35 protein-coding genes and 1 pseudogene are annotated in these 50586 nt (G+C 47.6%); 13 read left to right on the top strand and 23 right to left on the bottom strand.

Annotation, left to right across the window (positions count from 1 at the left end; all coding sequences use genetic code 11):
- Window positions 1-567: 567 nt before the first annotated feature.
- Window positions 568-768 (bottom strand): hypothetical protein, encoded by a 201-nt coding sequence (locus H6F51_01680; protein ID MBD1821231.1) that lies wholly within the window; start codon window positions 766-768, stop codon window positions 568-570.
- Between the two features lie 486 nt (window positions 769-1254).
- Window positions 1255-7089 (bottom strand): HAMP domain-containing protein, encoded by a 5835-nt coding sequence (locus H6F51_01675; protein MBD1821230.1) that lies wholly within the window; start codon window positions 7087-7089, stop codon window positions 1255-1257.
- A gap of 283 nt (window positions 7090-7372) precedes the next feature.
- Here H6F51_01675 and H6F51_01670 point away from each other — a divergent pair, with 283 nt between their 5' ends.
- Window positions 7373-7693, top strand: a complete 321-nt coding sequence (locus H6F51_01670; GenBank protein MBD1821229.1) for a hypothetical protein — start codon at window positions 7373-7375, stop codon at window positions 7691-7693.
- A 63-nt stretch (window positions 7694-7756) separates the two neighbouring features.
- Here H6F51_01670 and H6F51_01665 read toward each other — a convergent pair whose 3' ends face one another.
- Entirely contained in the window at window positions 7757-8278 is a 522-nt protein-coding gene (locus H6F51_01665) for an O-acetyl-ADP-ribose deacetylase (GenBank protein ID MBD1821228.1), read from the bottom strand.
- 388 nt (window positions 8279-8666) lie between these two features.
- On the opposite strand from H6F51_01665, the gene H6F51_01660 reads away from it, so the two are divergent.
- Together H6F51_01660 and H6F51_01655 are read left to right on the top strand one after the other, a co-directional pair.
- Entirely contained in the window at window positions 8667-9473 is an 807-nt protein-coding gene (locus tag H6F51_01660; GenBank protein MBD1821227.1) for an AhpC/TSA family protein, read from the top strand.
- A gap of 30 nt (window positions 9474-9503) precedes the next feature.
- A complete protein-coding gene (locus H6F51_01655) occupies window positions 9504-10724 on the top strand; it encodes a saccharopine dehydrogenase NADP-binding domain-containing protein (GenBank protein MBD1821226.1) in 1221 nt (406 codons plus the stop codon).
- Between the two features lie 261 nt (window positions 10725-10985).
- Here H6F51_01655 and H6F51_01650 read toward each other — a convergent pair whose 3' ends face one another.
- The 4 genes from H6F51_01650 to H6F51_01635 form a co-directional block, all read right to left on the bottom strand.
- Window positions 10986-11465, bottom strand: coding sequence for a hypothetical protein (locus tag H6F51_01650; protein ID MBD1821225.1), 480 nt, complete (start codon window positions 11463-11465; stop codon window positions 10986-10988).
- Window positions 11466-12163: 698 nt separating this feature from the next.
- Window positions 12164-12751, bottom strand: coding sequence for a hypothetical protein (locus H6F51_01645; GenBank protein ID MBD1821224.1), 588 nt, complete (start codon window positions 12749-12751; stop codon window positions 12164-12166).
- A 680-nt stretch (window positions 12752-13431) separates the two neighbouring features.
- Window positions 13432-14535 (bottom strand): catalase family protein, encoded by a 1104-nt coding sequence (locus tag H6F51_01640; protein ID MBD1821223.1) that lies wholly within the window; start codon window positions 14533-14535, stop codon window positions 13432-13434.
- A gap of 129 nt (window positions 14536-14664) precedes the next feature.
- Window positions 14665-14928: a hypothetical protein gene (locus H6F51_01635; protein ID MBD1821222.1), complete on the bottom strand. Its 264-nt coding sequence runs from the start codon at window positions 14926-14928 to the stop codon at window positions 14665-14667.
- 555 nt (window positions 14929-15483) lie between these two features.
- Here H6F51_01635 and H6F51_01630 point away from each other — a divergent pair.
- Window positions 15484-16101, top strand: a complete 618-nt coding sequence (locus H6F51_01630; protein MBD1821221.1) for a hypothetical protein — start codon at window positions 15484-15486, stop codon at window positions 16099-16101.
- Between the two features lie 9 nt (window positions 16102-16110).
- Here the strand turns inward: H6F51_01630 and H6F51_01625 are convergent, their stop codons facing one another.
- Genes H6F51_01625 through H6F51_01605 form a run of 5 tightly spaced genes read right to left on the bottom strand, consistent with a single transcriptional unit; the run spans window position 16111 to window position 24802 of the window.
- The gene (locus H6F51_01625) at window positions 16111-18555 is read right to left on the bottom strand and encodes an acyl-CoA dehydrogenase (protein MBD1821220.1); all 2445 of its coding nucleotides are present in this window, start codon (window positions 18553-18555) and stop codon (window positions 16111-16113) included.
- 24 nt (window positions 18556-18579) lie between these two features.
- Window positions 18580-19755, bottom strand: a complete 1176-nt coding sequence (locus tag H6F51_01620) for an acetyl-CoA C-acyltransferase (protein MBD1821219.1) — start codon at window positions 19753-19755, stop codon at window positions 18580-18582.
- A gap of 10 nt (window positions 19756-19765) precedes the next feature.
- Complete coding sequence (locus H6F51_01615) at window positions 19766-22012, bottom strand: enoyl-CoA hydratase/isomerase family protein (GenBank protein MBD1821218.1); 2247 nt, start codon at window positions 22010-22012, stop codon at window positions 19766-19768.
- A gap of 19 nt (window positions 22013-22031) precedes the next feature.
- Window positions 22032-23885 carry an AMP-binding protein gene (locus tag H6F51_01610; protein ID MBD1821217.1) on the bottom strand — a complete coding sequence of 618 codons (1854 nt, stop codon included), beginning with the start codon at window positions 23883-23885 and terminating at the stop codon, window positions 22032-22034.
- Window positions 23886-23932: 47 nt separating this feature from the next.
- Entirely contained in the window at window positions 23933-24802 is an 870-nt protein-coding gene (locus H6F51_01605) for a lysophospholipase (protein ID MBD1821216.1), read from the bottom strand.
- Between the two features lie 704 nt (window positions 24803-25506).
- Between H6F51_01605 and H6F51_01600 the strand changes: the two genes are divergently transcribed.
- The 3 genes from H6F51_01600 (at window position 25507) to H6F51_01590 (ending at window position 28567) form a co-directional block, all read left to right on the top strand.
- Window positions 25507-25905, top strand: a complete 399-nt coding sequence (locus H6F51_01600) for a hypothetical protein (GenBank protein ID MBD1821215.1) — start codon at window positions 25507-25509, stop codon at window positions 25903-25905.
- A gap of 171 nt (window positions 25906-26076) precedes the next feature.
- On the top strand, window positions 26077-27291 hold the full coding sequence (gene purT / locus H6F51_01595) for a formate-dependent phosphoribosylglycinamide formyltransferase (GenBank protein ID MBD1821214.1): 1215 nt from the start codon (window positions 26077-26079) through the stop codon (window positions 27289-27291).
- 46 nt (window positions 27292-27337) lie between these two features.
- A complete protein-coding gene (locus tag H6F51_01590) occupies window positions 27338-28567 on the top strand; it encodes a lycopene cyclase family protein (protein MBD1821213.1) in 1230 nt (409 codons plus the stop codon).
- A 33-nt stretch (window positions 28568-28600) separates the two neighbouring features.
- Here the strand turns inward: H6F51_01590 and H6F51_01585 are convergent, their stop codons facing one another.
- The 8 genes from H6F51_01585 to H6F51_01550 form a co-directional block, all read right to left on the bottom strand.
- The gene (locus tag H6F51_01585; protein ID MBD1821212.1) at window positions 28601-29194 is read right to left on the bottom strand and encodes a hypothetical protein; all 594 of its coding nucleotides are present in this window, start codon (window positions 29192-29194) and stop codon (window positions 28601-28603) included.
- Complete coding sequence (locus H6F51_01580) at window positions 29191-31374, bottom strand: peptidase domain-containing ABC transporter (GenBank protein ID MBD1821211.1); 2184 nt, start codon at window positions 31372-31374, stop codon at window positions 29191-29193. Before H6F51_01580 ends, H6F51_01585 begins: the two co-directional genes overlap by 4 nt.
- Window positions 31375-31384: 10 nt before the next feature.
- A complete protein-coding gene (locus H6F51_01575) occupies window positions 31385-32416 on the bottom strand; it encodes a hypothetical protein (protein MBD1821210.1) in 1032 nt (343 codons plus the stop codon).
- Between the two features lie 102 nt (window positions 32417-32518).
- Window positions 32519-32824: a Nif11 family protein gene (locus H6F51_01570; GenBank protein ID MBD1821209.1), complete on the bottom strand. Its 306-nt coding sequence runs from the start codon at window positions 32822-32824 to the stop codon at window positions 32519-32521.
- A 105-nt stretch (window positions 32825-32929) separates the two neighbouring features.
- Window positions 32930-33235 (bottom strand): Nif11 family protein, encoded by a 306-nt coding sequence (locus H6F51_01565; protein MBD1821208.1) that lies wholly within the window; start codon window positions 33233-33235, stop codon window positions 32930-32932.
- A gap of 256 nt (window positions 33236-33491) precedes the next feature.
- Window positions 33492-36767 (bottom strand): type 2 lantipeptide synthetase LanM, encoded by a 3276-nt coding sequence (lanM, locus tag H6F51_01560; protein MBD1821207.1) that lies wholly within the window; start codon window positions 36765-36767, stop codon window positions 33492-33494.
- 171 nt (window positions 36768-36938) lie between these two features.
- Window positions 36939-37313 (bottom strand): response regulator, encoded by a 375-nt coding sequence (locus tag H6F51_01555; GenBank protein ID MBD1821206.1) that lies wholly within the window; start codon window positions 37311-37313, stop codon window positions 36939-36941.
- Between the two features lie 76 nt (window positions 37314-37389).
- Complete coding sequence (locus H6F51_01550; GenBank protein ID MBD1821205.1) at window positions 37390-38889, bottom strand: response regulator; 1500 nt, start codon at window positions 38887-38889, stop codon at window positions 37390-37392.
- Window positions 38890-39069: 180 nt separating this feature from the next.
- Here H6F51_01550 and H6F51_01545 point away from each other — a divergent pair, with 180 nt between their 5' ends.
- The 4 genes from H6F51_01545 to H6F51_01530 are packed head-to-tail and all read left to right on the top strand — an operon-like array spanning window position 39070 to window position 42378.
- A complete protein-coding gene (locus H6F51_01545; protein ID MBD1821204.1) occupies window positions 39070-39537 on the top strand; it encodes a hypothetical protein in 468 nt (155 codons plus the stop codon).
- 33 nt (window positions 39538-39570) lie between these two features.
- Window positions 39571-40566: a methyltransferase gene (locus H6F51_01540; protein MBD1821203.1), complete on the top strand. Its 996-nt coding sequence runs from the start codon at window positions 39571-39573 to the stop codon at window positions 40564-40566.
- 27 nt (window positions 40567-40593) lie between these two features.
- Window positions 40594-41793: a hypothetical protein gene (locus tag H6F51_01535; protein MBD1821202.1), complete on the top strand. Its 1200-nt coding sequence runs from the start codon at window positions 40594-40596 to the stop codon at window positions 41791-41793.
- Between the two features lie 60 nt (window positions 41794-41853).
- Window positions 41854-42378 carry a peptidoglycan-binding protein gene (locus tag H6F51_01530; GenBank protein ID MBD1821201.1) on the top strand — a complete coding sequence of 175 codons (525 nt, stop codon included), beginning with the start codon at window positions 41854-41856 and terminating at the stop codon, window positions 42376-42378.
- Window positions 42379-42950: 572 nt separating this feature from the next.
- Here the strand turns inward: H6F51_01530 and H6F51_01525 are convergent.
- Complete coding sequence (locus H6F51_01525; GenBank protein ID MBD1821200.1) at window positions 42951-46826, bottom strand: PAS domain S-box protein; 3876 nt, start codon at window positions 46824-46826, stop codon at window positions 42951-42953.
- Window positions 46819-48732: a response regulator gene (locus H6F51_01520; protein ID MBD1821199.1), complete on the bottom strand. Its 1914-nt coding sequence runs from the start codon at window positions 48730-48732 to the stop codon at window positions 46819-46821. Before H6F51_01520 ends, H6F51_01525 begins: the two co-directional genes overlap by 8 nt.
- Window positions 48733-48944: 212 nt before the next feature.
- Here H6F51_01520 and H6F51_01515 point away from each other — a divergent pair, with 212 nt between their 5' ends.
- Both H6F51_01515 and H6F51_01510 read left to right on the top strand, forming a co-directional pair.
- Window positions 48945-49292 carry a hypothetical protein gene (locus H6F51_01515; protein MBD1821198.1) on the top strand — a complete coding sequence of 116 codons (348 nt, stop codon included), beginning with the start codon at window positions 48945-48947 and terminating at the stop codon, window positions 49290-49292.
- Window positions 49293-49399: 107 nt separating this feature from the next.
- Window positions 49400-50224: a hypothetical protein gene (locus H6F51_01510; protein ID MBD1821197.1), complete on the top strand. Its 825-nt coding sequence runs from the start codon at window positions 49400-49402 to the stop codon at window positions 50222-50224.
- A 59-nt stretch (window positions 50225-50283) separates the two neighbouring features.
- Here the strand turns inward: H6F51_01510 and H6F51_01505 are convergent.
- Window positions 50284-50450: pseudogene (locus tag H6F51_01505) on the bottom strand (arsenical-resistance protein).
- Between the last annotated feature and the right edge of the window lie 136 nt (window positions 50451-50586).

Raw genomic sequence — 50586 nt, 5'->3', positions numbered from 1 at the left:
ACAGGCTCCATTGAATCGTTGTTTGATTCCAGACTTGAGTTTGTGCTTTTGGGATTTCCGTCCGAGTTCTCGAAAGGGGGGCTTTGAATTCATGCGCTTAATATCATCTCTGTAACGAACTGTACCAATCGTATTATCTTAACGTCAGCTCGACGGATTTCCTCGCTGCGTTTAGGCTCGATCCTGCCCCCTAAATCCCCCACGGGTGGGGGACTTTGACGGTCGGGAGAACTCATGAGATTGGGGAATTTTGCTTCTCCAAGTCCCCCACCCGTGGGGGATTTAGGGGGCAACGCGCAGATCTAAACGTAGTCAAGAATTTGCGTCGAACTCACGTTATCTTAAGCGCTCACTTCTTAAGCGCTCACTCCAAAGATTTCTTCGATGAATCTCGCTTGAGACACACTGTCCTCTTTGTGAACTCCTTTCACTTGTCCTTCAACTGGTTGCGGATTTTGCATAAAAGTTAACAGGAGAGATTGAATCGCAAGGTCAGATTGAGCTTTCACAGGAACAGAACGATCGATTGGGATCGGCTTCCTGCTACTTTTGCCCATATTTCTGATTTCAAGGCATGACCATTCTGGGTCTCTGTTCAAAACGTAGCAGTAAGCGCTTGAACTTATCCTCCCAAGCAAAGATGCGCTCAATGGTGCGAAAGCGCTCCTGAAAGATGGCTGGGTCGAAAATCGGTTTGCGTGCCCGCTTCGGAATTTTTCTGCTGCGCGGATTTGCAGGAATATTCGGAACCCTGCCGCGATTGAAAATGGCTTTGCGGTTGGCTCGGCTATCGTAAACGCTATCCAAGCTGACGATCATCTGGTTCAGGTCGAGTCCGACCTGCTGAGCGATGCGGGTGACTTGTGGCAGGGCGGTCTTCAACAGGGGCGCCTCGTTGCGATTGCTGGGTGCTGCAATGAACGGAAATCATGCTGTCGCCCTTTGCCAAACGCAGTACAGACAATCAGTTCACTGAGATAGTCTACGACGACTTGAGCTTTGAGTGTGTGCCATTTTTGCTTGCCACTGTAGTAGGGTCGTTGGTTTTTTATAGAGCAGGTTAATCAATTGCCGATTTGGTCGATCGATCAACCCCTAACCCCTACCTGTCCTGCTCGAAAAGAACAACCCGAATAGGAAAAACCATTATGAGAACAGGACAAGCGATCGCTTTAGTTATTTTTATTGTCTGTCTTTGTTTTTCCTAGTGTATGAGTGCAGGAGACATAGGGGAGTTTCACGGAAAGAATAGAACTAGCGCTGAAGCCAAACTCGAAGTACGGAGAGGAGTTGATCAGTTTCGACAGGCTTAGTGATGTAGTCTGATGCTCCGGCTTCCATACATTTTTCTCGATCGCCCCGCATCGCTTTTGCAGTCAGCGCAATGATCGGCAAGTCTCGAAACTGGTTGACCTGTCGAATCGCTCGTGTTGTTTCATAGCCATCCATTTCCGGCATCATCACATCCATCAACACTAAATCAACATCTGGATGCTCTTGCAGCATCGTAATGCCTTCTCGACCATTTCCTGCGTAGAGAATTGCCATCTGATAACGCTCTAGTACACTCGTCAAGGCAAAGATATTCCGAATATCATCATCCACGATGAGAATTTTCTTGCCTGCAAGTGTAGTATCCTGTTGCTGAGATCGCTCTAGCATCTGTCGCTGCATTTCCGGTAAGTTCGCTTGCACGCGATGCAGGAACAAGGCAGTTTCATCAAGCAAGCGTTCTGGCGATCGTACATCCTTGAGAATGATTGTGTCTGAAATGCGCCGCAGTTCTCGTTCTTCTTGAGCGGTAAGCTCTTTTCCGGTGTAGATGATAATGGGTAAATGGGCGAGGCTCTGTTCTTGCTTGCCTTGCTCAAGGAAGGCAAATCCATCCATATCGGGCAACCCTAGATCTAGAACAAGACAGTCAAAGCGTTGCGATCGCAGCATTTCTAGCGCTTCTGCCCCAGTTGCTACAGCCGTACTGACTACATCCGTACTGCCAATCAACTCAACAATGCTTCGACGTTGCACGTCATCATCTTCCACAATGAGCAAACTCTTCATTGGTCGCTCGACGAATTCTTTGATGCTTGCCAAAGCATTGAGTAGAGATTCACTGTTCACTGGCTTTTGCAGGTAAGCGATCGCACCCTGCCGTAAGCTCCGTTGTAAGCCCTCCTCAACGGACATGATGTGAACGGGAATATGGCGAGTGTCATTGTGGTGTTTCAGCCGATCTAACACCATCCATCCATCCAGAACGGGCAGGCGAATGTCGAGCATGATTGCCGTAGGTTTGAACTGTTGTGCTAGTTCTAGACCAACATTGCCACGTGTTGCAACGATGCCTTTGAAGCCTTGCTGCCGTGCTAAATCCAGTAGAATTCGAGCAAAATTCACATCGTCTTCGATAATCAGCAGGGTCAGGTCTTCCGGCTGAATGCTGTCTCGGTCATCTTCGATCGCACGCTCAAACACCGTAATCGCTGTTTCTGACTGATTGCTGATAGGGGTTGGAGCTTCGGAGGCTGATCGCATTGCCGTAGACCGAGCTACCGAAGGTTGGGAAGCGGAGAGCGCTGACTCAGACCTGGATGAATCCCAACGTCCGCTATCACTTTGGGGTAGATATAGCGTAAAAGTACTCCCCCGCCCTAGTTCGCTTTGCAATCGAATTTCGCCACCTAACAATCGAGCAATTTCCCGACTGATCGATAAGCCTAAGCCTGTACCACCGTACTTACGGCTGGTCGTCCCATCTGCCTGCTGAAATGCTTCAAAAATCACCTGTTGTTTGTTCGGAGCGATGCCAATTCCAGTGTCAGAAACGGCAAAGGCAATCACACGATCGGCACGATTCAGGGTGTCTTGATCAAAGCTCCAGCCCCCAGATGCAAGACTTACTCTGAAGCTCACTTGACCTTGTTCAGTAAACTTGAAGGCATTCGAGAGCAAGTTTTTCAGCACTTGCTGCAGCCGTTTCGCATCGGTGTACAAACTGCGCGGCAACTGCGGATCAAAGTGCATCTGGAAATCAAGACTGCGATCTTGGGCAACTTGCCGGAAGGTACGATCGAGATGGTTACGCAGGTCAGTAAATGTCATTGGTTCTGGATCAAGCGACATTGTTCCCGATTCGATTTTCGCTAGATCCAGAATGTCATTAATTAGCCCCAGCAAATCGTTTCCAGAAGAATGAATGGTTCGGGCATACTCGATTTGCTTATCCGTTAGATTGCCCTCAGTGTTATCGGCAAAGAGACGGGCAAGAATTAATAGACTGTTGAGCGGCGTTCGCAACTCGTGTGACATATTCGCCAGAAACTCAGACTTGTATTTAGAACTCAGGGCGAGCTGTTCGGCTTTTTCTTCCAACGATCGACGCGCCTGCTCAATCTCTTGATTTTTGCGCTCAACTTCTCGGTTTTGTACCGCTAACAGTTCTGCTTTTTCCTGGAGTTCTTCATTGGTTTGTTGGAGTTGCTCCTGTTGATTCTTGAGGAGTTCTTCAGAAGCTTTCAGCGATTGTGCTTGTTGTTCTAATCGTTGATTGGTTTCTGTGAGTTCTTTCTGCTGGCTTTGGAGTTCTTCTGCTAAAGATTGCGACTGTTTGAGGAGTTCCTCGGTTCGCATACTAGCCGCGATCGTATTGAGTACGATCGCAATACTCTCAGTTAACTGGTCGAAGAAGGTCAAGTGAATATCGCTAAACCGAGAGAACGAGGCAAGCTCGATCACAGCCGTCACCTGCCCTTCAAATAACACAGGTAGCGCAACTGCGTTGAATGGAGACGCTTCGCCCAACCCCGAACTAATCTTGATGTATTCGGGCGGGACTTCGGTGAGCAAAATGCGCTCTTTTTCTAACGCACATTGTCCGATGAGTCCTTCTCCCAGTTGGAAGCGGTTGCCTAAGTGCTTGCGTTCTCGATAAGCATAGGTGCTAAGTAGCTTGAGATAAGGCGCATGATTCTCGCTCGCTTCCATCAGATAAAAGACCCCGTGTTGCGCCGAAACCAAGGGAGCCAACTCCGACAGAATCAGTTTGGAGACCGTCTCCAGATCGCGCTGACCTTGCAGCATTCGAGTGAACTTCGCCAAGTTGGTTTTGAGCCAGTCTTGTTCAGTGTTCTTTTGCGTCGTTTCGCGCAGGTTAGCGATCATCTGGTTGATGTTGTCTTTGAGAACCGCGACTTCTCCTTTTGCTTCAACGGAAATCGATCGCGTTAAATCTCCCTTCGTAACCGCCGTTGCGACTTCAGCGATCGCTCTTACTTGCGTTGTCAAATTGGCTGCGAGTTCATTCACGTTGTCGGTCAAATCGCGCCACGTCCCCGATGCCCCCGGAACTTTCGCTTGTCCTCCCAGTTTGCCTTCGCTTCCTACTTCTCGCGCTACGGTGGTCACTTGTTCTGCAAACGTTGCCAACGTATCAATCATTTCGTTGATCGTGTCGGCTAACGTTTCGATTTCACCTTTGGCATCGAGCATTAACTTGAGTTTCAAGTTTCCGTTAGCAACCGCAGTGACCACTCTTGCAATGCCTCGCACTTGAGCTGTGAGATTGCTTGCCATCGAGTTCACGTTATCGGTCAAATCCTTCCAGGTTCCAGCGACTCCAACGACTTGCGCTTGACCGCCTAACTTCCCTTCAGTCCCTACTTCACGGGCGACCCGTGTCACCTCCGAGGCAAAGGAACTCAACTGATCGACCATTGTGTTGATGGTGTTTTTCAGGTCGAGGATTTCACCTTTGACATCGACGGTGATCTTTTTGGATAGATCGCCATTCGCGATCGCAGTTGCCACTTCTGCAATGTTCCGTACCTGTGCTGTGAGATTGCCCGCCATCAAATTGACGTTATCGGTCAAATCCTTCCAGGTGCCACCCACACCTCGGACATAGGCTTGCACGCCCAACTTTCCTTCGGTTCCCACTTCTCGCGCCACTCGCGTCACTTCCGAAGCAAAGGAATTAAGCTGATCCACCATCGTATTGATCGTGTTTTTCAACTCTAGGATTTCACCTTTGACATCGACCGTAATTTTCTTCGATAGGTCGCCATTTGCCACCGCCGTTGTCACTTCAGCAATGTTTCTCACTTGCGCGGTTAAACTCCCCGCCATAAAGTTCACGCTATCGGTGAGATCTTTCCACGTCCCTGCAACGCCCTTGACTTCTGCTTGTACGCCTAGTTTTCCTTCTGATCCCACTTCCCGCGCCACGCGGGTGACTTCTGACGCAAAAGAATTAAGCTGATCCACCATTGTATTAACGGTGTTCTTCAACTCTAGGATTTCACCTTTGACATCGACCGTAATCTTTTTGGATAGGTCACCATTCGCAACCGCAGTCGTCACGGCTGCAATATTTCTCACTTGTGCGGTTAAACTCCCCGCCATGAAGTTCACACTGTCGGTGAGATCTTTCCACGTCCCGGCAACGCCACGTACATCTGCCTGGACACCAAGTTTTCCTTCGGAACCCACTTCCCGCGCCACCCGCGTCACTTCTGAGGCAAATGAACTCAGCTGATCCACCATTGTGTTGATCGTGTTCTTAAGTTCGAGAATTTCGCCTTTGACATCGACCGTGATTTTCTTGGACAGATCTCCATTTGCAACGGCTGTGGTTACTTCAGCAATGTTCCTTACCTGTGCGGTCAAATTACCTGCCATGAAGTTCACGCTGTCGGTCAGATCCTTCCAGGTTCCGGCAACGCCACGCACTTGAGCTTGCACCCCTAACTTCCCTTCAGTTCCCACTTCCCGCGCTACCCGCGTCACTTCCGAAGCAAAAGAATTGAGCTGATCCACCATGATGTTGATGGTATTCTTCAGTTCAAGAATTTCGCCTTTGACATCGACCGTGATTTTCTTCGATAGGTCGCCATTTGCCACCGCAGTCGTCACTTCTGCGATGTTTCTCACTTGCGCGGTTAAACTCCCCGCCATAAAGTTCACGCTATCAGTGAGATCCTTCCAAGTTCCGGCAACTCCCTTGACCTGCGCTTGACCGCCAAGCTTTCCTTCTGCTCCTACTTCGCGCGCCACCCGCGTTACTTCCGAAGCGAAAGAATTAAGCTGATCCACCATTGTATTAACGGTGTTTTTCAACTCTAGAATTTCACCTTTGACATCGACCGTAATTTTCTTCGATAGGTCGCCATTTGCCACCGCAGTCGTCACTTCTGCAATGTTCCGTACCTGTGCTGTGAGATTGCCCGCCATCGAGTTCACGCTATCGGTCAAATCCTTCCACGTCCCAGCAACCCCTCGGACATCTGCTTGCACGCCCAACTTTCCTTCGGTTCCCACTTCTCGCGCCACCCGCGTTACTTCCGAAGCAAAGGAATTAAGCTGATCCACCATCGTATTGATCGTGTTTTTCAACTCTAGGATTTCACCTTTGACATCGACCGTAATCTTTTTGGATAGGTCGCCATTTGCCACCGCAGTCGTCACTTCTGCAATATTCCGTACCTGTGCTGTGAGATTGCCCGCCATCGAGTTCACGCTATCGGTCAAATCCTTCCATGTACCCGCGACTCCGGGCACATCTGCTTGCACCCCCAACATTCCTTCGGTTCCCACTTCCCGCGCCACCCGCGTTACTTCCGAAGCAAAGGAATTAAGCTGATCGACCATGGTGTTGACGATCTGAGCCGTTTGCAGAAATTCCCCTTGTAGGGGTCTGCCCTCAATCTCAGTCGCGATCGTTTGAGTCAAATTTCCGGTTGCTACTGCCCGAATCACCCGCGTCGTCTCGGTCATAGGCTGCACTAAGTCTGTGATCAGCGTATTCACAGAGCCGATCGATGCCTTCCATGCTCCCCGCGCATTCTCGATCGCAGCACGTTCGCTAATTTTGCCTTCTTTGCCAACCACGGTGCTGATGTGTTCTAGCTCGGTTGCCATTTGCTCATTCATCTCGATGATGTCATTGAGCGTATCGGCAATTTTCCCTGCAATTCCGGTTTGGTCGATCGGCATTCGGACAGAGAAGTTGCCCTTTTTCACTTCAACCAGCGTTCTGAGAAGCTGCTGAAGGTCAAGATTATCCGGTTCGCTGGTGAGAGGTGCGGTTGTCATGGCAAGGTAGGCAGGTAGTTTAAGCCAAAATCAGAATTTTCTCTGCCTCAATTCGATACCAGAGACGTATTCCGAACTCATTATCCATCTTCCATGTCTATATATGACCTCTACCAATAGAGGTAGTTTTTGCTGCTTTCTATCTTGTTCTCTATCCTTAGATAGAGGATAACTTCCTGCTATCAGTTAAAGTTTTCTCAGGGAGGACTGTAGCGTCTCGCTTAGCATTTCGCTAAATTGATAGCCTAGATCCTGCTAATTTAACGAAGAAAGGAATCAGCTTTTGAAAGGTCAGTCGCTCAACCAAGAACCCAACGCCGAAGATTTCAATCGCTTAGTCGATTCTGTCGTCAAAGCTGTGCTGAAAGTGGGTCAGAGCCAAAACCTGGAAGAAGCGATCGTAATTCGCAATGAACTGCGTCGTCTGCCGGATGCACTACTCACCGAAGTTCTCAATCAGGTGATGCTACATCTTGTGTCGGTCGATCCGCTCTTATGTCGCTGGTTTATTATTGATGTTTTTCTGCGCGATGCTCCAGCAGAAGGTAAAGCAGATGTAGCAGAGCGAATAAACCTCCTATTGGCGGATCTGCAATCGAGCTAGTTCTCTGGCTCTTTCTGCTTTAATTGTGATGTTTCTGACAAGTGCTTTGAAAAGATAGACCAGTTACTCGATCGTAGTCAAAGCAGTTTGATACGCGCTGTAGACTTCGGAGCTGAAGCAAGCGAAAACTACTTTTTCGATCGCGTCATTCTCATGCAGAAAGCTGATTGTTTCTCGGAGCGCAATCTCACAAGCTTGCTCGATCGGATAGCCATAAACGCCACAACTAATCGCCGAAAATGCGATCGTTCTCACTTCATGTTGAATTGCCAATTTCAGGCTTTCGCGATAGCAAGAGGCTAGGAGTTCTGGTTCACCCTTTCTGCCGTCTTGCCAAACAGGGCCGACTGCATGAATCACAAACTTTGCAGGCAGTTGATAGCCTTTGGTGATCTTAGCTTGCCCAGTTTGACAGCCTCTCAGCATCCGACATTCTTTAACCAATTGTGAACCTGCGGCGCGGTGAATCGCTCCATCAACGCCACCACCGCCTAAAAGAGAGCTATTTGCAGCATTCACGATCGCATCAACTTCGAGTTTAGTAATATCCGCAATCCTGATTTCAAGTTTGTCGATTACAGTCATCTTGATTTCCTCTCAATGCAGCGATATAGAGGCTTCACCTGCATTAGAACTTTACCGATTTACTACATATAGCAATCCTAAGTCATTTGTGAGATGCGTAGTTGATCGCGCCCCCTAAATCCCCCAGAATGAAAGAGGAAGACCGAACTGGGTGAGACAGGCGATAATACTGCTCATGAGTCCGACCATCGTTACGTTAATGGGAGCGAGGAGATGCAGAACCGTCGATGATGCTGGATCAGTAGGCAATTTTTTCAGAAGCAATTAAAGTTCCACTTGCCGATCTACCGATTAAAAAAGTCTCCCTGGTTGCCTAAGTGCCAAGATTAGGCGAGTGAAGAGGTTTCTCTGACGACTTAACGCACTGTTATTTGTATATTTGCTCACTATGGACTTATACGATCGCTTGAGCCAAACCAAACGCCAACGCATCAGTGATGGAGCTACTGTTCCGATCCTAGAGGGATGTGATTCCACTCCTCGAACACTTGTGTTGCTCTGGTCACAACTGGGGGATTTCGACAGTCTCGAATACGCTTGGTGGATACAGCGAGAGGCGCAATTACTCCAAACAGGTGGAATCGTGGTTCGTGCTGTTGGAATCGGCGATCTTAAATCCGGCGAGAAGTTCTGTGCATATACAGGTTTTTCTCCCGATTGCCTCTTTGTCGATCCGACAGCGGAACTACATCAGCAACTTGAGCTATCCCCTGGATTGTCGCTCAAGCTTTCCTGGCTCTCTCCATCACAAAACGCTTGGCTCAATCTATGGCTGATGTGTGCTGGCATAGGTAGCCCTGGAACCCTAGCGGAAGTCTTTCGAGGCTATCGAGGCGATCGACAAGCCCCACAGTTGATCGCAGATGAAGAGACTGTCAAAGCGCCACCGCTCCCACCGCTTAAAGGCTCTACCTTTCGATGGGCGGGGGGTAGCGGTTTCCAGCGTCCGTTTGAACTCGCCACTTTGCGACTGCGAAATATGACAGAAGTGCTGAGCCATTGGAAAACTTATGTCCCTGACTCGGCATATCTCACGCAGCGCGGTGCAACGTTTTTGTTTGATACTCAGGGTCAGTTGCTTTATGAACATCGAGATCAGGCAATTCTGGGGTTTGCGAAGCAGATGAGCCGACCGCTCTCGTTTCTTGACTCGCTGCCTGATCTAGCGCCACCTGATCTAGCGCCACCTTTATAGTTTGAAGTCCTGCTGCTGAGGGTTTTTGTGATGTCTGAACGTTCCTATGATGTTGTTCTGTATGGTGCAAGTGGATTTGTTGGCAAACAGACTGTGCAATATTTTGCCAGGTATGCTACTTCTGAATCGGTGCGCTGGGCGATCGCAGGGCGAAATCGCCAAAAGTTAGAAGCAGTTCGAGATGAAATCGGCGTAACCGTGGATGTGCTAGTTGCTGACAGTCAAGATCAGCAGGCAATTGATGCGATCGCATCTCAAACACGGGTCGTTCTTACCACGGCTGGCCCCTTTGCACTCTACGGGAATGCCCTGGTGGATGCGTGTGTGCGACTCAAAACGCACTATGTTGACATCACTGGAGAAACGCCTTGGGTGAGAACGCTCATCGATCGCTACCATGCTCAAGCCGCACTCGATGGCACCCGCATTATTCCCTGCTGTGGCTTTGATTCTGTCCCATCCGATTTGGGCACTTACTTGATTGTTCGCTACATCCAACAGGTATTGCATCTGCCCTGTCAGCAGGTGAACGCTTACTTTCAGGTGGTTGGAGGCTTCAATGGAGGCACACTAGCGTCTGCGTTCAACCTCTATGATTCACGAAGGCTAACACAGATGAATGAACCCTTCTTGCTGAATCCATCTCAAAATCAGACTCAACCTCAGATCGAGCGCAATCGTGACCCACAACTTCCCTCTTTTGATCCAGATCTCAACACTTGGATTGCTCCCTTCTTTATGGCACCTGTCAACACCCGCATTGTTCGTCGGAGTTGCGCTTTGCTTGAGGAATGGCAAGAACCTTATGGTGTCGATTTCGCTTATCAAGAGTATCTCAAACTGGACGAACCCCTCGCAGGGCTGAAAGCAGTTGGTTTGACGACAGGGTTTGCGTTATTGATGGGAGCAGTGCAGCAATCTGCTCTACGATCGCTGATCCAACCGATTTTGCCTCAGCCGGGAAGTGGGCCCTCTGAGCAAACGATGAACGAGGGATGGTTTTCCTGTGAATTAGTCGGCACTGCATCTGATGGACGCAAAGTGCGAGGCATCATTCGAGATCAAGGCGACCCTGGCAATCGAGCGACTGTCAAATTCGTCTGTGAAGCTGCTTTGAGCCTGGCGCTTCAAATCGATGAGTTACCTGGCGGTTTGTCGAGAGGAGGCATTCTCACGCCAGCGACAGGTCTAGGGAATGTTTTAGCAGAACGATTGCGCCGCGCGGGGATGACGATCGCCATTCCTATCTAATTTTGCGGTGTTACTGAATGAAAAGATGAATTAGCTTGGCATGGGTACATCCCACAATTTGATACCAGATTGATTTGTGGATGCGACAGATTCTCGCCCCCTAAATCCCCCAGAATGGGGGACTTTGAGTATGATCTATCGCGTTTGCGAAGCAAGTTCCCCTTCGGGTAATCGCAGTTCCAACAAAAAGGAGCCAGGGATCAGTCTCTGGCTCCTCTAAATAATGTAAGTGTGCGATCGCGGTGCTCTGGGTGTTCGCGCTCACTCTTTGACTTTTGATTTTTCAGCTTCTTTGTCTTTCTTCTTGCCTTGTTGGGCAAACCGTTGCTTCATCTCGGTCATCATGGCTTCTAGGCTTGCCCCTTGACCACTGGCTTTGGCATAGCGATAGGCAGACAGGGCATCGTCGTAGACTTCTGAACCGATTGCGGTCGCAGTCGCGTTGACCAGATCGAGCAATCGGGTGAGGGCAAGCGCGATCGTAGAGAGATCATCGAAGGTTGCCAAATCGCGTTGATATTGATTCACATCAAAGGAGCGGGGCAAGAATTCTGGGTCTTGCAGAATCACTTCTAGGACTTTGCCCGCAAAGCTGCGGTTTTTGTCGCCCATGCCGGAGAGCGATCGACGTTCTTCTGCGGTGAGATCGCGCAAGGGGGGTAACTTGTCTCGCAGGAGTGTGAGCAGTTGCAGAATTTCATCACGGTTGATTTGACTCAAGGAACTTACGTCAGCAGACAGAGAGGTTTCAGATAGAAAGGTGACTGGGGTGGATGTGGTTAGCGCAGAGCGTAACTTCGCAGGAACCGCAGACCCATTGCCATTACTTGTACCATTGGTGCTTTTTCTCGTGGACATACTGTAGAAGTTGATTGCGAGACTGCTTTCAGCTTGCCCAGGTGCGATCGTGAAGAGAACATTGCTTAGCAGATTGCAGGATTTACAAAGGGCGAGGGTTTGGTGCGACCTTGATCAGAAAGACTTCGGCAGCGAACCGGACTCCCATTGGAAATGAACCCTACTCACTTTAGAGATCACTCTCACTCGTCTCGGCAGTGAACTGGACTCATGTTGGAAGTGAACTGGTTTGACTTCAGCAATAAACCGGATTTAGGACAGGGGTGAACTGAGTTAGTTCCAGCATTGAACTTTGCTGATGCGGGAGGCAAACTGACCTTTTTTCCAGAAGCGATCTTAATTCAGTTCAGCGGTGAACACAGTTCACTTCAGCAGTGAACCTCACTGACTCTAGGAGCAAAGTGACCTCATTCTCGAAGTGACCCTCACTCAGTGGAAAGTGAATTTTTAAGAAGGTGGGGTGCGATCGTATTAACGGTTCAAATCAGCGGCAATAGACAACCTTGAACTTAGCAACAGCATCCCTCAACCGTCCGTTGCATTTGAATTGTTATACTGCATCCCATAATTCTTATCTCCTGTTAATTTTGACCTCTTGAACTTGGTAGAATGCGTTTTGATTTTCTAAATAGGATTTGAGTAGCGTTTAGGTAAATAGCTAGTGCAAACAATGCAACTAATGCGTAAATAGCAGCATACCAATGCGGCTTTTGCAGTGCCAATATAATACTAGGTAGTACTGTAACAGTAAGTGCAATTAACAGATATAATCGAGCCGCAACTGGTAAATGTTTTTGTTTGTGCCAGTACTCCCAATTAGTAGCAAAGTTAAAAATGGGTGTATCAGGTTGAGCTAGAATTCTTCTTATTTCCTCTTCATAAAGCTGAATTTGAGACAAGTAGTAGTTGATAAGGGATTGCTTTAGCAAATCTCTTGTGCCAATAATTGCGACAATAAAAAGAATAGCAAGAAAGCCTAGAAGAACAATGAAAGAGGAAGCTGTTGTTAGCTCGGCAATAGGCTTCCAAACAAGTAAAACACCAATCGCGCTAAGCAGCTTGAAGTCATCAAATGAACTCTTAGCATAAGAATCACACAAGTCACCTAAACGAACATACTCTTTATATAAATATTCCAAGAGTTGTAAATCCTTGTGTAATTCATCCATGTTCATGTTGACATATTAGCTGCTGAATTCTCAATTATCCCACTAGTTGCTGAAAACAAGAAACGAAACCCTTAAACAAACTCTTGCCGAGGGTTAAGCAGTATAACTTGTTATTAGACGGAATGTGCTTTCTTCCATTCTGTCTATCTCTCCCAATTGGATGGATTAGATAGAGAAAAGCCGCATCTAATGCCTCAAATCGATAGATTAGACAGACTATTTTCTGTCTAACACTCGCAATTAGAGGATTAGGCAGATTGACTTCTACATAACACCCTCAAGTTAGAGATTAGGTAGAGTGTCTTCTGTATAAAACGCCTGTGCAGCGAGTTATACAGATTAATGCCCATATAATATCCCTACTCCCAAAAGTCATTCTCATTTCTTCGAAAATCTTGATTAACTCTGGAGCAACCCCATTGCACTCTTCTAACAACCGTCCGAAGCTCACCCTTGATCCTCTAAAGCTGATTCACGAACTCCCAAAGCTGATACCTGAGTTCTAAAGCTCAACCCACGGCACCTCCTATCTTGTCTTAGCTGTCGATCGCATCACTCGCTTTTGCAGTTTCCTAACTTTGAATATGTTCTTTTCAAGGTCGTCGGAGTTTGCAGGATTGTTGTTACAAGAAAGTCCAGATGCGATCGCCAATCAAAGTAATCCCTCGAAGGCATCCTTTCTAATCGGGCATCTCCTCAATACTACGTGGCTCTCCCTTTGGCTGTTGGTTCATCTCATGTCGGTAACGACTTGAAGCCTCATAAACCTCCCTGCGAAGGCGCTGAATTGCTCCTAGCGGTTGATGCTCGGCAATGGTATGCCAGGGGCTGAAAGACAGCACTTCATCTACATACACCTGACGGGCTGGACTATAAGCTTCCTGCATCCCAATTGTGATTTTAGCGATCGCTTGATAAGGACTGTCCTGCTCTGACCACTGCACCGAAGTATCTTCGATTGGCATGGTCTTCAAATTAGTGCAAAGCTGGACACGCAACTCATACTCAGCCGACTGTTCTCGAAAGAACTCCACAATCAAATCGCGCAGAGTAGAAGCACTCTGCATCTCAATTCTTTTGTCGATCAGCATCTGGAGACTTGCAGAGAGGGGAACTGCGCTTAACTTAGCAACGTAGTCTCCATAGCGCAGGGCAGCAGAGGTATAGTACGTCTCTCCTAAAATATGAGTTTCAGGTTGCGTAATTCCCAATGCAGTCGGATAAAGGTTGATGCCTACTTTCTGAGTGACTGCATTCACTGTGCGGGCAGTCAGTCCTAACAGTTGTTGCGCCTCCTCTGGAGCACTGACCACTACCTTTTCCTGAAGCAACTGTTCAGGGAGAAAGCGAGCAAGATTCCCTGACGGAAAAACCGGACTGCTGAGCATCAGAAAATCTTGAGTCACAGCATCGGGTTCAGTAGCAAGAAGCTTCGGCTCTTCTACACCAATCACCTTAATTGCCATGCCACGAAAGGTCGAAAGACTATCCGGTAGAATGTCACCCGGAACACTTGAGAAGCGAATCATCACCGGATAAGTGCGGGGTTCGCGGAATAACCCTTGAGCAAGATGAGTAGGTAAGTTGTCGTAAACTTGCAGTTCCCCCTTCAGTCCGCCATGACTTTTCGCATGAGCGCCGCGCATGGCATGACGATGTTTGTCGAACACCTTTTGTCCTTGCCGAGCAACGGAGTCCATAATTTGGCGGATGAGTTTATCTTCATCCGATTGCTTGACTTCTACATCGTGGGAGTAGCGAACGTATTGATTTGAGTTGGTCATTCAGCAAAGAGCCTGGGAGGTGAATTCAAACGGTAGCCGTTTAATCATTCGCAACTAGGCTCACTTTCTTCATCCCCCTTATGTCAGAAATCTGATGTCAGAAGTCTGCTATTCGATATCGCCAGCCTTTTAGCGCGCAACAATCCACCCGTAAGTCAAAACGCCCAATCCCAAAACGCCCACGATCGTCTCTCGCTGCTCATCCCACAGCCGACGAACTCCGCTGAAAAAATGGCTGAACGCTGCTCGTCGCGATTGCCCCAACTCTGCCATCAATCCTTTAACTTTGGCATCGACTTCTTCAATCGGGACTTCCCCTCGTTGGTAAGCGGCTTCGAGTTCATTCAGTTTGTGCCAATACTCATGCGTTGCTTCTAACAAATTCGGATTCATAAAATGAAAGGCGTTGTATAAACTTTTGTAAAGCCTAACGCACTTGATTTAGCAGCTTGGTCTGTAATTGGGCAGAGCTATTGTTGTCGATCGGTAGAATTGAGTCTAAAAACCGTTAGCGATAGCAACATGAACTAAGTGCAAAACGATACCGAGAACAGCTACACCAACGATTTGTAAATTGGCGAGAAATCGCTTGCGAATGCTGCACCATTTCCTTGATATTCCGGCAGTGTAAAAGCATTGACCTAAATACCATCGAATCGCGCCGATTCTGCCGATCGCATTAAGTCTGCAAGTCTGCTTCTGCTTGCGTTATCACTCCGAGCAACGATAGTGACATACCAACTTCAAGGAAGGGCATAAATTAATCTTGCGGTTCCTAAAAGTCCTTTACAATGATGGATAGCTTTGTATCTCCTCTGCTTTAGCTGTATTAACTCAGAACATCACTGTTCTTCACACTGATTATCAGAAGCCTTTTGTAAATATCTCTAGTTGGGGCTTTATCATGTGCATTTTTGGAAGAATTTTGCGAGGTTAGGAGGCCAACCCATGTCCACAGCCTTAAAAGTCGCCATCATTGCGGCGCATTTTTTTATCTATTTGGTGGCTGCCATCAATATTTGGATCTTTTCTCAACGCAGCGAATTTTATAGAACCGTTGTTAAGTTGAGATCGCTACCGCTGATCTACTGCGGGTTTGCCTGCTTTGCGATCTCTACGTCCTACGAAATTGCTGAACACATTGGCGATGACTGGCTCTACAAAAGCCACATTTCTCCGCTTAACCACCTGTTCTACACATTTACTACAGCAGGAATATGTCTGATTGCACTAGGGCTGAGAAAATCTCGGCTCCTGGATGTCCTACTCATTGCTAGCCTGATTGCTGTACCTTTGAGCTATGGGGTGAACGACAGCAAAAGTCTCATGCTACTCATTTCGCTCATTCCTACAATCATCTTTGTTTATAACTGGTACGTAGTGATGCGAGATTGGCGAGTCTTTTTGTTTCTACTCTTCTCCAATGTGTTTGCCCTGGGATTTGGCGTTGCTTTGATCGCGACCGGTCAGCAAGTACTTCATCTGTTTGTGGGACCTGCTTCTGCAATTGGACTTTTGATTTTGGGCTATGTAGCCTGGGTAAAACCTAAACGCCTTAGGAGCTAAACGGCAGCTTTACGTGAGTGAGAGTTTAGCGGAATCTGCGGTCTTCACGTGCGAAGAGAAACTGCTTGCGAATGCTGCGCCATTTCCCTGATATTCCGGCAGGGTAAAAGCATCAACCTGAATGGCATCGAATCGTGCAGATTCTGCCAAACGCATTAAGTCTGCTTCTGCTTGCGTGATCACTCCGATTTTCAGCGCTGTCTCGACTAATGTTTCTCCTTTTTCTTGGGGGAACTGTCCTGAGCGGCTTGCTTGCTTGACCTTCTTGATCACGGCTTCAGCCTGCTCACAAAGCTGAAATGCTTGCTCTAATCGTCCCAATGCTTCATCAGAATGCGTGGGAATGTAAACGCCAGCCGTGAGCCGGTCACGACTTTCTCCGGTCGTTTGTAATGCTTGTGCAACTTGACTTCCGAGTGTATCAGTCGGAATGGTGCTGAGCGGATTGATTCTAACGAAGCTCAGGAGAATTGATCGGGCGATCGTCGGAATTGGCAAGTTCGCTAGAATCCCTTCTAAAGCTTGTTGCATTTGAGCAAAGCTATAGTTCATTGCCCATTGTACAAAGATCAAATCTGCTGGCTGCTCTCCTTCGGCTGCAAATCGTCTTAATGTTGCCATGCTGAGATACATCCAAGATAGCCAATCCGCAAGTCTTCCGGTCAGTTTCTCATGGCGTTTGAGCGTACCCCCCAAACCGACTAATAAGAGATCAGTGAGAAATGCAAACATGGCAGAAGACCAAGCCAGCTTTTGATAGTAGCGCTTTGTGAATTTGGTTCCTGGTACTAGAGCAAGATAGCCACGAGATAAACTGAGTAGAATTGATCGAACTTTATTCCGAACGATCGAACCAATGTGTTTCCACAAGACTTGATCAAATGAGATCGCATCTCCCGCTTCAATTGCTATCACTTCCGCATAGAGATAAGGATGACAGCGAATCACACCTTGTCCAAAGATCATCAAGGTGCGCGTGAGAATGTTCGAGCCTTCGACTGTGATCGGAATCGGCATCGCAGTGTAGAAGTTTGCTAGGAGATTTCTTGACCCGCGACAAATACCTGAGCCGCCAAGAATGTCCATGCCGTCGTTGACTAATTTGCGCGTGATTTCGGTGAATTGATACTTCGCGATCGCAGAAACAACCGCTGGTTTTTCACCCGCATCAACCGCACCCGCTGTATAGATTCGAGTCGCATCTAGTAGATAAGTCAGTCCGCCAATTCTCGCGAGCGGTTCTTCGATGCCTTCAAATTGACCAATTGATCGACCAAATTGCTGTCTGACTTTGGCATAATCACCTGTGACACGAGCAACTAACTTCGCAACTCCCGTACAGCTTGCCGGAAAGCTAATGCCTCGCCCTGCCGCTAAGGTTTGCATAAGCATCTTCCAACCTTGTCCAGCTTGCTCTACACCTCCAATGATTTGATCAGTTGAAACAATCACATCTCGACCTTCAACCGGGGAATTGTAGAACGGAACTCCCATCGGATCGTGTCGTTTTCCTAGAATCATGCCCTCTGTATTCGCTGGAATCAGAATGCAGGTAATTCCGACCTCTTCCCCTTTGCCGAGTAGATTGTCTGGGTCATAGAGCTTAAAGGCGAGTCCGATTAAAGTTGCGATCGTGCCCAAGGTAATATAACGCTTGCGGAAGTTCAATCGCACCCACAGTTGACCCTCATCTCCTCGAAATACAATGCCTTTAGCGGTGATACTTGCGGCATCTGATCCCGCAGTGGGTTCGGTTAAAGCAAAACAAGGAATTTCGTCACCCTTTGCAAGTCGAGGGAGGTAGTAATCTTTTTGGGCTGAAGTTCCATAATTGAGCAATAGCTTAGCGGGACCGAGAGAGTTCGTGACACCAACAGTCGCAGTATAGATAAACGATCGAGAAGCAAGTTTTGCCATCACACTGCTATAGGCAAAGTTCGAGAATCCCAAGCCGCCATATTCGATCGGGATCATCATGCCAAAGAATCGCTCCTGCTTGAGATAGTCCCACACTGCGACAGGTAAATCCTTGCGCTGATGAATGTCCCAATCTGTTGCCATTTGACAAACTTGCTCAACGTGCGTATCCAAGAATGTCTGCAATTCGGGTGTGACTTCAGGATAGATAGCCTGATTCATGCGTTCAAAATCCGGCGCACCTGAAAAGAATTCTCTTTCGATCCAGACGGTTCCAGCCTCGATCGCGGCACGCTCCGTGTCCGAAATTTTAGGGACACGCATTACTTTCATGATTGGTGTTGTTAGCACTCGTCGCCGAATTTGAGGCACTGCTAGAATTAGCCCGATCGCAGCATAAATGCCCCAGAGCCAGAGTGATGCATTGAAGATAAAAAGCGCGATCGCGCCATATCCTAACCACATCCAAAGCGGCACACCGATAAATCCGAGCGTCAGTAGCAAGACAATCAGGAGTGCAAATTGTAAGAGAAGCATAGTTTATTCTCCGAATCAGAGGCGCTACAGACTTTCAAATACTGCCGCCGCGCCCATTCCACCACCGACACACATCGAAGCCAATCCGTAACGAACACCTCGGCGTTTCATCTCATGTAGTAAGGTTGCTGTCACCCTCGCTCCCGTACATCCCAAAGGATGTCCTAATGCGATCGCACCTCCATTCACATTCACAATCTCCTCATTCAGCCCTAACTTGCGAATCACGGCTAAGGATTGTGCGGCAAATGCTTCGTTTAACTCAATCAATCCGATGTCTTCTAGTCCCAGACCGACTTGCTGTAAAACCTTAGGAATCGCCAAGACCGGCCCCATGCCCATGACTTCAGGCGGGACACCTGCAACAGCAAATCCTAACATTCGTCCTAAAGGCTGAAGCTTGAATTCTTTCAGCTTCGCTTCACTGACTAAAATCGTCGCTGCTGCACCATCCGAAGTTTGAGAAGAGTTTCCGGCTGTGACTGTTCCTTCTACCCGAAACACCGCAGGTAACTTTAAGAGCGCTTCTAGACTAGTATCTGGTCTCGGTCCTTCATCGGTTTGCAGAATACTTTCCACAACTTCAGGCTTACCATCCTGATAAATCGTTTCGTGAATGGGAACCGGAATCAACTCATCGTGAAATCGCCCTGTTTGGGTTGCTTGAATGGCGCGTTGATGCGATCGCAGTGCAAACGCATCTTGATCGGCGCGAGAAACATCATACTGCTGTCTGACGTTTTCTGCTGTCGCTCCCATAGTGCAATACACTTCAGGTAGCTCTGACATTAAAGCTGGATTCGGCAACAAATCATGCCCGCCCATCGGAATTAAGCTCATCGACTCTGCACCACCCGCAACCATTACCGCTGCTTGTTCGGTCACAATTGCTTGATGTGCCAGTGCGATCGCTTGCAGTCCCGATGCACAAAATCGATTTACGGTTGCTCCTGCTACAGAGTCAGGTAATCCAGCCCGTTGAGCAATCACTCGCCCTAAATTGAATCCTTGTTCTGCTTCGGGAAAGGCACACCCAAAAACCACATCTTCAATCTGATTGAGATCGAGATCAGGAACTGTTTCGAGTGCGGCTTTGAGTACGATCGCGCCCAAGTCATCGGATCGCATGTTCCGCAGCTTTCCGCGGGGTGCTTTAGCGATCGCAGTTCTTACACTACTAACAATATAAGCAGGTTGCATAATGTTCTCCTCAATTGCGGAGCGGCTTTTTCGTTTTGAGCAAATGTGCAATTCGTGCCTGAGTTTTTGCCTGATGAAGCAGCGGCACAAATGATTCACGTTCGAGTTGTAATAGATAATCCTCAGACACAAAGGCAGGTGCAGTTAGTTCTCCGCCTGTCATCACAAACGCTAGTCGAGAGGCTAAATAGCGATCGTATTCACTCGCATATCCAGCTTGTTCAAACACATAGGCCGTATGTTCTAATGCGGCTCGTCCGGCTTGTCCAAGTACGAAAATTGAACAGTTCTGAGCAGGTGGAACATAGCCAATACGATCAAGATGTAAGACTTCTGCTTTTGCAACTTCTAATCGATGTTCTCCATTGATCAAAATTTGCGCATCACACGGCAAGAAACCTAGCATTTGTGCTTCTGCGGCACTGGTGGAAACTTTAGCTGTAGCGATCGTTTCAAACGCAGTTCTCAAAAAAGGTAAAACCTGGCTTGGCGTTTCTGTTGCAGACCGTTCTGCGGCTCGACTCACCATTCGCATCAGTCCCCCCGCCCCCGGAATCAATCCCACTCCAACTTCCACCAGTCCAATGTAGGTTTCAGCCGCTGCAACGACTTTCGGGCAAGCCATAACTAACTCACATCCACCTCCTAACACGCGCCCCTGAATTGCTGCAACAATCGGCTTCGGCGAGTAGTGAATTCGCTGAAGCAATGCTTGAAACTCTGAGATTAAAGTCTCGATCGCGCTCCAGTTTCCGGTTTGTGCGATCGTTGCCATCTCTACGAGATTTGCTCCGCCTGAGAAATGATCGCTATTGTTCCCGATCACCAATCCTTTGTAGTCGGTAGTCTCTAGCATTGATAGCGCCACTGCAAAGCCTTCGAGCACTTTGTTGCTTAGTGTATTTCCTTTCGATCGAAATTCGTACAATAGCACTTGATCGCCCATGTCTAACAAAGCAGCTTCCGCATTCTGCCAAACGGGTTGTTTCTCCTCAATCACAACGTTTGGATAAAAAGAGTGTTTAACCCAATCAGGCACTGTCATTTGTGCAGCTTGCATATCTGCTAACACCGTTTCAAATCCAAGTAAATCCCAAAGTTCAAACAGCCCAATCTCCCAACCAAACCCCCAGCGCATGGCTCGATCGACTTCATGCGGATCATCGGCAATCTCAGGAATCCGATGTGCGCCATAGTTCAGCATCTCTAATGTGCTTTGTCGGAAGAAGTCTCCAGCGCGTCCTGGACTGGTGTAAAGCCTGCGGATGCGATCGTGCAAAGGTAAAGCGTTAATCTGATCCAATTCACCCAAGTTCAAAGGCTGAGCAGGTTCATAAGCAAACGTCTTTGGATTGATCGATAAAATCTGTCCCTGCTGCTTTTTATAAAATCCCTGTCCACTTTTCGCGCCTAATGTCCCAGTTGCAACCATTTTTCTCAACACATCCGGCACACGGAACATCTCGCGATGCTCATCCTTCGGTGCAGCTTGGTAGAGATGATCGGCAACTGCGACTAAGGTATCTAGCCCAACTAAATCTGCTGTCCGAAATGTGGCTGATTTAGGTCTACCAATCAGGGTTCCGGTTAACGTGTCGATTTCTTCGATCGAATAACCCTGCTCAGTCCAAGCCTTCAATCCCAATAGCGTGACAAAGATGCCAATCCGATTCGCAATAAAGTTCGGTGTATCTTTGGCAATCACCACGCCTTTTCCTAAGTACAACTCAGCAAACCATTTCATGCGATCGAGGACTGCCGCATCCGTGTCTTGAGTTGGAATCAGTTCTAGCAGTTTTAGATAGCGCGGTGGATTAAAGAAGTGGGTTCCTAAAAATCGCTTGCGAAATGCTTCTGAGCGTCCTTTAGCAATCCAGCGAATCGGCAATCCACTGGTATTTGTCGAAACGATCGTTTCAGGCTGAATAATTGATTCTAAGCGTTCCATTAACTGTTGCTTGATCTGCAAATCCTCGATCACGGCTTCGATGATCCAATCAACCGAACGAAGTCGATCGAAATGCTCATCAAAGTTACCCAGCGTAATTTTTCTTGCAGTCTTTTCCGTAAATAAAATCGGTGGTGATAGTTTCAATGCCTTTTTAAATGCACCTTCAACGACATCATTTTTCGCTCCAGTTGGAGCAGCAATGTCTAAAAGATGCACAGATAATCCAATATTTGCCAGATGTGCTGCGATCTGACTTCCCATCACACCTGCGCCTAATACTGCGACTGTTCGGAATGGTTGAAACATAAGATTAAAATCCTCCCGATTAAGAGGTTGTAAATCGAGGATTCAGCGATCGAGCAAAGGTTGGACAAGCTTCAACCGCAAGGATCGGACAGTCTAACTCTTGAAGATTGAAGTCTGAAGCGTCTTGAGTCTTATCTTCACTGTACAACAATCGAGTTTCTTTGGTCAGTTCAGTTAAATTCGTCGCATCACTGATTAATCGAAACCGCTTCACGGCTGCCCAATAAGGCTGATGACAGTTCGCTTCATCGACGGTTGCGCCCATCAATCGCTGCACACAAGGATGCTTAAGTAATGTTGCTGGATCGCCTACTAATTTCTGATGCTGCAATGCTTCAATGTTTGGAACAATTAGCGCTCCACACACCTTTTGTCCTGCTCCAACCACGATCGCATCTTTCACCAACGGCGATCGTTTTAATCGTGCCTGGATCGGATGCGGTGCAACATACTTTCCATTCGCTAACTTAAACAGCGCTTTTTTCTGTCCAGTCACTTGCAAAAATCCATCGGTTGACAACGTTCCTAAATCTCCCGTATGTAGCCAACCTTCAGGATCGATCGCTGCTTCAGTTGCTTTGGGATTTTGATAATACCCGCGCATCAGATAAGCTCCCCGCACTAGAATCTCGTGATCAGGCGCGATCGCGACTTCCACGCCTTGAATCACTTTCCCGACTGTTCCAGCACGATTCGCACGATCGCGATTACAACTCACGACTGCACTTGCCTGTGTCAACCCATACCCCTGATAGATATCAATGCCCGCTGCCGCAAACACGGTCGCTAGCTCTGGCTTCAACGCTGCCCCACCACAAAGCACATACTTTAATCGATTTCCAAACAGCGATCGCCACCGTGAAAACCCAAACCGAGCTACAAATTTCTGCAAGAGCGGATCAATTCTTGACTGTCCAAGCTGATGTCGTTTTGCTAGCTGCAATGCCAGCTTAAATGCAATTCGTTCCCGCTTAGAAGTCAATTTCTCCGACTGTTCCAACGTTTTGCTATAAAGCCGCTCTAGCAATAAAGGAACAGTTGCCAGAATCGTCGGCTTGACTTCTTGCAGATGTTTAAACACGCGATTGGCAGTCGAGAAATAAATTGTATGTCCATAGTAAAAATGACCATAAATCAGGCATCGAGCGAACACATGAGTTAGAGGCAGAAATGAAAGAGAAATTTCTGCTGTTCCCCATTGCAGCCGCGATAAAGCTGCGAACGCAGCCAAGGCGTTTCCAGCAAGGCTTTCATGCGTGAGCATGACTCCGAGCCATTCTCCATCGGCTCCAGGGACATACACGATCGTTGCTAAGTCTTGGGGAGAAAGCAATCGATACAGTGCATTGACTCGATCGATCGAATGCGTCACGCAACTGATTTGATCAAACGAGTAGAGGCGCTGTGGATCATTGGATCGCCAGCCTTCGGGAACTTCAGCTAAAAGAATATATTTCAGCGGATCAAGGTAAGGTATCACCTGCTGAAGCAAATCTAGATTTGAAACGATCAACGCCTTTGAGCCGCTTTGTTTCAAAATTAAAACAATCGTTTCCGGGGTTTGAGTCAGATCAATCGGGACATCAATCAATCCGGCGATCGCACATGCCATATCTGCGATCGCAAAGTTCACATCACTCGACATTAACAACGCCACTCGATCGTCCCGCTCCAATCCGAGATCGAGCAAGCCCAGCGCTAAAGATTCCGCCTGCATCTGAAAAGCTCGATTCGAGAGCGATCGCCATCCTGCATCTGTCCATTGATTTAAGGCAGTTGCATTCGGGCGCAGATTGCAGGCATCTGATAACAATGATGGTAAAGTATGTCCTAACAGAGCGGTTTCTGGATTAAGTTTCTCAGCATCAATCATCGTCTCCAAGAAGAAAACAATTCTTCTCCTCCATCAGTGAATCACGCTTAAGCTTCAGTTAAAAACGGCTGACAGGTCTTTGCCCCAATCAAATGCCGCTTCAACCAGTTTTCGAGATCTAAAAACACCAGTTCATAGTCCGTATCCACGAATAGATCGTGATAACTCCCCGGATATTCCCGATGTTCTTTATCTGGAAAAATCACCTCTTGGAAAAAGAGACGACTGCCTTCAGGCAAAGTGACCCGATCGCTACTTCCATGCAGAATCAACAGCGGAATTTTCAATTCAGACGCATGACGATAAATCCAGCGAACCGTTGAGAAATACTCGGTTGCAAGTCGAGCGCTGCCATACTCATGCCGCAACGGGTCTTGTCGATAAGCTTCGACGACTTTTGGATTGCGTGATCCAACATAGTGGTGAATCCCAAGCCGTAAGCTAAATCTCGGCACAAATCGCGACATCAATCGCCCGATCGCGAGTTTCGTGCGAGAAACGCTGACTTTGCTCAATGCAGGAGCCGTCACAATCAAGCCTTGAATTTCGTCGGGAGAGCGCAGGACATAATCCAGCACGATCGTTCCCCCCAAGCTATGTCCCCATAGAATGAGCGGGCAACTTGTACGCTGCGATCGCACAAAGCGCAGAAAGATGCGTAAGTCTTCTCGAAACTCCGCCCAAGCATTGATATGTCCTCGTTGTTCCGCCGATCGTCCATGCCCACGTAAATCGAAAGCATAGACTTCATAGCCTTGAGGGAGTAAATACTCCACCGCAGTCTGAAACACATTACTGTGTCCACCCAATCCATGAACTAACGTTACAACTGCCTGACTCGGTTCGTCAGGATGCCAACTTTGATAATAGAGATTCACCCCCTGCCACCCGGCAAGAGTTCCTTCTCGATGTTTCATAGCATTTAATCCTTATCTCACAGGTCACTTTTGTAGGTGAAGCGCGAAGCAATGATCCTGAGGCGATCGGGTTAAACTAATATTGAGAACAATATTACTTGTTATCGTATCCAGTACAACTTTACATATCTCCAAAATCGCTCATAGAATCGTTAACTTCACTTTAGTTAATTAGACAGTCACCATCAAGTTTCTGAGTTAATTTTTAACAATTGTCATCGGATTTACCCTTTGATATAGCCTAAGTCAACCGTCAACGGTGGCAGGTAGTGGTGTTCTAAGACTGTTTGAATTCTGCAACAAGTCTCAGACCATTGCTCAAACGGAATGCTTAGAAATGCGTGGTGAATTGAATCATAATTTAACTTGCTAAAAACTAATTAACGATCGAATGCACTATTAAACTCCGACTGCTGTAAAGCTGTGTGATACCAAATTAAACATAGAACACAACAGATCATACTCAAAGTCCCCCAGAATGGGGGATTTAGGGGGCAAGAATCTGTCGTATCCACAAATCAATTTGGTATGAGTTGATGTTCCTCGGCTCTACTCCACAGTCCATAATGTTCAAGATGATCCCTTACTTGAGCTATTTAGATCGCTTTACTCACCTGAAGGATCATTTTTGATCGGCAGCACGATCAGGAGACTCATCCTGTCGTACAGTAACGATCAATGTCCTCACTTTGGTTACTAAAACCATGCTCCAGCTTGATCAACCTGCACTGCAAGCTCGCAATCGATTACTCGTAATGTTCGTACTGCTCTGCATTTTGGATGGTGCCTTAGTGATCCTGGCAAAGGATCGATGGGCGATTGGTCGCATCTTATTTACGCTTGTCGTGATGTACTTTGTTCTACAAGGACGAAAATGGGCAAAGTGGTTGCTGATTGGAATTTGTAGTGTGCTGGTTGTGCTTCTAATTGCAATGGTGGTGGCACTGAGTTCAAAGCTTTCTACTGCTCTGCTAATTGGGAGTTTGATCCTGTCTGCTCTTAGCACAATGATTGTGATTTATATAATCAGCAGCAAAGATTTAGGTCGCTATTTCGCCTACAAAAGGCAGTCTCACAAAAGGCAGTCTCAGCTCTTAGATTAGCCTGACAGCTTGCAATTTAAGAGTGTCTCCAGCCATGGTCGATCGCGCTCGGAAAGCGTAGCAAACCTCAGCACCGATCTAATTCTGCTCAAACCATATGCGGCGATTGTCCACTGACCTCCCCCTTTACTAGATAATGAAGAGAAAGCAAACCTTCTTCAGTGTTTCATCATGACCGATCTGTCGTCTTGGGGTACATCCCTGACCCCCACTGCTCAACGGCTTCTCTTGCTTGGCTCCGGCGAACTGGGCAAAGAAGTTGCAATTGAAGCCCAGCGTCTGGGGTTAGAAGTCATTGCGGTCGATGCCTATGCAAATGCGCCCGCGATGCAGGTCGCCCACCGATCGCATGTGATCAATATGCTGGACGGAACCCAAGTGCGGCGAATTGTTGAGCAGGAAAAACCGGGGCTGATTGTGCCGGAAGTTGAGGCGATCGCTACAGCGACCCTAGTTGAGCTAGAACAGGAAGGCTGGCGAGTCGTTCCCACCGCGAAGGCAACTCAGCTCACCATGAATCGAGAGGGGATTCGGTGTCTAGCCGCCGAGGAGCTAGGGCTGAAAACCTCGCCCTATCGCTTTGCTGAAACAGAAGTCGAATACCAGCAGGCGATCGTAGAGTTGGGCTTACCCTGTGTCGTTAAACCTGTTATGAGTTCCTCCGGCAAAGGTCAGAGTACCGTCCGCACTGAGGCAGAAATTCAATCTGCCTGGGAGTATGCCCAAGCCGGGGGACGCACCAAAGGCGGGCGAGTCATTGTCGAAGGATTTGTCCCCTTTGACACCGAGATTACCTTGCTGACGGTTCGTTCGGCTTCTGGGACTCACTTCTGTCCACCCATTGGTCATATTCAGGTGGGTGGTGACTACCGAGAATCTTGGCAACCCTGCGCTCTGCACCCCCAGACTCTAGAACGGTGTCAGGAGATTGCCGAGAAGATTACGACCGCCCTTGGAGGATGGGGCCTCTTTGGCGTTGAACTCTTCATTCAAGGAACTAGCGAAACAGCACAAACCGTATACTTCAGTGAAGTCAGTCCCCGCCCCCACGATACCGGGATGGTGACTCTGATAAGCCAGAGTATGTCTGAGTTTGAGTTGCATGTGCGAGCCATCACCGGGCTTCCCATTGGCGAGATTACCCTGATCCAACCCGGGGCATCGGCTGTGATTCTAGCCAGTACGGCGGGCGATAATCCCCGGTTTAGCGGAATTAGCGAAGCGCTGCAGGTGCCGACCAGTAAAGTCCGTCTGTTCGGCAAGCCTCGCGCCTATCGGAATCGTCGGATGGGGGTTGCTTTGGCGCTGGGCGATACTGTGGAGCAGGCTAGAGAGCGAGCGAAAGCAAGCGCGGCGGCTGTCACAGTTTTAGTATCGCAGGCTTGAATTATATTGAAGTAGCTCTGTTCCGGGAAGTGGAGGTTAGATTTTGGTGTTTGATGCTCTAGTCATTGGCTCTGGACCCGCAGGACTGGCGATCGCTGCCGCGCTTTGTGATGAAGGGTTAAACGTTGCAGGTTTAGCGCCCGTCCCGCCTCCGGTTGCGTGGTCAAATACCTATGGGATTTGGTGCGATGAATTAGAGCCGATGAACTTAACGCATCTTTTGAGCCACCGTTGGCAAAATAGTGTGGCCTATGCAGCTCAACAAAAAATCGCGCTTGGGCGAGAATATGGCTTATTCGATAACGTCAAACTTCAAAACTACTGGTTGGAACGCTGCGATCGCGGCAAGATGGTTTGGCATCAGGGTACTGCTGCCGCCCTGGAGCATTTCGCTGATCGCTCTTGTGTCACAACCCCAGAAGGAATTGCTTTATCCGCCAGAATTGTGGTTGATGCGAGTGGGCACAAACCTGCCCTATTAAAAAGACCCAAAAGCGACCGCATCGCTTACCAGGCAGCCTACGGCATCGTCGGCAGATTCTCCTCGCCGCCGATCGAATCCCAGCAGTTTGTCTTGATGGACTATCGGGCAGATCACCTGTCATCTGATGAACGAAAAGCGCCTCCTACCTTCCTTTATGCGATGGATCTAGGAAATGATGTCTTTTTTGTAGAAGAGACTTCATTGGCAAACAGTCCTGCTGTGACGTTTGAGGTGTTGCAGCAGCGGTTAGAGAAGCGGCTTGCCTTTCGGGATGTGCAGGTGAAAGAGATACAGCACGTTGAATACTGTCTGTTTCCCATGAATTTGCCGTTACCGTCTCTCGAACAATCAGTAATCGGGTTCGGTGGGGCAGCGAGTATGGTGCATCCTGCATCCGGGTACATGGTGGGTGCGCTGCTACGACGTGCGCCGGGAGTCGCGAAGACGATCGCCCACGCTGTAGAAAATCTGAACGATCCTCCCGCGAGAATTGCTACATCTGCATGGCAAACGCTGTGGTCAAGCGATGAGATGCGTAAACGCACCCTCTATTTATTTGGTTTAGAAAATCTGATGCGGTTTGATGAGCAAACGCTACAGGCTTTCTTTGCTTCCTTCTTTCAGTTGCCACGATCTCAGTGGAGCGCTTTTCTGGCAAATACCCTTTCTACGCCTGAAATGTTGCAAACGATGATGAACTTATTCGGTCACACCACCCATGAAGTTCGCTGGAATTTAATGCGCTCTGCCTGGAGCGATCGAGCGTTGCTTTGGAAAGTATTGGTTGGGTAAGAATGAGGTGTAGGTTCTGACTCTATACCAGATTCAGAACCACCCATTTCGACGCATCACATATTCTAAGATTGTCTCCTCACGGGCTAGAATGCTCGCTTTTACCTTCATGCCTGATCGAATTGAACAAGCTCGACTAGCAGCTTGCACAACTTCGACGGAGTTGCGCCGCGTCAAAGAAGTTGCTGACGGTAGAATCGTAACTTCAAAGTAGCTAGGTTGAGCAGTTTCTTCAGCATTGCGGGGTGCAATCGAAACTTCATCAGAGGATAGCGACTGAACTGTTCCTTTTAGCAGTCCATAGTCGGAGTAAGGACAGGCATTCACCCGCAGTTGTACCGCCTGACCCACCGCCACGCCATAGCGATCTTGGGCTGCAATATAAGCTTTGATTCTTAAAGAAGAGGGCCTCTGACCTGCGCTCCGCGTTTTCTGCTGCACAACTGTTCCCTCAGCTTTGATCGCAACGCTGTACTTAACGGTTGCTGCTAGAGCGATTGCAACACTCAACAGTCCCAGCAATATGAATGCACCAAACTTCAGCGATCGTGCAATGGGAGGAAGAAATTCGTCACTGTAAGCAGGTCGTAACCCATTGTATTTTTCATTTAATTGTTCCTGGGTCATCGGAGGACTCCATTCATCAATTCAATACTTTTTTCAGCAGAGGATAAAAACTCTAGATGACTGCCTGGTGTGGATCGCAAGCGATTGAGTGAGCCTTGCAGTTTGAGCTTGCCTTGCTCTAAAAAAACAATCCAGGCTGAGCGATCAATGACCTTGGAACGATGGCTAATTAAGATAGTCGTCTTGCCAGTTCGATGCAGCAGGAGGCGATCTAATACTTGCGACTCACTGACTGGATCGAGTCCAGAGGTTGATTCATCTAGAATCAAAATCGGCGGATCACTTAACAAGGCGCGTGCAATCGCGAGTCGTTGCCGTTGCCCTCCAGAAAGATTGGCACCAAACTCACCCAACACCGTTTGGTATTTATCCGGGAGTTGACTGATAAATTGATCGGCTTCGGTAATGCGGCAAGCTTGCACAATCTGCTCAAAGGTCGCCTGAGGAGCCGCAAGGCGGAAATTTTCTAAGATGGAGCGACTCCAGAAATGGGCATCTTGAGGCACTAAAACAACCTGTTGCCGCACACAGGCGAGCGATAGATCTTGCAGATTGTATAAGCCGATGCGTAAGTTGCCCGATTGCACTGGATAGAGTCCGGCAATCAGTTTTGCAAGCGTACTCTTGCCGCAGCCTGATTTGCCGATGAGCGCGATCGTTTGCCCGCCTGGGATAGTCAGTGAGAAATCTTCTAATAGCTCTAGCCGACCTGGATAGTTAAATGTGAGATGGCTACAAACAATATCTGCTGTGGACGAGAGCGTTGCAGCAGGTTTTTTAGACGCATCAAAATCTTCAGGAGTGGCTGCAATGACTTCGGTTAAGCGCTGCACACCTGTTTGTGCCTGAACCAAAGCATGAATCACTCCCAGCAATGCAGCAATAAATGCGAGGAAATTAGTGTTCATGCTATTAAAAGCAATGAGTTGCCCAATAGTTAGTTCATTCGCAATTACAAATGAACTGCCAAACCAGAGTAAGATGATGCTACTTACAGCAGAGACAAAACCAGAGAGTGCGCGATTAATTATTCCAATTTGAAGTGTCCGAAATGTTAGATTTGCGAGTCGCCCGAATCGGCTTTGCAATTCATCCCAAAATTGAGGAGCAGCATTGAGCGTTCTCAGGGTCAGCGCCCCTTTGAATGTTTCGACAAGAATGCCTTGATTTTCTGCTTCCAGCACCAATAGACTGCGCGTTTTCTCCTGTAACAGTGGAACTAACATTACCGTTGAAAGAATCATGACTACCGCAAGACCCAAGGCAACGGCTGTCAGTTTTGCACTATAGAGCAACATTAATCCGAGAGAGACGATCGCAATAAATAACTGGCTTGGCAACCCCACAACAATTTGCCCAACGAGTTGATTAATCTCTTGAATATCGCGCAAGCGGCTCACAATTTCTCCACTCCGCCGAGTTTCAAAATACTGCAAAGGTAACCGCAACAGTTGTCGACTAAAATCTAGCACTAACCCCAGTTCTAGCCGCTGAGTAAAGTGAGCAATCAGCAAGGACTGAATGTATCCTAAACTGCTGCTAATACAGTTGAGAACAATGACTGCGATCGCGACGATCGCGAGTAGTTTCAGGTCTCCTCGCATCAACACATCATCGGTAAGAATCTGCATCAGGAACGGGGCTGAGAGCGAGAGAATACCTAAAAAGAGATTCATCACTAGCACTGTTGCAATCAACTGGCGATGTTCCCAAGTATTTTTGAGAAAACGATTCCAGCTCCCTGTTGCATCATCGGACTGCGCCAAGAAATGTTCTAAATCTGGCTCTAGCAGTAACATCACTCCATCAGTCCAGCCCGATCTGAGTTCGGATTGGGAAAGATAGCGAATGCCTACCGCAGGATCGGCAATGACAAATCGCTTGCCGCGCTGCTGGTACAGCACCACCCAATGATACCCCTTCCAATGCACGATCGCAGGCAAGGGGAATGTTCCGATCGAGCGGAGCGATTCGGGTTGGACTTGAACAGCTCGTGCTTTGAATCCTAGCGTTTCAGCACCCCGTTTTAAGCCCAAGAGCGTTGTTCCCAACTGTCCTGTCCCAACCGCTTCCCGCACATGTGCAAGAGTGAAAGTTTTACCGTAGACTTTGGCGATCGAGGCAAGACAAGCGGCTCCACAGTCTTCCTGGCTATGCTGACGAACGTTATAGTATTTCATAGATTGAAGCTCAGGCAGAGAGGGGGACGCTAGCATCGAACCAATTGTGACCAAAAGCAAGATATGCCTTGGCATCTAGTGGCTGTTCAGGTTGATAGCTCAATTTAATATGGCTAACGCTGCGCCAGAAAATGCTGTGTGCTTTACCCCGCAAGAATAAATCTCCCCACATGAGGTTGGTGGGTGCAGCATCGTTTTGAGGAATGTTTTGAGAGAGACCAGTCCATTGTGCGATCGCAGCTTGTTTCTCCGGGGTGCATAGTTCTTGTCCAACCAGATAGTCTAGAAATTGTTGTTGTCTAGGGTGCGGCGAGGGTTGACGATTAAAACACTCAATGCCGATTTTTGGCAAGATTTGCTCACCTACATCGAGATCAAGGATTGCAACAGAATCGACTTGTTCCAGTAGATTTGAAATTAATGCTGTCAAACGGTTTGTGGAATCATGCCAGCCAATCTTGGTAAGATACTCTGGGATTTGCTGGAGCCGAATTCCGCTTACAACAACGCGAATTGCCTGGTTGGGACGAGATAACATTGCTCCTAAATGTTCAATTCGGGCATTAGTGGGCAAGGCATGAGCGCATCGGGTGAGATTTGCAGCAATGCTAGCGGAAATAGTGTGTTCTGGAAGGCGGTGAGCTAACTTAACGAGCGATCGCGCATCTTGAACAGTATCGCTGAGAGATAGAAATAGGCAGGGAATAGGAACTGATGCAGCAGGCCGATCAAGGTCAAATTCTAACCAAATGTGTTGCAGTTGATCGTAGAGTTCAGAGGTGGGTTGCACCCAGTCTTGACAGAGATTGTGCAGCGATCGCCAAGCAGAATGAGCTAGAAACGCTTGCGGTAGCGGCAACTTCAATCGAGGAAATCTGACTAATAGATCTACAACAGGTTGGGCAGTTCCTAAGCGTGACTCAAATCCCGCAAGGGAAAAGGGTGGAAGCACTTTGGATAATGCTCGAATATTAGAGAGTGCTGAGGCAGAAACCAACTCCGACGGGAGATAGGGAACGACAACATTTAAATAGTCTTCCATAGAGCAGGGCATAGGTCAGATCCTCTTCGATTAAGTCTCCAATAGATAGGCAGGTTTCTTGGGAAGAGATCGAGGAGTAGATACCCCTCGATCTTCGATCGATTAGTTTTCGCGGCACCAACCAAACAAACTTGTCCAGCCCCGACCATCACAGCCTCCGGTATAGGCAGCTTGCAATCCTCCGGCAACTGCTTCTAACTCTTCGTTGCAGAGATCTCGCACTTCTACCGTTTGACCCGCAGAAATCTGTTTTTCTACATCAGCAGTGGTGAAGCTATAGCCTTTTTCCGCTCCTAGCTCAACCATGAGTTTTGCAAATCCTGCTTGATCAGCCGTAAATTTTAGTTGCTCTTGAATCGTCGAGTCGTTCAGAAGAACTTGATTGAATTGTTCTAGGCTCTTTGCCATGATGAAACTCCTTGTACAGAATGGGTATGTCAGTCAATTAGATAAACAAGCTTCTTGGGGAGAAAGGAAAGATCGAGGGATATCTACTGCTCGATCTTCGATCAATTAGTTTTCGCGGCACCAACCAAACAAACTTGTCCAGCCCCGACCATCACAGCCTCCGGTATAGGCAGCTTGCAGTCCTCCGGCAACTGCTTCTAACTCCTCGTTGCAGAGATCTCGTACTCCTAGCGCTTGACCCGCAGAAATCTGTTCTTCTACATCAGCAGTGGTGAAGCTATAGCCTTTTTCTGCTCCTAGCTTAACCATCAGCTTTGCAAACCCTGCTTGGTCAATTGAAACCTTCAGTTGCTCTTGAATCGTCGAGTCGTTCAGAAGAACTTGATTGAACTGTTCTAGGCTCTTTGCCATGATGAAACTCCTTGTACAGAATGTGTGTGTAAGTGAATATCGAAACGTTTGAGTTGCAGATGGTTTTTGTCTGTTGCGTAACCTCTTGGCTTCGATGCTTTTAACAATAGAGAAGGAAAGGGAAGAACTAGAGGAGATAATTCAGTTAAAAAGAGTAGTTCTGGGGGAGGCAATAAGCCCCGAAAGCACTACTGCAATAGAAAACCCGAATAGCTTTGCTATTCGGGTCATTTGAAGAAATGCTACTTGGTTGAGTTCAGTGCCACAGTAGCGCTGATGGCAATGCTTCTGGATTCGCTAAGCGCAACAACTGGTAGCCAATCCCAGCCGTTCCCTGGAAGAAACCAGGATTAAACATCGTTGGCAAATCTAAAAATAGCTGATATCCGCCAGCTTGCTCTGATTTTGAGATTGTCCAAGCTGCCTGTTGCTTAGCTTTCTCTTTCCAGCCTGATCGGGCATCAAGTTGTTCAGCTAGCAATAGTGCCTCAACTCGACCAAAATTGCCACAGCAAAGATGATCGATCGCCTGTGGATAGTTCATTGTCGTTTCTAGTGCAATTCTAATCTCTTGCTGTGCCTCATTCCGTTCTGAATCGGTTTCTAGCATCAATAAGCTTCCCATCCGAGCCAATCCAATTCCTGGAGCGCCATGACACCAACTCGTCATGAAGTTGGGCTGCTTGTGCCGCAGATCTGCCCAATTTCTCACCTGTGCGGAGAAGTGATGCCGCTCGTAGGCTATCCCTTCTTGGGCAGCCTCAAAATAGCAGCGATTTCGGGTGACGCGATAAAGCCTTAGCAGAGCATAGGCGATGCCTGCTGCTCCATGAGAAAAGCCAGTCAGCGGTGTTTCACTAATTGTTTTCCAGCTTTTAGGCAAGTCATTGATGCTAACTTGATGCGTGAGGAGGTGATGACCACAGTATTCTGCTGCTGCTAAGACTTTCGGATCGCTACTGACCTCGTATAGTGTGAGCAATCCCAAAATTGCACCCGCCGCACCTCCAAGAATGTCTAGTTGATGATCTGTTGCGATCAGTTCTGGAGTGATATAGCGCGCAATCCGCTCTGCATCTTCTAACAGCGTCGGTTCTTGCAAGAATTGATTGATCCGAACTAAGGCGTAGATCAAAGACCCTAAACCTGTTGCGCCACCGATTCCCAAGCTGTTTGCGACTTTTTGAGAAAGCTCAATATCGGAATGATGCATCCACGATCGCAGAGATCCTAGTGCGCTGAGTGCCAAGGAACGATACCGCGATCGTCCTGTTATCATACTCATTGCCGCCAAAAATAAGGCAATTCCGCTCCTGCCATCGTACAGTGTGTCTCCCAGAGGACGGAACTGGAATCGCTCGACTTCAGGCAAATAGGTTAGGGCAATCCAACTGGCACTGCCATCTGGTTCGAGCAGCGCAGCATTCTCGATTTCCGCTGCGATCGCTTCTGCCTCGCGTAAAAACAATTCAGCCGTAGGAGATGCAATATTGTTGATCGTCTGGATCGGAGACGTGCGATCGCGGTTTGGAACACGGGCAATTCGCGCACAAAAGGCACCCCGAATCAATGTTACTTGCCGCGCTAGATCACCCTCACTCAGTTGCTGAAGCTGCGCTTCTACCTCGCTAAAGCTAGAATGCTGAAAGTATTGTTCTACAACAGTTTGCGAACCCGACATTAACGCAACGTCTTCTGCTCTTACTTCAAAATGGGGAATATCAAGCTGTTCTAATGATTTCCGTTCTGCCTGTAGAATCGCCCATGCTTTTGGCTTAGTCGGTGATACTAAAAAAGCACGGCTAAGAACATCTAGTTCAATACTACGATCGATGCCGTTGCGGAGAAACTGAGGAGATAGCGACTTTTGCTTAATCGCATCGTAAATTTGAGTCGCGCGGAAGACAAATCTTACCCGTTGGTGCTTTAAGTTGCTTAAAGGCGAATCACTATCCAGCAATGATGCGCGTTGCTGTAGCAAGAAACGATACATTTCCTCAAACCCTTCGAGCAATTGGGGAAGATAATTGTTAGGGGAGAGCGGTGTCCCATTTAAAACTGGCACATTTGCTTCTAGCGGCAAGGTCACGGATTCATATACTAGCCGCATATCATCGGTATTAATTGCTTTCCAGCAAGGCATCTTTCGTGGTGCTTGTTGAGGATCAACACTGCCCAAACCGCTAATATCAAAGGCAACTCGATTTTGCTTATTGAGTTCCCACTGAGGCAAAAGTCCTGTTCGCAGCACCGAATCCCAAAACCGTTGATCACTGCCATTCTGAGCATTGGTTGAGTTCCAGCTTTCAACCAAGGGATCAGCAGTAGGATGCATCAATGCTTCCATGTCAACTAAAACGAGATGCTCTCCGCTCGCGATCAAATTACCATAGTGACAATCGGTCGTTCGTAAGACATAGAGCAGACAGAGCAACATTCCCGATCGCTGATAAAAACGCTGGGCAGCAAGTTCGTCCTGACACGGTAACTGCTCTACATATTCGACCCAACCATGAGTGGTGCGATCGAGAACGCGCAACACTCTGAACGGAAGTAATTCACTCTGTTCATTGCACCAAGCGAGGAGGTGTTGATAGGCAACTTCCAATCCTAGATCTCTCGGTTTATAGATTAGTTTTAATCCTGAATCAAAGGTCAGCGCGATCACTGTTCGCATTTGATGGTGGGCATCAGAAAGCGACGATTCCACTTGCGTCACTTGTCTGAGGGGTGCTGAATCTGCGAAGGTATGTTGCAAATCAGCCCAATCGGTATTGAGGTGCTGAAGAAAATCCGCGATCGCACTCACCCAAAAATCAACCGTTGTCGCAATCAATCTCCCTAAAACAGGGTAGGTTTGGAACAGAGTGAGCAGTCCATCTGATAACTGCTTTTCAACAAAGGCACGGTAATAAGTTGTACTGAGCTGTTCTTGAGGCGTGATGAATCGATTCAGTAAGGTCTGTCCGAGTGGACGAAAGCGCGAAAACTCAGCATCCAAGGTAGGAGTGCAAAGTGCGATTAGTTGTTGCAAAAATTGGCGTTCTATCTGAAGATAAGCACCTTCGGATAGAACCTGCATGGCGGTTGGGTTTATCTGTGCCCATAGCTTTTGACGAGCAGCTAAAAGAACAGGGAGCAAAATATCTTCAAACGGGAGCGGTTTTTCTGGCTCTATAGGAAGTGCGATGGTTTTACGATCGTTCAAGCTTTGTTCTAAAGCCATTCGGACGATCGCCTGGAGTGTTTCTATCCAGCCGGAGTTAGGTAAAGGGTTTGCTGGTTCGTCCTTTGGATTGATTGTGGATGCTGCCAAAACAGCCTTTACAGTTGCGCTGTCTAACCCATCCCACGCTAACCGTTTCTCAAACTTTTCCCAATTCCCTTGAGCGGCAGTTTCACACCACCGTTGTAAAATTGCATCGGTCTGCTGAGTTTGATGGTCTAGGGAAGGTTGCCCCCAATGATGATTGAATTGCTCCCATAAAGAGCTTGCTTGAAATGCAATTTGCATGAAGTCAGCATGGTTCATTACAGTACTCCTTGAGAAAGTAAATGCTGACAGATTAGCGCTAGATCAGGGAGAAATCGGGGTGATTGGTTAGGGTCGTGATGACTGAAATTTGGGGCTAAACAGACAAAGCCCGTCGTTTCGGACTGATCTCGAAACCGGGCTGTTAGTATGCGAAGGTACTCAAACGACTTAGCGCCAAGTCAAAGCATCAATAATCTGTTGGGCAAGGGTAAGCGGACGAAAGGGTTTCGTAAAAATAGCTGCAACGTCTAAATCATAGAGATTGTGCTGCTCTGAGGCTTGCACTTTAGCGGTCATTAGAATTACAGGAATGGATTGAGTTTCAGGTTGTTGCTTGAGGTGCTGTAAAGTGGCGCGACCGTCCATATTCGGCATCATCAGATCGAGCAGAATTGCATCGGGGTGATGTTGAGCTGCGATCGCAATTCCTTGTGCTCCGGAGCTAGCAGTGAGAACTTCCCAGCCCGCTCCCATTTGGAGACCGAGTGTTGCGATCGCTCGCACATCTTCTTCGTCATCCACAATCAAAATTTGCTTATGCATCGCAATCCTCTAACAACCTAATGCTTATAAGGTATCGCTGAATCGGGGAGAAGTCGGGGAAACACGGTTGAATTAATTAAATGTCAAGCGGCAATTCAATATAGAATGTGCTGCCCTGGTTCTCGGTGCTTTCTACCCAAATTCTGCCCCCATGCTGCTCGATGATATTACGACAAATGGCAAGTCCAAGTCCGGTTCCGCCTTTTTGACGAGCATCCGAGGCATCTACCTGCTGAAATCGCTCAAAGATAGTCTGGATCTGGTGGGAGGGAATGCCTCGCCCTTGGTCGCAAACACTAATACAGACACTTGAAGCGTGATCTGAACTGCAAGCCCGCATCTGAACTGTTGTTTGGGCAGATGAGAACTTAATTGCATTACTCAGAAGATTGGTCAAGGTTTGCACAATGCGATCGGGATCAGCATTGAGCAAAATCGACATTGGTTCTGTACTCAATTGAATCTCAGAGCGATCCGCCATTGCTTGCATTTCTTCAGTTGCCTGAGTCATCAAGTCAGCGAGATTGCACGATCGCCGATTCATCGTAATTTTGCCAGAGCGAATCCGTTCGAGGTCGAGAATGTCATTGATTAACCGGATCAAGCGTTCTGCATTTTTTATGCCGATATTAAGAACTTGCTGCCCTTGCTCAGTCAAGCTGCCTAACTGTCCACTACTGAGTAAATCAAGCGCTCCCATCATTGAGGTTAAAGGAGTGCGTAGCTCATGGCTAACTAAGGAAATAAATTCGTTTTCGAGACGTTTACGCTCGGTGATGTCGTTTGCAATCAGTAAAGCGCAAGTTGTTCCATTTAGTTCAATGCGATCGAAGGATAGCAAAATACTTTTAACATTGCCGGAGTGGGTAAGCAGTTCAAATTCTAAGTTATGAAAGGTTTCTGTGGTTTGAAGACGACGCAGAAAAGTGGCTGAATCGTGACCTAAATGTAGCTTTGTAATCGAACTGCCGATGACTTGATCTCGTGTGTAACCACTAATGCTGAGAAAGCTAGGATTTACTTCAATTAATTGCCCTTCAGGAACGGTCACGATCGCGATCGGATTAGGGCTTTGTTGAAAAATGGTGGCAAATTTTTCCTCTGCGTGTTTGCGTTCGTCTTCGACGCGCAAGCGTTCGCGAATTTCTTGCTGAAGTTGTTCGTTTTGAGATTGCAGTTGATTCTGAAGTCGTCTCAACGTGAGATGGGTTTCAATTCGAGCCAAGACTTCTTCGATCTGAAACGGTTTTGTAATGTAATCGACACCGCCTGCTTGAAACGCCTTTACTTTGTCGCTCACGGCTTCTAAAGCACTGATAAAAATGATGGGAATATCACGGGTACGATCGTCGGATTTAAGATGTTGGCAAACTTCGTATCCGCTCATCTGCGGCATATTCACATCGAGCAGAATTAAATCCGGCGGCATTACTTGAGCGCCTCGAATGCCCGTCGAACCCTTCGTAACGCTGCGAACCTTGTAGCCGTGTTCAATCAGCAGGGTTGATAACAGATTGAGATTTTCCGGCGTATCGTCAATGACTAGAATGTCGGCTTTTGGTGTAGGCTCAGGCATTGCAGAATTTCATTGGAACTCTCACTAGATCTTAAGGTGAGATTACCAGTCTCTAAAGTAATCTCAGCAAAAAAACGGATTTCCCCGATTCATGAACGAAACGAGTTGAAAATTCCCCGACTTCTCCTCGATCGTTGCCTACTGTAAGAGACATCAGTAAACCAGAAGTAAGAGGTTACTATGTTTCATCACATTTCAATCGCTGTGAATCATCCGTTGCATGTTGCTAATGTTCTAGCAGAAGTGTTGCAGGGTCGTTGTTTTCCCTTCCCTCCTCATGAAGGAAGCTATATCGTTATCGTCGATGATGGCTTCGGAACCGGAATCGAGCTTTATCCGGCTGATACTCAATTGACTCCAGAGCTAGACCAAGTTGGCTTCTCTTCAGGAAATGCTCAAACCTTTACGTCTGTTCATGCTGCTCTTTCGGTCACGGTCTCGCAAGCACAGATTACACAAATCGCTGATCGCGAAGGATGGCTGGTGCGATTGTGCGATCGCGGTCCCTTTAAAGTGATGGAATTTTGGGTAGAAAACAAATTTATGCTCGAATTGCTCACTCCCGAAATGGCAAAGGAATACCTACAATTCGCTGCTAGCTATGAGGCATTCCTGAATCAGGCTGCGTCCCAACTTGTTGAAGCTTAGGAATTAACTGGAGCGAAAAGAATCATGATGACGATGGAAAGAGTAGAAGTTGCTCCGCAAGAGACAATGCTGAGTTTGATCGGTGGCTTTTGGGTTGCTCGATCGATTCATCTTGCTGCAAAGTTAGGCGTTGCGGATTTGTTTGATGATCAGCCGAAAACGATTGCTCAACTTGCAGCAGGAACACAGACTGATCCGCGATCGCTCTACCGACTCCTACGCGCCTTGGCCAGTGTCGGCATCTTTACCGAAGTTTCGGATCAATGTTTTGCACTGACTCCGTTGGGTGCAACACTCAAGAGCGATAGTCCTGGCTCAATGCGATATGCTGCAATGGCACAGATGGGAGATGACCATTCTTTAGGCTGGAGCAACGGGTTGCACAGCCTGAAAACGGGCGAGGTTGCGTTTGATGCCGCAGCAGGAATGCCGGTCTGGGATTACTATGCTCAACATCCTGAGGCGGGGAGGGTATTCTCGCAATCGATGACCAGTATGGGGACTGCGATCGCCGAAGCGGTCGCTGCAAGCTATGACTTTTCTGAATTTAGAACGATCGTCGATGTGGGTGGAGCGCAAGGAAGTTTGATTTCGGCGATTTTGCGCTCACATCCTCACCTCAAAGGCATCTTATTTGATCTGTCCGAAATCATTGCGACTGTCAGTGTAGATGAGAATATTCAACCCGTTGCCGGAAACTTCTTTGAGTCTGTGCCAACGGGGGGCGATGCTTACCTGATGCGATGGATCATTCATGATTGGGACGATGAAAAGTCCTCGATCATTCTGAGAAATTGTCATCGCGCGATGAGCGATCAGAGCAAGCTGCTGCTGGTTGAAGGCATTATTCCACCCGGAAATGAACCTGCTCCAGTAAAACTCATTGACGTGATTATGCTGTTGATGACGGGCGGACGGGAACGCACTGAAGCAGAGTATCGATCGTTGTTACGATCAAACGGCTTTGAACTTACGCGCGTAATCCCAACACCCTCAATGCTTAGCATCATTGAAGCAGTAAAACGGTAAGCCTTCTGCACTCTCTTAAAAATCGCTATGAAACTATACCGCTTTCTGATGTCGTTTACCGTTGCGCTTGGTTTAGGCTTGAATGAATCTCCAAAAATTCCTGCTTTAGCACAAGCGCAACTTTCTGAAGGCAATCATGCGCTTAAGGTTGCACAGCGCTTAGATCGACCGATGCAAGCTCTGCCAAACGTCAATGGAATTCGCTTTCGAGCGTTGAACTATAAATTTTCAGAAACTCAATCCCACCCAGGGTTAGAAGAAGCCATTCGTCGAGAGCTAAGCGGAGATGTTACGACTATTCGCTATCTTTACAACTCGATCGACTTAGATGGTGATGGACGCAATGAAAAGATCGTATATCTCGTTGGATCAACAACTTGTGGCACGGGTGGCTGTACGATGCTGATTTTCAGAACAACGGGACAGGGTTACAGCCTGATTTCACGACATACGATCGTCAATAACCCGATCGTCGTTAGCACCCAAAAAACGAAAGGTTGGCGGGATATCGTGCTGTTTGTCGGAGGCGGGGGTGGAAAGCCAAGCTACCACAGCTTGAAATTTGATGGTTCAGCTTATCCGAGTAATCCTTCGACGGCTCCAGAAGTTGCACCCGGAACCATCGTGAATGGAACTGCGATCGTCGCTGATCAAATTTCTCCGGGCGTGGGGATTGCTTTCGGTCAGCCTGCGAATCAATCAGGAAGCCTAACCCCGAAGCAGCAAGCCTCATTGAAGTCATTAGGAATCGCGATCGCAGTCCCCAGCTTCATCCCTGCGGGTTACACCGTTAGCAAAGTCGAGGTTAAACCTTGCCCTGCCAATGCACCTCGTTCGGATAAAGGCACGTGTCGATTTGGGCCGCAATACGGCATTGTTTATCGTAACGCGCAACAAGATCGCTGTTTTGCGATCGAAGCCACCGGTGGTGGTATCGGTGGGGTTCCAGCCGAATATGAAGTCAAAATCAATACTCAATTATTTGGTGAAACTTCACTCTTGTTTGGTGAGCAGAATGGCGAATTCAAAATGCCCTCATCGCAGCAGCTTAACTCGCCACAGCCCAATTTATTAACAGATTGGGCGGGAGTGAGTCCGTTCTATCGCATTAGCGGAGCTGAAATAGTACAGAAGTCTTATTACAAAGGTGCATCTGCTCAGTGCCGCAATACGATTACGCCAAATGAAGCAACGAAGATTGTGCGATCGTTGTCCTGGCTCAAGTAGCCGCTATTGTCCTTTCACATTCACTCAACTATCCGGTGTACAACACCAAGGAAGCAAATCATGGAATCAACTCAAGTGAACTTACAAGCCTCTGCGATCGATCTCAAAGCAGTTTGCCGCTATTTCGAGCCGTTCAAATACCAGCATCAATCCGGAGCTGTCAACTGGTTAGAAACCCAACTGTCCTATCCGACTTTTCGCGCCTTCACTCAACGGTGGGAAAATCAAGCCGTTTCTCCTGATCCAGTGCTACGACTCAATAGCACAGGTGCAGCCGTCTACGATTTGCAACAATTATTAAATAAAACCGGAGCGAAGCTGCTTGTCGATGGTAGTTTTGGTGCGAAAACACAGGCAGCCGTGATCCAGTTCCAGCGCAACAATGCTTTAACCACAGATGGCATTGTGGGCAACCTCACTTGGGCAACTCTCAGAAAATTAGTCGATCAACGCTACTTGTGGAAGATGTTCGATGCTTACAATCCGACTGAAAAGCCGCATCAAACCCGCGCTTTAGATTGGCTGCAAACCCAAATTTCGACGGCTACTTTAACTGAATTCGCTCGTCGCTGGCGGAGTGCTTAACCCTTACGTTTAAACCTGTGCAGCATAGACATGAATGCTAGAACACCGTCCTAGCATTCATTTTTTAGGTCGATGTTGCAATTTCTGCAACTTATACCGAATTAAACATAGAATGCGACAGATCATACTCAAAGTCCCCCATTCTGGGGGATTTAGGGGGCGAGAATCTGTCGCATCCACAAATCAATCTGGTATTAGCCGAATGAATCGGAGTGCGATCGCTACACTGAATCCATCGCCACAGATTCAATCATTATGAATGCTTCTCTTTTCCTTCGAGCGACTATCAGTTTGCTACTCTTCGGCGGTGTAGTTTCAACCTCGGTTCAGTCCGTCACAGCACTCTCTCTGATTCAAAGCACCAAGGCTGAACCGATTAAAGATCCTTAACGTTGTACCGCTTCCTTATTAAACAGACCGTTGAAGAAATTTCAGATTGCAAATCCGCGATCGATCCTAACAATCCACTCTTTCAACAAATCAATCAACTCTACGACAAAACTGTTGAAACAGTTTATCGTGCTGAATCTCGTTAGGAAGAACATCGGCTGGATGGTTGCGATCGAGATAGTTTATTGAGAAAGCTCAGTAATTTCGTCAAAACAAAACTTTTGAACTAACTCCGTTAGTGCGATCGCAACTCGTTGATTCGTCTCTGGGATTTGCTGAACCAATTGCAGGATTCGGTCAGCATCGACAGCAAGCGAGGCTTGATGCAGTTGTGCAATCCAATCTTGAGGCATTGTCGCAAGCATTACACGAGTTAACGTTAACTCAGGCGATGAATCAATTGGATGTTCGTTATCTTCTTCATACAGATAGTTCACCCCAAGATGCTTCGCGAGTTTCTCAAATAAGTGAGCTTCTCGAAAGGGTTTTGCTAGAAAATCATCGCAGCCAGCCGCCAGAACTGAAGCGCGTTGTTCTTCAAAGGCACTGGCGGTTAATGCCAGAATCTTAGGTCGAGTTTGAGCCGATTCAAGCACCCGGATTTGCCGAGTTGCCTCATAACCATTCACGATCGGCATTCGCATATCCATCAAAATCAGGTGAGGTTGCCATTGCTGCCATTGTGCGATCGCATCTTCTCCATTCACGGCTGATTGGGTTTCAAATCCCACCATTGTTAACAATTGCTCGACGAAATCTCGATTCTCAGAGCGATCGTCAACGACTAAAATTCGATATTGGGGTTGCTCTGGTGCTAGTTGCAGCACTCGCTTTGAAGTCGAGGTAGGTGCAACTTCTGCCGGATTCGCGATCGCGATTTGAATTTCAAAGGAAAACGTTGATCCTTGTCCCACAGTTGATTCAATGTGCATCTCTCCGCCCATCAATCGCACAAATCGGCGACTAATGGTTAATCCAAGCCCTGTGCCTTCTCGTAGTTGAGAACCGCTACTGGTTTGGATAAATGGGCGAAATAGCTGCTCAAATTCTTCTGGAGCAATTCCCTGTCCCGTATCTTGAACTTTGAATTGCAGCGTTAATTCTGACTGCACGGTAGCTTCTAGCGTAATGCTGCCACTGTCTGTAAATTTCAGGGCATTGCTCAGCAAATTAATTAGGACTTGGCGCAGTTTGTTTTCATCGGTTTGAATGTACTGAGGCAGATTGGGCGCGATCGCAAAGTTCAGCGCGAGTTTCTTTGCTTTCGCTCGAATCAAGAACATCTCTTGTATCGTCTGTAAAAGATGATGCAGATCAAAAGAAACTACATTCAAGGTTGTTCGTCCTGCTTCGATCTTTGACATCTCTAACACATCATTGATTAAATTCAGCAAGTGTTCACCACTGCGATTGATAATGGCAAGAGAATCGCGTTGGCGATCAGGAAGGGTAGCATCGCGTTCGATCAGCTGCGAAAAGCCTAGAATTGCATTCAAGGGTGTGCGTAACTCATGGCTCATGTTAGCTAAGAATGTACTCTTTGCTAGATTTGCTGCCTCAGCCGCTTCCTTAGCAATGCGTAAATCGGTTTCGGCTTTGTGTCTTGCTCGTCCGATCGCAATCAGTTCGCTCACAAGCTTAAGACAGTTGATATCTTCCTGGCCCCAATCTTTCTGAAAATGAACCGTGTCTATTCCCAAAAAGCCAGTCACCTGCCCTCGATAGATCACAGGAACTCCCAGCACCGATTGAATCGACTGACGGGTAAATAGCTCTCGCTCTGGTGTTTCTGGCATCGTCTGAACATCAACCGTATGCAAGGCTTGTCCCGATAAAAAGTGCTGATGCAAATGTGGATGCTCAGGCACGCTCGACACTCTTGCTTCGGGAGTGAGCGGCGTAATTCCATCACCACACCATTCGTACACTAATTGGCATCTCGTCTGGTCAGCGTTGTACTCGAAGATTGTGCCTCGTTCTGCGCCAATATGACGCGCGATCGATTCTAAAGCAAGATGAATCGCGGTTTCTGCATCCTGGTCAATAAACTGCCGAGAAAGATAGCTGAGTAAATGATCTAACCTCGCTCGACGTTGCAGCGCTCTTTCGGCACCTTTACGATCGCTAATATCACGCACCATCGCTAAAACATGCGGTTTTCCATTGTAAAAACAAGTGGTTCCTTTAACTTCAACATCAACCAGGCTGCCATCCTTGCGAACATCAACTGCTTCACCACAGAACGGCTGCTTTAAGGTCATTGCTTCGAGAAAGCTATGAAATACCGATATACTGTCTGGATGAATATACTCCGATGGATGTAACGTTAAAAACTCCTCGTATGAGTACCCATGCATTTGGCAAGTAGCAGGGTTCACTTCGACCACAGTGATTGTGTCAAGATCTAGGATGAACAAGGCATCAGTAATTGCCTCAAAGATCGTGCGATATTGTGCTTCTTTCTCCTGTAAAGCTTTTTGTTGAGCTTGCAACAGCCCATTCTGCTGAAGCAATATTGCTTCAGCTTGTTTTTGTTCCGTGATATCGGTTTTGGTTCCGATCCATTCTTGAATGTTGCCTTGCTCATCGAGGATGGGCACGCCCCGAACTGAAAACAATCGATACTCGCCGGATGCCACTTGAATGCGTTGCTCTACTTCGTAAACTTTCCCAGAGCGAACTGCTTCTAGCCAAACTTCTGCGGTCGTTGCTCGATCGTCTGGGTGAATGCTCTCGAGCCATCCCCATCCATTTGCGCTGGCTTGGCTGCGTCCAGTTAACGCACACCAAAGCGGAATATCTTCGACCACTTCTCCGACCGCGTTGGTCATCCAAACAGCTTGAGCCGTTGCCGTCACAAAAGCCCGATATCGCGCTTCACTCAGACGCAAGGCTTCTTCAGTTAATTTACGATCGTGAATGTCTCGCGCTACGCCAATGATTTGTAATTCTCCGTCCACTCCAAGAGTCGGTGCAACGTTGACGACTTGCCATCGGTAACTGCCGTCTTTGTAAAGAGATCGACATTCAATCCCGGCTTGCGGTTCACGGGTCTCGACCATCTGTTGGTTCAGCTTAAAACACAGTTCAGCATCGTCAGGATGCAGAAATTGAGGGAATGGTTTCCCAATCATTTCTTCGGGCAAGTAGCCCATGACGTTGATGACGTTTGGCGAAACGTAGCTAAAAATTCCCTCTGGTGTATTGACAAATAAAATATCATTTGCGTTTTCTACAATGTTGCGAAAGTGTTGTTCGCTGCGTTGCAAAGCCGCTTCGGTTTGTTTGCGATCGCTAATATCTCGAAAGAATGTAATGCGTCCATAGTACTCGCCAGTAGAAGATTTGACAGCTTTGCTGTGACGTTCGATCGTCCGCCCATCTTTCAACGAAAGCTCATCGTAAAGAACTTCGTCTAAGTTTTGATAAAGCGCTTCGATGCGTGCTAAAAAAGCGTCTGAGTCTTCAAGCTGATTTGCAACCATTTCGGCAACCCGCCGAGAATTTTGAGTTGGTAAAATCTGAGGCAGTCGCCAGATTTCGCAAAACTTTTGATTGTAGTCCACGATATTGCGATGTTCATCTGCCACCAAGATGCCATCGATCGACGCTTCTTGTTGTGCTTTCAGTAGAGCATTACTACGACGCAGTTGTTCTTCAATGGCTTTCTGCTCGGTGATATCTCGCAAAATCGTGGAGACAAATTTGAGCGATCCATCTGGATTTTTGTGCGTGACAATGATTTGAGAAGCTGAAATTTCTCGTTGATCTCGTGTGAGAAGAACTGTTTCTCCAGCCCAGATTCCGTCTCGAAGCGCGATCGGAAAAGCTTCTTCCAACAAAACTTTAGCGACTTCGGGCGGATGATATTCTGAAATAGTTTTTTGCGATAAGTCTTCGGTATCCCCAAATCCTAATACTCGACGTGCAGCCTGGTTGAAATAGAGAGTGCGTCCTGTTGCGTCAGCAATACCAATTAAATCCACAGCGGTTTCTAAAACCGTAATTAAGTCTTCACGTTGCAGGTGTTGAGCTTGAGGGGTTAGTGCTTCACTCATGAATTGATCCTTCTAAGCAGAGACTTGCAGTTTGATAGAGCGATCGTAGCGTGAGTCCATCGGTTGGATAGTTCACTACGGCAGAACGATAAATCAGATTCGGAGCTTCAAACGGTTGTCGTTGCAGCATTGCGATGACTTCTGATAACTGCTCATGAAACTTTGCTTTTGTGGTTTGAGAACTGGCAATTATAAATTCACCGTTTCTCCAATAGCCGAGAATTTCGCCGTTACAAAAACTAGCTTGCAAGCATTGCCCAGTTTGCTTGAGAATCTGATTTCCAATCGTGTGTCCCTGCTGAATGTTGATTTGTCTTAGCATGGGAATGTAGAGAATTGCAAGGTAAGTTGTTTGATGGTTGCGGAATTGAGCTTCGATCGCTTGACTCGAATAAAACTGATTTGCCAGTCCGGTAATCGAATCTTTGGTGCTCAGTGTTTGTAGCAGGCGCAATCGTTCTAACCGTTGGGTGAGCCGTGAAAGTAATTCTTGCCCAACAATCGGTTTGACAACATAGTCATCGGCTCCGGCTGCAAAGATTTGTTGAACGGTTGCAGTATCTTGATGAGCAGTGAGAAAGACGATCGGTAAACTTTGCCAAGCTGGATTTGCTCGAATCGCCTGACAAAGTGCAACCCCATTCATCTGCGGCATTTCGACATCCAGAATCAGCAGATCGGGATTGATCGCTGATAAAACCGTCCAAAATTGCAGTGGATTATCGATTCCTGTTAAGCACATTCCCCAAGGTTCAAGAAGCTGTTTCAAGGTGGCAAGAACGATCGGATCATCATCGACTGCCAGAACCGTCCAAGAGCGGAGAGATGATTTAGAATCTTTCCCATCGCGGGGGACTTCAGATTCAAACTCATCTATTTTTGGAAGATTTAGGGGGCTTCCACTCGTTTCGACCGGAGCCGAAAGATTCAGAATATCACCCAAGCGTCGAACCAGCGATCGCACTTCTTCCGCTGGTAATTCGGCTTGTCCTTCAAACTGTTTTTCAAGCTGTCGAGCAATCTGTGTTCCTTCATCTCGATCGAACATCCCTAAAACCCCCGCTAATTTATGAGCAGCGCGTTCTGCTGCTTCTCGCAGTTCAATTGGTAAGGGGTAAGTATGGGCCGATTGTTGCAGCACCGCAAATCGTTCTGCCATTAACCCACGATACTGCTCCCAAAGCTGTGCAACCTGATTGTCATAGGACTGTGCGGATTGTTCCTGATTGGCTTCAATGCCTTCGCGCAATCGATATCCTAACCCATACACGTTCTCAATCCAATCGACTGCACCGCCTGCTTTTAGCTTCTGCCGCAATCCTTTGATGTGGGATTTGACGCTCTCTTCCTGGGGTGGATCGTCAAACGTCCAAAGATGCTCGATAATGTCTCCACAGCTAAAAACGCGACTAGGATGGCGTAGAAACAATTCGAGCAAACTATACTCTTTCGGTGTCAGCGGCAGTAGTTTCTCAGCATAGGTGACTTGGCACGATCGCGGATCGAGCTGTAATTTTCCAATGGTCAAAACTGGGCTTGCTGCTACCGTTCCCCGTCTCAACAAGGCTCTAACTCGGGCTTGAAGCTCTCCCAAGTCGAATGGCTTTGCTAAATAGTCATCTGCCCCTGAATCTAAGCCTCGAATCCGATAGGTGCTGTCATCTTTGGCGGTCATCAATAAGATTGGGGTTCCACAACCGCGATCGCGAATTCTCTGGCAGAGCGTGATCCCATCCAATTTAGGCAATCCCACATCAATCAGGATCAGGTCATAAGTTGTGCTCTCAACGCATTCCCACCCAATCGCGCCGTCCTCTGCTGTGTCTACTGCGTAATGGTGTTCACTCAGCGATCGTGCAATCGCGTCTGTCACGATCAAATCATCTTCAACTACTAGAACCCTCATATCTATCGCTCACCTAGCCGTAAAGCGATTGTAAGGTAATTCATCCCGCGTCTTAAAGCATTCTTACAAGAACGCAACAATCGAGCAGGCATAAATTAGTTTTTCTCCTCTAGTTCTCCCCGATTATTCTCTATCTTGAGAAACATCAAGCGAACAGCTTACATTCAAGCTTCGCTAAATCTCAACTTTATGACCACAACAAGAGGACAATTATGAAGCGTCAATTCTGCACTGTTGCTATCCTGACAACTCTGGGTGTTTTGTCTTTTGCATCGATCGCAAAAGCCGGACTCACCCAAAATGGCACATCACTGGATGGTTCTACCGTCGATCATACCCAACCGTCTCTTCAATCTGACGAGCCTTCTAGTTCAAACTTGGATGGATCTAACCTAAACGGCACATCATTGGATGGTTCTACCGTCGATCACACCCAACTGTCTCTTCAATCTGACGAGCCTTCTAGTTCAAACTTGGATGGATCTAACCTAAACGGCACATCATTGGATGGTTCTACCGTCGATCGGGCTCAGTCGTCTCTTCAATTGAATAATCTCTAGTTTTCAGTTTCAAGCGATCTGCTTGAGACTTGTCACTCATGACTTAAGCCCGTGTCTTGATTTATTCGAGGCATGGGCTGCTGAATCGCTTTACGCAATCCTAGCTTATGCAACAATCTTGGTTTAGCTCTCTATTTTGCCTGTCGATCGCGATTAATATTAGCATTGTTAATTTTGCTAAATCTCAACCGAGTTCTGCCACCGCGATCAGTGCTCTAGCACCGGGAACTACGATCGTTGGCTTCGATGCCCAAGGACATCGCTTGAAGTTTCAAATTCGCAGTATTGAACTCGATCCGCAAGATCCACAGCAAGAAACTTACCTTTACACCGTGTTCTATCAAACCAAAAACCAGGCTTGGCAAAACTACTGTCGAGCCACGGATCACTTTGCGGCGAAAGCAATTGCACTTCGAGGAACCTGGGATCGCAGCGGCACTTACCAAGGGAACGAAAACCGCATCACGTTTAGCTGCCTAAGTGGTGCATTAGCAAAGTGTGTTCGCTTAGGCTATAGACCTTGGCAAACGATCAAAGGGCAATCGCTCAAAGAGTATCATCAAGCTTGTGTACGGATGATTCGTGCCGATTACTGTGGCGATGGAACAACGCACACCCAGGATGGAACGCGAATTGATATCTACGATCGCTTAGGAATTCAAAAACGGAATGGAGTCCCTGGGATGAGTTTTGAAGCAGCGTGGGGCATCGATGGAGCGAGATCGATCCACCATACCCGCTATCCAAAAGCTTTAGCTTATGTGCAACGAGTTTGTCCGCATCGACTCGCAAGCAACACAAAAACAAATCAGGCTCCGCTCGCTCAATTGCAATCTCCTGCGCTCCTATTCAACGATTCTGCAATCAAGGAGTTGAACAGTAGTACACCACGTCTAGACCGAGATTCGCCAAAATCGAAGTCTCATATCTAGCGGCGTGACCCAACACAGCGCAGATGGGGCAGGGTCGCTTTTTCGGGTTCACGGGGAAATCAGGCTGCTGTCCGTTTATAGACTGCGACCCGCATTAGCATCACCGGAACTTCAATCGAGACACCTACCACTGTTGCCAGTGCTGCGCCAGAGGTTAAGCCAAATAGAACGACAGCAGTTGCGATCGCGATCTCAAATGCTTACTCGCTCCAATTAACATTGCGGGTAGTCCTAAACAAGTAAGGATAAAATGATAAGCGATGTTTAGGTTTTTCTCGCTGTCATGCTTTCCTGTCCCAGTTGCGAGCCAAAACACACGGTCAAAAATGGCAGAATCCATAACGGCAAACAGAACTATCGCT

It is taken from the genome of Cyanobacteria bacterium FACHB-DQ100, assembly GCA_014695195.1.
In the GTDB taxonomy this organism is placed as follows: Bacteria; Cyanobacteriota; Cyanobacteriia; order Leptolyngbyales; family Leptolyngbyaceae; genus Leptolyngbya.
Note: the sequence above shows the minus strand (reverse complement) of the source record. Positions and strands in the feature narration are given on the sequence as shown.

Coding starts and splice junctions, on each gene's coding strand:
- H6F51_01565 (MBD1821208.1), bottom strand. CDS start 33,235: ATGGCAAAGAGCCTAGAACAGTTCAATCAAGTTCTTCTGAACGACTCG.
- H6F51_01520 (MBD1821199.1), bottom strand. CDS start 48,732: ATGAGGGTTCTAGTAGTTGAAGATGATTTGATCGTGACAGACGCGATT.
- H6F51_01540 (MBD1821203.1), top strand. CDS start 39,571: ATGGAAAGAGTAGAAGTTGCTCCGCAAGAGACAATGCTGAGTTTGATC.
- lanM (MBD1821207.1), bottom strand. CDS start 36,767: ATGAACCATGCTGACTTCATGCAAATTGCATTTCAAGCAAGCTCTTTA.
- H6F51_01550 (MBD1821205.1), bottom strand. CDS start 38,889: ATGCCTGAGCCTACACCAAAAGCCGACATTCTAGTCATTGACGATACG.
- H6F51_01510 (MBD1821197.1), top strand. CDS start 49,400: ATGCAACAATCTTGGTTTAGCTCTCTATTTTGCCTGTCGATCGCGATT.
- H6F51_01620 (MBD1821219.1), bottom strand. CDS start 19,755: ATGCAACCTGCTTATATTGTTAGTAGTGTAAGAACTGCGATCGCTAAA.
- H6F51_01645 (MBD1821224.1), bottom strand. CDS start 12,751: ATGGATGAATTACACAAGGATTTACAACTCTTGGAATATTTATATAAA.
- H6F51_01630 (MBD1821221.1), top strand. CDS start 15,484: ATGTCCACAGCCTTAAAAGTCGCCATCATTGCGGCGCATTTTTTTATC.
- H6F51_01655 (MBD1821226.1), top strand. CDS start 9,504: ATGTCTGAACGTTCCTATGATGTTGTTCTGTATGGTGCAAGTGGATTT.
- H6F51_01600 (MBD1821215.1), top strand. CDS start 25,507: ATGCTCCAGCTTGATCAACCTGCACTGCAAGCTCGCAATCGATTACTC.
- H6F51_01545 (MBD1821204.1), top strand. CDS start 39,070: ATGTTTCATCACATTTCAATCGCTGTGAATCATCCGTTGCATGTTGCT.
- H6F51_01585 (MBD1821212.1), bottom strand. CDS start 29,194: ATGACCCAGGAACAATTAAATGAAAAATACAATGGGTTACGACCTGCT.
- purT (MBD1821214.1), top strand. CDS start 26,077: ATGACCGATCTGTCGTCTTGGGGTACATCCCTGACCCCCACTGCTCAA.
- H6F51_01525 (MBD1821200.1), bottom strand. CDS start 46,826: ATGAGTGAAGCACTAACCCCTCAAGCTCAACACCTGCAACGTGAAGAC.
- H6F51_01610 (MBD1821217.1), bottom strand. CDS start 23,885: ATGATTGATGCTGAGAAACTTAATCCAGAAACCGCTCTGTTAGGACAT.
- H6F51_01555 (MBD1821206.1), bottom strand. CDS start 37,313: ATGCATAAGCAAATTTTGATTGTGGATGACGAAGAAGATGTGCGAGCG.
- H6F51_01665 (MBD1821228.1), bottom strand. CDS start 8,278: ATGACTGTAATCGACAAACTTGAAATCAGGATTGCGGATATTACTAAA.
- H6F51_01580 (MBD1821211.1), bottom strand. CDS start 31,374: ATGAAATACTATAACGTTCGTCAGCATAGCCAGGAAGACTGTGGAGCC.
- H6F51_01535 (MBD1821202.1), top strand. CDS start 40,594: ATGAAACTATACCGCTTTCTGATGTCGTTTACCGTTGCGCTTGGTTTA.
- H6F51_01675 (MBD1821230.1), bottom strand. CDS start 7,089: ATGACAACCGCACCTCTCACCAGCGAACCGGATAATCTTGACCTTCAG.
- H6F51_01640 (MBD1821223.1), bottom strand. CDS start 14,535: ATGACCAACTCAAATCAATACGTTCGCTACTCCCACGATGTAGAAGTC.
- H6F51_01530 (MBD1821201.1), top strand. CDS start 41,854: ATGGAATCAACTCAAGTGAACTTACAAGCCTCTGCGATCGATCTCAAA.
- H6F51_01625 (MBD1821220.1), bottom strand. CDS start 18,555: ATGCTTCTCTTACAATTTGCACTCCTGATTGTCTTGCTACTGACGCTC.
- H6F51_01570 (MBD1821209.1), bottom strand. CDS start 32,824: ATGGCAAAGAGCCTAGAACAATTCAATCAAGTTCTTCTGAACGACTCG.
- H6F51_01660 (MBD1821227.1), top strand. CDS start 8,667: ATGGACTTATACGATCGCTTGAGCCAAACCAAACGCCAACGCATCAGT.
- H6F51_01635 (MBD1821222.1), bottom strand. CDS start 14,928: ATGAATCCGAATTTGTTAGAAGCAACGCATGAGTATTGGCACAAACTG.
- H6F51_01515 (MBD1821198.1), top strand. CDS start 48,945: ATGAAGCGTCAATTCTGCACTGTTGCTATCCTGACAACTCTGGGTGTT.
- H6F51_01575 (MBD1821210.1), bottom strand. CDS start 32,416: ATGGAAGACTATTTAAATGTTGTCGTTCCCTATCTCCCGTCGGAGTTG.
- H6F51_01615 (MBD1821218.1), bottom strand. CDS start 22,012: ATGTTTCAACCATTCCGAACAGTCGCAGTATTAGGCGCAGGTGTGATG.
- H6F51_01605 (MBD1821216.1), bottom strand. CDS start 24,802: ATGAAACATCGAGAAGGAACTCTTGCCGGGTGGCAGGGGGTGAATCTC.